This window comes from Kitasatospora sp. NPDC001132 (assembly GCF_053598415.1).
The window spans coordinates 1-42,753 of record NZ_JBSFKF010000051.1 but is presented as its reverse complement, the minus strand read 5'-3'; the positions used below and the strand labels follow the sequence as shown (position 1 = coordinate 42,753).

The following is a 42,753-nucleotide window of genomic DNA, read 5'->3' as shown; positions in this document are numbered from 1 at the left end:
CAAACTCTAGCCGATCTCCGCTCCGAAAAGCGAATCCGACCGCAACCCGATAAAACGAGCACGCCAAATAAGCGCTCAGCCGCGACGAGGAAATGCCGACGCGACCCAGCCCGAACCTGGGAAGTGGTGTTTCAGAGGATTGGCCGCCCCGGGACCGTCCGCGCTGATGCGTGTCCGGTGCTCCCTGCCGAGCGACTAGAAAACACTACCCCTGTCCGAGACCGAAGGCAAACCCGTCCCGGAGACAGTCCGGGTGCAGAGCGCCCGGCCGGGCTTCACGTACTCGCCGTTCGGATGGTCGTTGCCGGTGACCCAGTGGCGGGCGGCGGCTTCGTCGCGTCCGCCGTCGCGGTGCCGCCGGAGCAGGCGCTCCTCACGTTCCTCGTCGTCGGTGTGCACGTACCAGAGCTCGTGGAGCAGTCGACGGGCGTCGGGCCAGGGGGTGTCTGCGGAGGCGAGGTAGTTGCCTTCGGTGATGACGAGTCGGGTGTGCGGGCGGACCACGTGGCGGGCGGCGACCGGTTCGTCCAGAGTGCGGTCGAAGTCCGGGACGTAGATGTCCTGGAAGCGGTCGCCGGCGATGCGGCGCAGCAGGGCGACGTAACCGTGGGCGTCGAAGGTGGCCGGGGCCCCCTTGCGGTGGGTCAGGCCGAGGCGGTCGAGCTGGGCGCCGGAGAGGTGGAAGCCGTCGAGCGGGACGTAGGCGGCGCTGCCGGGGCCTTCGGCGCGCTCGACCTCGGCGACCAGACGGCGGGCCAGGGTGGACTTGCCGGCGCCGGGCGGTCCGGCAAGTCCGAGGATCGTGCGGGCGTTGCTGCCCGGGCCGCGCAGGAAGCCGAGGGCAAGGGCGGTGAGGCGGTCCTCGTTCATGGCGGCACCTTACTCAGGGCGCACCTCTTTCAGCGTGCCCCTTGCTCGGTGACCCCGGACGGGCCGGACTCACCGAGTCGAGTCGGGTCGGGTCGGGTCGCGAGCTCAGCGGCCGGCGAGGGCGGGCTGGTCCAGTGTCAGGGTGCCGGCGTCGGCGTCGAGCAGGGCGGGAACGCCGAGCGGGACGGTGAGGGTGGAGGGGCAGTGGCCGAAGCCCAGTTCCCAGAGCACGGGAACGCCGAGCCCGCCGAGCCGGTCGAGCATCACGTCCCGGACCCGCTCGGGCTGTCCGCAACCCTCCCAGGAGCCCAGGGCCACGCCGGCCACGCCGTCGAGCGCGCCGGAGCGCAGGAGCTGGGTGAGCAGCCGGTCGAGCTGGTAGGGGTGCTCGTTCACGTCTTCGAGCAGCAGGATGCCGCCCTCGTAGGAGGGCCGCGCGGCGGGTGTGCCGCGCTCGGCGGTGAGGACGTGGAGGCAGCCGCCGGCCGTGACACCGCGGGCCCGGCCGGGGACGAGCGGGGCGGCGGTGGGTGAGGTGAGGACGGTGACGGCGGCCGGGTCGAAGAGGGTGCGGCGCAGGTGCTCGGTGGTCGGGCCGTCGGCGACGAAGGAGGCCCCGGCGGCCAGCGGGCCGTACAGGGTGGCGAGGCCGAGGCGCTGGGCGAAGGCCTCGTGCAGGGAGCTGACGTCGCTGAAGCCGATGAAGGGCTTGGGCGCGGCGGCGCGCATCGCGGTCCAGTCGAGCAGGTCGACCAGTCGGTGTACGCCGTACCCGCCGCGGGCGCAGATGACGGCGTCGACGGTGGGGTCGAGCCAGGCGGCCTGGAGGTCGGCGGCGCGGTCGGCGTCGGCGCCGGCGAGGTAGCGGAGGGTGGGGTGGGTGTCGAGGACGTGTGGGGCGACGGTGACGCGCAACCCCCAGGAGCGGAGGATCGCGCAGCCGGCGGCGAGGCGTTCGGCGTCGATGGGGCCGCTGGGGGCGACGACGGCGATGTGGTCGCCGGGGCGCAGGTGCGGCGGGCGGGTCAGCCCCTGGCCGGGTGTGGTCGGGTGCTGGTCCATGGGCCGGGCCACCTTTCGGGCGCGGGATCGGGGTGCGGGCGGTCGCGTCGTGGCCGCGACCGCCCGGTGACGATATGCCCCGTGTCAACCGGCCGATGTCCCCCGCCCGGCCGGTGCCCGGCAGTGAGCGCTCTTCAGATCGCCGCCCCCATCACCTCCCGGACCTCGGCGAGGGTGGCGTCGGCGACGGCGTTGGCCCGCTCGGCGCCGTCGCGCAGGACCTGCCGCAGGTGGCCCCGGTCGGCGGCGAGTGCGGCGCGGCGGGCGCGCATCGGGCGGAGGAACTCGTTGACGGACTCCGTGACGGTGCGCTTGAGCACCGCGGCTCCGCCGTCGCCGATCTCCTCGGCGACAGCTTCGGGGGTGCGGTCCTGGCAGAGGGCGGCGAGCAGGACGAGGCTGGAGACCTCGGGCCGGTTGACCGGGTCGTAGCCGATCCGGCGGTCGGCGTCGGTCCGGGCGCCGCGGATGATCCGGGCGGTCTCGTCCTCGGTGGCGCCGAGGGCGACCGCGTTGCCCCGGCTCTTGCTCATCTTGCCGCCGTCGGTGCCGAGCAGCATCGGGGCGTCGGAGAGCAGGGCCTGGGGGCGGGGGAAGACGGCGCTGCCGTCGGCGTGCGGGTAGCGCTCGTTGAAGCGGCGGGCGACGGTGCGGGCGACTTCGAGGTGGGGCAGCTGGTCCTGGCCGACCGGGACCAGGTCGGCCTTGCAGAAGAGGATGTCGGCGGCCTGGTGGACGGGATAGGTGAACATCAGCCCGCTGACGGCGGACTGCCGGGAGTGGGTGATCTCGTCCTTGACGGTGGGGTTACGGCGCAGTTCGGCGACGCTGACCAGGCTGAGGAAGGGGAGCAGCAGTTGGTTGAGGGCGGGGACGGCGCTGTGCGGGAAGATCGTCGCCCGCTCGGGGTCGAGGCCGGCGGCGAGGTAGTCGAGGACGAGGTTCTCGGTGTGCTCGGCGAGCCGGTCGGCGAGGTCGCGATCGGTGATGACCTGATAGTCGGCGACCACCACGAACATCTCGACGCCCTGGTCCTGGAGCCGGACGCGGTTGCGCAGGGTGCCGAAGTAGTGGCCGAGGTGGAGCGGTCCGGTGGGGCGGTCCCCGGTGAGGACGCGGTGTGCGCTCGGGTCGTCGTCGTACGGAACGGACGGAACGGACGGGACGGCCGTGCCGGTCGTGCCGGTCGTGCCGGACGGAACGGTCGTGGCGACGCCAACGGCGGTGGGCGCGACGGCGGCGGCGGACGCGGGCGTGGGGGTCAAGGTCTCTCCTCGGTGCGGCGGTGGTGGTCTGCCGTCCGGGGCGAGGGGCCGGTTCTGCGGGGAGCGCGGGGGCGCGGAGAACGCAGCAGGGCCGTCCATCCCGGACGGCCCTGCTCAGGCGAGTGTGGTGGCCGTCCTAGGACGGCCACCAGCACAGGCCCGTGAAACGCTTCATGCGCTCAACAGTACTGGTGTCAGTCCTCCACGACCAGTGCCTGGGTGTCCTTGGTCAGCGTCTCGCCGCGGAAGAACTCCGGCCGGATGAAGCCGTACCAGGTCATCAGGCCGGCGCCGAGCAGCAGGATGCCGACGCCGATCACGAAGACCGAGCCGATGCCGAAGACCGAACCGCTGCCGTAGTCCGGGTCCCAGGCGTCGGTGAGGGTCTGCAGGAAGACCGCGGTGAGCAGCACCCCGCCGAGGAGCGGGGCGGCGCCCTTGAGCAGCAGGTCGCGGACGCCGGTGCGCAGCGAGCGGCGGAAGTACCAGACGCAGGCGAAGGCGGTCAGCGCGTAGTAGAAGCAGATCATCAGACCGAGCGCCAGGATGGTGTCCTGGACGACGTTCTCGCTGATCAGGCTCATGCCCACGTAGAAGACCGCGGTGGCGATTCCCGCCGCGACGGTGGCGTAGCCCGGGGTGCGGAAGCGCGGGTGGACGGCGCCGAAGCGCGGCGGCACGGCGCGGTAGGCGCTCATCGCGAGCAGGGTGCGGGCCACGGGGATGAAGGTGGTCTGCAGGCTGGCGGCGGCGCTGGCGACGACGGCCAGGAAGAGCAGGATGCTCCACGGCGAGCCGAGCACCGGACGGGCCAGCGCGGCGAACACGTTGTCAGCGGTGGCCGGGTTGCCGAGGCCGTTGCCGGTGCTGCCGACGCCCGCGAACATCTGGGAGGCGATCGCGACCAGCAGGTACGAGCCGACCAGGGTGACCATGGAGATCATCGCGGCGCGACCCGGGGTCTTGGCGCTGCCCTGGGTCTCCTCGTTCATGGTCAGGCAGGTGTCCCAGCCCCAGTACATGAAGATCGACAGCGACAGTCCGGCGGTGAACGCGCTGAACGAGCTGACCTCGAGCGGGTTGAGCCAGGAGAAGGAGAAGCCGATCGAGTCGGGCAGGTCGCCGGAGGCGGCCTTGCCGATGGCGATGGCGGAGAAGAGCAGCAGCACGGCCAGCTGGAGGCCGACCAGGCTGTACTGGAACCACTTGGTGGCGGTCATCCCCCGGTAGCTCATCGCGGTGGCGCCGGCGATCAGCAGGACCACGGTGAGCAGGTGGACGGCCTTGTTCTGGTCGAGTTCGGTGACCCAGCTGCTGCCGGTCATCTCCCCGAGCATCAGGTACAGGAAGTCGGTCGCGACCCCGGCCAGGTTGGAGAGCACGATGATGGTCGCCACCGTCAGGCCCCAGCCGGCCATCCAACCGACCCGGGGGCCGAAGGCCCGCACACCCCAGGTGAAGGACGTTCCGCAGTCCGGGAAGTCCTTGTTCAGCTCCTTGTACGCGAACGCGACGAGCAGCATCGGCAGGAAGCCCGCGAGGAACACCGCGGGCATCTGGACGCCGACCGCGGTGACGGTCGGGCCGAGCGTGGCGGTCAGGCAGTAGACCGGGGCGACCGTCGAGACGCCCAGCACCACGCTGCTCAGCAGGCCGACGGAACCACCCCGTAGACCCTTGTCCCCCGCTCCCCCAGCCGTCCCCTGACCCGCGGGGACTCCACCACTGGTGCCACTGACCGGGGCACCCTGCGGAGCGCCGGGCGCCATTGCCCGGCCGCTGCTCGTGTGCTCTGAGAGCTGCTGATCAAACACCAGCGCACCCTAGATGCGGCCGTGGAAGGTTGAGTAGACCAACCCTTGGTGATCTAAACCACTTGCTTCGATTCGTTCCCGTACAGGCCGCTCCAGCTGATGTATTTACGGCTTGTTAACCCATGTACCTTTGTTTCAAAGGAGTTGACCCAAGGAATTTTCTCCCTTTTGCCAAGGTTCGGCATGGTTTGCCCCCCTGGCACGAGCAGCCCGCGACCCTGTCACCCCAAGTCGGATAGGTTTGCCTAACCTAATTTCGATCGTGAATGGAGCGCCGCGTGCCCCCCACCCCCGACGACCTGGCCCTCGTCGCCCGCACCGCCCCCCGCACCGCCGGCCGCCGCAGGTTCCTCACCGCGGCATTCGCCGGAGGAGCGGTCCTCGGCCTCGGCGGGCTGCTCACCGCCTGCGGCAGCTCGGGCGGATCCGGTGGATCGGGCGGGTCGGGGGGCAGCGGCGGCTCGACCCCGGCCGGCGGCGGCTCCTCCCCGAACCAGAAGTCGGTCAAGCAGGGCGGTGACGACTACGCCACCGTGATCGAGAAGATGAAGGGCTTCGGCACCGACGCCGCCCCCGGCGTCTACCCGCGCACCCTCAGGCACGCGATGGGCGAGACCGCCATCCCGGCCAGGCCCACCCGGGTCGTGGTGCTGGACACCGGCGAGCTCGACAACGTCGTCGCCCTCGGCATCCAGCCGGTCGGCGTCGTCCACACCGACGGGTCGAAGTCCCTGCCGTCCTACCTCAGGGACAAGGCCGGCAGCCCCGCTGCCGTCGGCACCATCAACAGCCTCAACCTGGAGGCCATCGCCGCGCTCAAGCCGGACCTGATCCTCGGCAGCCAGCTGCGCGCCCAGGACCAGTACGCGCAGCTGTCCAAGATCGCGCCGACCGTCTTCTCGCTGCGCCCCGGCTACCCCTGGAAGCAGAACTTCCTGCTCAACGCGAGCGCGTTCGGCCTGGAGGCCGAGGCCAGGGCCCAGCTCGACGCGTACCAGGCGTCCGCCGCCGCGATCGGCGCGAAGCTCGGCGACAAGCGGCCCACCATCACCCCGCTGCGCTTCATGCCGGGCCGGACCCGGCTCTACGCCGAGCTCTCGTTCATCGGCACCATCCTCACCGACGTGCCGCTGCCGCAGCCCGAGATCGAGCGGGTCCAGGAGCTCGCGGTGGAGATCAGCCCGGAGCAGATCGACAAGGCCGACGCCGACTGGATCTTCTACGGCGTGTACGGCAGCCCCAGCTCGACCAACCAGGACGCGGTGCTGGGCGGTGCGCTCTGGAAGACGCTCGGTGCGGTCAAGTCCGGTCAGGCCAGGCCGGTTTCGGACGAGACCTGGTTCCTCGGACTCGGAGTCATGGCGGCCAACGCGGTGCTCGCCGACCTCAAGGGATTTGTCGCGCCCACCAGTTGATCACACCCGGTGGGGCGGGGTCGGGGGCGGCGAACAGCACGGGACGCCACGCCGGTCGCGTGGCAACAGTGTTCGCCCTGCGCTGTCTTGGACGATCCCTGGGCGGCCCCGCGACCATCCCACGGTGGTATGGCGCACACCATCGGGTTCGACGCTTGGAGCTGATCGCGCCGTGCGGGAGGATCGTCGGAACCGTTCCCCGAAGGGCCAGCCGATGACCTCGCTCCGCACCACCGCAACCGACCCGTCCCTGCCCGGCCCGCCCGGGGACAGCGCCGGGTCGTCGCCTCCACCCGCCGAGACCGGCCCGCCCGCCACGTCCGTTCCGATGTGCTCGATCGCGACCGCCGCCGAGCCCGGTGCGGCCGCGGCCGGCGTCCCGGCGAGTGCGGCGGGTGCGGTGGGTGCGGTGGGTGCGCCGCGCCAGGGCGGCACGGCTCGGCAGGACACGGTGCGCCACGACACGGTGCCGCGGCCGCGCAGCCGGAACGACGCGGAGGCGCCGCCCGTCCCGCGCGCGGTCGGCCCGGAGGACCACGACGGTCCGACCGGCGGCGACCCGACCACGGCACGGCTGCGGGCGGCGTTCGCCGACCGGCTGCGGGCCGCGCACGCCCAGGGCCGTTCCGCCGCCGAGCTGGCGGACGCGTGCCGCCGACCGGTCGCCGAGATCTGGGCCCTGCTCGGTGCGGACGTCGGCGCGGACGCCGACCCGCAGGGCAACGCCGGCACTCAGGCCGGGAACGCTCAGGCCGGGAGCGGCCCGGCCGCGCCCGACGCCTCCGCGGGCATCGCCGCCACGGCACCCGACACCTTCGACGGGCCGGACCGGGGCGGGCCCGAGGGCGGATGCGTCCGGCATCTGCCCGCCGCCGCACCGTCGGAGGTCGGCCGCTCCGGGGCGGCGCCACGCCCGGTGCGCGAGGAGCCGCGGATCCTGGGCTACCGACGGCCCTCTCCCTCGCGGCGACTGCGCCGGATGCATCCGCAGGCCGCCCAGAACGGGCAGGGGGCGACCGCACGGGAGACGGCCGCGTCCGGCCCGACCGGGGCGGGCCTGCCTGGCGCCGCCGGCCAAGCGGGCGAACGTGCCGGTGCGCGGGAACTAGCGGCGCAGGGGCCGCCGTTCGGGGCCGGCCAGGACGCCCTCGGCTTCGCTGCGGTCGATGCCGTCACCGCCGTCGGCCCTGCCGCCGGGACCTCGTGGAGCAACCCTCCGCTCGGCATCCTGATCGGCGGCAGCCCCGGACCGGCCGAGGCCCTCGGCCGACCGGAGGAGCGCGCACCGGTGCGGGTGACGGCGCGGCCGATCCGGGTCGGCCGCGGCACCTGTCTGGTGGTGCTGCCCTCCTGGCGGCCCGCCATCGCCGTCTCGGTGCCGACCGAGCAGTTGCTGTCCGCGACCGGCCTCGGCTCCGAGCAACTGGTCGGCGCTCGCCTGACGGTGCTGATGAACCCCGCCGCGCTGCACGACCGGGAGCTGGAACTGCACGGGTGGGAGCCCGCTCCGGCCGGGCGGACCCGACGCGGCGGGCGCGCGTAACCGCTCCGCCGGGCGCCGTCCGGCGGAGCGGCCGGCGGACCGGTGGGCCCAGCGGTTCAGCGGGCCAACGGTTCAGCGGGGCAGCGGTCTAGCGGGCCTGACGGGTGGCCGGAGCGTTCGGGACGTACCCGAGGTCGACGGGCACCGGCGGTCGCCCGTCCACGACCCAGCCCGTACGGACAGCGTCCAGCAGTTCCGGCAGCGCGGGCGGCCAGAGCGCGTCGGCGTTCTCGTCGGCGAGGTCCGCCGGGGTCCACCAGCGCCAGTCCAGGATCCGGTCGACGGCGTGCACCTCGCTGACGTCGCCGACCGGGCCGCGGTGCGGTCCGCCGGTGAGGTAGATGTGCTCGTGCTGGCGGACCGGGGTGCCGTGCCAGGTGAAGTCGTGCTCCCAGGTGCAGAGCAGTGGGCCGGGTTCGAGATCGCTCCAGCCCGTCTCCTCCCACAGCTCGCGCCGGGCGCCCTCCCACGGCGTCTCGCCCTGCTCCAGTCCGCCGCCCGGCATGGTCCAGTGCACGCCGACCTCGTCGTTGTCCGAACGGAGCAGGAAGACCGAGCCGTTCCCGTCCAGGACCACCGTGCGGGCGGCCTGCCTCGGCCTGCGTTTGCGGGATCGCAGCAGATTTCGCATCGGGTCACTCTCGCAGCGGCCGCCCGGGGCGTCGAGGGGATTCGGCACTCCGGTCGGGGTGCTCGGGCCGGCCGGTCCGTCGTGGCGGGCGCGGGATCAGCCCGCCGGCCGTACCCTGACGGCCATGCCCGAACCAGCGATCATCTTCCCCGCCGATCCGCTCAACCCGCGCCGGCCCGACCCGCACTTCGCCTGGGAGGCCAGGATGCTGCGGGAGTTGGGCGGCGAGCACCACTTGGTCGACCACGACGGGCTGCTCGCCGGACGGGCCGACGAGGCCGTCCGGCGGGTGCCGCGGGACAGCGGACCGCTCTGGTACCGGGGTTGGATGCTGCCCTCCGCCCGGTACGCCGACTTCGCCGCCGCGCTCACCGCCCGCGGCGGCAACCTGCTGACCAGCGCGCCCGGGTACGCGGCCGCCCACGAACTGCCCGGCTGGTACGGCGTGTTCGAGGGTGCGACGCCGGCCAGTGCGTGGATCCCGTCCGACGGGGCGGTGCCGCCCGGGCCGGCGGAGCTGGCGGAGGCCGCGGCCCGGCTCGGCGGGCACGGACCGGCGATCGTCAAGGACTACGTGAAGTCACGCAAGCACGAATGGCTCGAGGCCTGCTACGTACCGGAGTTGGCCGACCTGACGGCGGTCGGCCGGGTGGTGGAGCGGTTCGTCGAGCTGCAGGGCGAGTTCCTGGCGGGCGGCGTGGTGCTGCGACGGTACGAGGAGTTCGAGGGCGCGGGCGTCTCGGCGGAGGGACCGGCCGGTACGAGTGACGCGGCCGCGAGGCGCGGGGTGGCCGGCACGGCCGACACCGTCGGCCCCACCGGGCCGGAGCACGCGGACCGCGGCGCGCCGGAGAGCGGCGGGCGCGCCGTGGAGGCCCGGGTCTGGTGGCTGGACGGCCGGCCCGTCCTGGTCGGGCCGCACCCGGACGCCCCGCGCCGGGCCGTCGAGCCCGATCTCACCGACGTCCCGGCGCTGGTCCGCAGACTCGGCTGCCGCTTCGTCACCACCGACCTCGCCAGCCGGGCGGACGGCTCCGGCTGGCGCGTGGTCGAGGTCGGGGACGGGCAGGTGAGCGAACTGCCGCGCGGGATCGATGCCTCGGGCCTGCTGGCCTCGCTGATCGCCGCCTGACGGACCTCGCATGAAGGCCCGTCAGACGACGTGCGGGTAGGGCGCGGCCCCGGTGCGGGGCGGCCTGGGGGCGGCTGCCCCGGGGCCGTTCCGCACCGGGGCAGCGGCCCTACATGGCGTCGACGGTCTCGACCGCCGGGTGGCCGTCGGCGATGAACGCCTGCCAGAGCCGGGAGTAGGTTCCGCCCCGGGCGAGCAGTTCGGTGTGCGTGCCGTCCTCGACCACCCGGCCATGGTCCAGCACGACCACCCGGTCCGCACGCTCGGCGGTGGTCAGACGGTGGGCGATGACCAGGGTGGTCCGGCCGCCACTGAGCCGGTCGGCGGCCTGGTTGACCGCCGCCTCGGTGGCCAGGTCGAGCGCCGCGGTGGCCTCGTCGAGCAGCAGGATGTCCGGGTCGACCAGCTCGGCCCGGGCCAGCGCGATCAGCTGGCGCTGGCCCGCCGAGAGGTTCCGCCCGCGACCGGCCACCTCGTGGTCGTAGCCGCCCGAGAGCCGGACGATCATGTCGTGGGCGCCGACCGCCCGGGCCGCCGCCTCCACCTCGGCCGCCGAGGCGTCCGGCCGACCGTAGGCGATCGCCTCGCGAACCGTGCCCGCGAACAGGTACGCCTCCTGCGGCACCACGCCCAGGCGGTGCCGGTACTGCGCCAGGTCGTAGCGGGTGAGGTCGACCCCGTCCACCCGGACGGTGCCCTCCGTCGCGTCGTAGAACCGGGCGACCAGCTTCACCAGCGTCGACTTGCCGGCGCCGGTCTCGCCGACCAGCGCCACGGTCTGCCCGGCCGGGATGTGCAGGTCCACTCCGCTCAGCACGGTCGGGGCGCCGTCCGCGCCGCCGTTGTAGGCGAAACCGACGCCCTCGAAGGAGATCTCGCCGCGCAGGCCCTTGGCCACCGGGACCGGGTCGGCCGCCTCGGCGGTGGTGGTCGGGGTGCGCAGCAGCTCGCGGATCCGGCCGAGGCCCACCGAGGCCTGCTGGTAGCCGTCGAACACCTGGGACAGCTGGTTGACCGGCGCGAAGAACAGGTCGATGTAGAGCAGGTACGCGACCAGCGCACCGACCGTCAGGGTCCCCGCGTCGACCCGGGCCGCGCCGACGATCAGCACCAGCGCGGCGGCCACGCTGGAGAGGAACTGGACGAACGGGAAGTACAGCGAGATGTAGAGCTGGGCCCGGACCCGGGCCTCGCGGTAGGCGATGCCACGGGCCACGAAGCGGTCGGTGTTGGTGTCCAGACGGCGGAAGGCCTGGACGATCCGCATGCCGGCCACGTTCTCCTGGAGGTCGGCGTTGACCGTGCTGATCAGGTCGCGGGAGCGCTCGTACTGGTCCTTGGACTTCTTGCGGAACACCAGGGTGGCGATCACCAGCAGCGGCAGGACGGCGAAGACCACCAGGGCCAGGCCGGCATCGATGATCACCAGGGCGGCGAAGATCCCGGCGAAGGTCAGCAGGCTGACCACGGCGGTGACCATGCCGGTCTGGAGGAAGGAGGTCAGCGAGTCCAGGTCGGTGGTCATCCGGGTCATGATCCGGCCGGTCAGCTCGCGCTCGTAGTAGTCCAGGCCCAGCCGGTTGAGGTGGGCGAAGATCTTGAGCCGGAGCGTGTAGAGGACGCGCTCGCCGGTGCGGCCGCTGACCCGGTTCTCGGCGCCCTGCACCACCCAGTCCAGGAGGACCACGACGAGTGCGGCGAGCGCGGCCACCGCGACGCCGGACATCAGGCCCTTGCGGACGCCCTCGTCGATGCCGTGCCGGATCAGCACCGGCAGCACCAGTCCGGCCGCCGCGTCCAGGGCGACCAGCAGCAGGGCGATGAGCAGCGGGACACGGAAGGGGCGCAGCAGGCGGCGCAGGGTGAAGTCGGGGTCCCCGGCCTCGGCCTCGGCGCGGGGGACGCCCGGGGTGTCGGAGGCGGGCGGGAGGGCGGCGACCTTCTCCAGCAGGTCGGGGTCGGCGGTGCGGGCGGCCTTGGCCAGGGCCGGGGTGGGGAGGGCTGGGGTGGGGCGGGCGGACGTCTCGGGGGCGGGGGTCTCGGGGGCGGAGCTCTCGAGGGTGGACCGGGGCCCGGTTCCGGGGGTGTCACCGGTGGGGGCGCCGCCGGTGGCCGGCCGACCTGCCGGCTGCCCCGGGGCTTCGTCGGGTGCCTGATCGAGGGTGGACTCGGGGGTGGACTCAGGAGTGGAGTCGGGTGTGGACCGCCGGGTGTCGCGACCGGCCCCGGGGTCGGTGATCAGGGCCCGGTACTGGGGACATCGGGCCTCGAGCTCCTCGTGCGTTCCGAGGTCCAGCAGCCGACCGCGTTCCAGCACGGCGATCCGGTCCGCGAGCTGGAGGCTCGAACGGCGGTGGGCGATCAGCAGCGTGGTGCGGCCGGTCATCACCGAGCGCAGCGCGTCGTGGATCTCCGCCTCGATCTGCGGGTCCACCGCGGAGGTGGCGTCGTCCAGCAGCAGGATCCGGGGGTCGGTGAGGATCGCCCGGGCCAGTGCGATGCGCTGGCGCTGGCCGCCCGAGAGGGTCAGCCCCTGCTCGCCGACCCTGGTGTCGTAGCCGTCCGGCAGCGCGCGGACGAACTCGTCGGCCTGGGCGGCGCGGGCGGCGGCGACCACCTGCTCGTCCGTGGCGTCCGGGCGGCCGTAGGCGATGTTGGTGCGGACCGACTCGGAGAAGAGGAAGCTCTCCTCGGGGACGATGCCGACCGTCGCGCGGACCGAGTCCAGGGTGAGGTCGCGCAGGTCGTGGCCGTACAGGCGGACGGTGCCGGCGGCCGGGTCGTAGAAACGGGGCACCAGCTGGGCCACCGTCGACTTGCCGGAACCGGAGGCGCCGACCAGCGCGAGGGTCTCGCCGGGGGCCAGCTTCAGGCTGAGGCCGTGCAGGACGGGGGAGGGGTGCTCGGGGTCGTAGCGGAACTCGACCTGGTCGAACTCCAGGGCGACGTCGGGGGTCAGCGCACCGACGGTGGGGGTACCGGGAGTGGTTCCGGCGGCCGTTCCGGATGTGGTTCCGACAGCGGTGCCGTGCGGGATCTCGCCGTGCGCGAGGTCCAGGGTGCGGGCGTCCGGGCGCTCCTGGACCAGCGGGCGTTCGTCGATCAGCTGCAGGACGCGCTCGACGCCGGCCCGGGCCTGCTGGCCGACGGTGATGACCATGGTCAGCATCCGCACCGGACCGGTCATCTGGGCGACGTAGGTGGAGAAGGCGACGAAGGTGCCGAGCGTGACGCTCCCGTCCACGGCCAGCCAGCCGCCGAAGGCCAGGACGCCGACCTGGGCGAGCGCCGGGATCGCCTGCATCGCCGGGTTGTAGCGGGCGTTCAACCGGATCGAACGGAGCCGGGCCGCGAAGAGGTTGCGGGAGGCCGCCTCCAGCTTGTCGAGCTCCTGTGCCTCCTGGCCGAAGCCCTTGACCACGCGGACGCCGCCGATCGCGCCGTCCACCACGCCGGCGACGGCGGCCGCCTCCTGCTGGGCGGCCCAGGTGGAGGGGAAGAGGCGCTTGCGGCTGAGCACCGAGACCCACCACAGCGCCGGGCCCATGACCAGGGCGATCAGGGTGAGCGGCGGGGACAGCCAGAGCATCACGGCCAGCGACATGACGAACATCAGCAGATAGCCGGTCATCATCGGCAACATCGAGAGCAGGCCGTTGACCAACTGGAGGTCCGAGGTCGCGCGCCCGACCACCTGGCCGGTGTCCAACCGGTCCTGGCGGTGGCCGTCGAGCCGGCCGAGCGAGCGGAACAGGTCGCTGCGCAGGTCGTGCTGGACGTCGACCGCGAGCTGGCCGCCGTAGTAGCGGCGGACCTGGGTGCAGCCGAAGACCACGAGGGCGGCGAGCAGCAGCACCACCGCCCAGGGGGCCAGCGATCTGGTGTGGGCGACTATGACGTCGTCGATGATCAGCTTGGTGACCAGCGGCACCAGCGCGGTGACGGCCATGCCGAGGAGCGAGGCGCCGAAGGCGAGCAGCAGGCTGCGGCGGGAGCGCCAGCTGTAGCCGACCAGACGGCGCAGCCAGCCGGCCGGCTCGGCGCCCTCGGCGGGCCCGGTGCTCCCGGCGGGCTCGATGCTCTCGGTGCGCCCGGCCTTTTCGGTGCGCTCGGGGTTCTCAGTGGGCCCGGTGTTTCCGGCGCCGGCCTGCGGGCCGTCGACGGGGACCTCCGGGGTCGAGCCGGGGGCTGGGGGGCCGCTCGGGGATTGCTCCGCCGTGGATCCATGAGTCTCAGGCATATTTAGAGATGCTAACCATTTCGTCGGGTGGCCGCCATGACGTTTCCGGCCCGGGTGGGTTCGGGGCGGGCCGGGGCAGCCCGGATCGTCCGGTCCGGCGGACTGGCCAACAGCCCGCGGCCTGCGGTGATTCCCGATCGAACACCCGCCCGGCCCGCTCTCTCTCCCGGCCGCCTCCAGCATCGCCGACGGCCTGCGCGACGCCCAGCGGCCAGGGGTGGGTGGACGCCGTCCTTTGGGACTAGGCCTCGGGACGGGCAGCCGTCGAGGCCTTCACCGGCGAAACCTTTACTCCCCGACCATTCTCCGCCGAACCCTTCACCACCCGGCCGTCCCCCACCTGGCCGCCCCCCGAAGGGCGCGGGAGGCCTTGGCGTGACCGGGCAGGGCGCAGCCCAGCCGGACAGGGGGCGACCGAACAGGGGGCGACCCGGGCGGGGCGCAGCCCGACAGGGGGCGACCCGGGCGGGGCGCAGCCCGACAGGGGGCGACCCGGGCGGGGCGTTCCCTGGGGCGCGGGGCTCAGGCTCCCGCAGGCCCCGCGGCCGCCGTGGTCGCCGTGGCCGTCGCGGCGGCGGCCGACCCGTCGGCGGTGGCGGCGGCCGACTCCGCCGCCGCCGCGAACGCGCCGTGGGCGAGGGTGTGGAGCAGGGCCGCCATGCCGTCGCGCTGGAGGGCGGTGCGCTCGCCCTGGTCGGGGTTCGAGCCGAGGCTGTGCGGGGTCGAGTTGATCAGGCCGAAGACGGCGTGCACGGCGGCCCGCGCCACCGGCTCGGCAGCAGGGTCGGCCAGCGGCGGGTAGGCCTGCCGGACCACCTCCACCCACAGCTCGACGTAGCCGCGCTGGAGCCGGCGGACGGTGCGCCGGTCCTCCTCCTTGAGGTTCAGCAGCTCGCGGTCGTGGAGGGTGATCAGGTCGCGGTCGTCCAGGGCGAAGTCGACGTGGCCGCCGATCAGCGCGTCCAGCGTGGCAGCCGGGCCTTCGCCGCGGCCGGCCCGCCGGCGCCCCTCGTCCAGCAGGCGCTCGCTGATGCCGATCAGCAGGTCCGCGAGCATCGCGTCCTTGCCGGCGAAGTGGCGGTAGAGACCGGGGCCGCTGATTCCGACCGCCTTGCCGATCTCGTCCACGCCCACGCCGAGGAAGCCCCGCGCGGCGAACAGCCTCGCGGCCTCCCGGCGGATCTGGTCACGGCGGCTGAGCGCGGAGGCGGCGGGGACGTTCGGCATACCGCCCATCGTAGACAGTCGGGTTATCGGCCGTTAACCTGGCTGCGTAAGTTAACGTTAATTAACGTGGCGATCACAGGCGGACCGCACCCGGCTGCCCACCTGGTGCCGAGGGCAAGGGAGCTCTTGGGAATGGTCATCTCAACCACCGGCACAACCGCCGGCGTCCGGCTCAGCGCAGCGACCGGCACGGCGGCGGCACCCGGTGCCACGCCGTCCGCAGCCGCCGCACCGGCGCCCCGGCTCGGCAGCTCCGCCGACCCGGGTTCCGAGGCCTACCGCGCCAACACCGAGGCGCATCGGGCCCTGGTCGCCGAGCTGCGCGCGAAGCTCGACGCGGCCGCCCTGGGCGGCGGTGCCAAGGCCCGCGCCCGGCACACCGCTCGCGGCAAGCTGCTGCCCCGCGACCGGGTGGACACCCTGCTCGACCCGGCCTCCCCCTTCCTGGAACTGGCCCCGCTGGCCGCCGACGGGATGTACGACGGTGCGGCGCCCGCGGCCGGCGTGATCGCCGGCATCGGCCGGGTGGCCGGGCGCGAGGTGGTGGTGGTCGCCAACGACGCCACCGTCAAGGGCGGCACCTACTACCCGATGACGGTGAAGAAGCACCTGCGCGCCCAGGAGGTCGCGCTGGAGAACCGGCTGCCCTGCGTCTACCTGGTGGACTCCGGCGGCGCCTTCCTCCCGATGCAGGACGAGGTCTTCCCGGACCGCGACCACTTCGGCCGGATCTTCTACAACCAGGCCAGGCTCTCCGCCGCGGGCATCCCGCAGATCGCCGCCGTGCTCGGCTCGTGCACGGCCGGCGGCGCGTACGTCCCGGCGATGAGCGACCAGGCCGTGATCGTCCGCAACCAGGGCACGATCTTCCTGGGCGGCCCGCCGCTGGTGAAGGCCGCCACCGGCGAGGTGGTCACCGCCGAGGAACTGGGCGGTGGCGAGCTGCACTCCCGCACCTCGGGCGTGACGGACCACCTGGCCGAGGACGACGCCCATGCCCTCTCCATCGTCCGCACGATCGTCGCCGGGCTCGGGCCGCGCGAGGCCAAGCCGTGGCCGCTGGCCCCGGTCGAGCCGCCGGCCGTCGACCCGGCGGGCCTGTACGGGGCCGTGCCGGTCGACCCGCGCACGCCCTACGACGTGCGCGAGGTGATCGCCCGCCTGGTGGACGGCAGCCGGTTCGCCGAGTTCAAGGCCGAGTACGGCTCGACCCTGGTCACCGGCTTCGCCCGGATCCACGGCCACCCGGTCGGCATCGTCGCCAACAACGGCGTGCTGTTCTCCGAGTCGGCCCTCAAGGGCGCCCACTTCATCGAGTTGTGCGACCAGCGCGGCATCCCCCTCCTCTTCCTCCAGAACATCACCGGGTTCATGGTCGGCCGGCAGTACGAGGCGGGTGGCATCGCCAAGCACGGCGCCAAGATGGTCAACGCCGTCGCCTGCACCCGTGTCCCGAAGCTGACCGTGGTGATCGGCGGCTCGTACGGAGCCGGCAACTACTCGATGTGCGGCCGGGCCTACTCACCTCGCTTCCTGTGGATGTGGCCGGGCGCCAAGATCTCCGTGATGGGCGGCGAGCAGGCGGCCTCCGTCCTCGCCACCGTCCGCCGCGACCAGCTGGAGGCGCACGGCGAGCAGTGGCCGACCGAGGCGGAGGAGGAGTTCAAGCGCCCCGTCCGCGAGCAGTACGAGCGCCAGGGCAACGCCTACTACGCCACCGCCCGACTCTGGGACGACGGCGTGATCGACCCGATGGACACCCGCACCGTCGTCGGACTCGCGCTCACCGCCTGCGCCAACGCCCCGCTGGCGCCGCCCGCTCCCTACGGCGTCTTCCGCATGTGATCCGTCCTCGTGTCACCCCTGCGTCCGTGAACCCTCCCTTCCGGGTGTGACTCCCCGTGGCGCCGACCCACCCGGGCCGGCGCCCCGATCGCCCATCCGCCACCTCCTTCGTACGGCTCCCCTCGACCCGGAGGAACGCCTCCCATGTTCGACACAGTTCTGGTCGCCAACCGCGGCGAGATCGCCCTCCGGGTGATCCGCACCCTGCGGCGGCTCGGCGTCCGCTCGGTCGCCGTGTTCAGCGACGCGGACGCCGACGCACCGCACGTGCGCGAGGCCGACGTCGCGGTCCGGCTCGGCCCGGCCGACCGCAGCGACAGCTCGGCGACCGAGACCTACCTGCGGACCGACCAGATCCTCGCCGCCGCCCGCCGCACTGGCGCCCAGGCCGTCCACCCCGGCTACGGCTTCCTCGCCGAGAACCCCGGCTTCGCCCGCGCCTGCGCCGACGCGGGCCTCGTCTTCATCGGACCACCTCCCGGTGCGGTCGAGTTGATGGGCGACAAGATCAACGCCAAGGAGGCCGTCCGGGCCGCCGGCGTGCCGGTGGTCCCCGGCAGCCAGGCCACCGCGCCCACCGACGAGGAACTCGTCGCCGCCGCCGACGAGATCGGCTACCCGGTGCTGCTCAAGCCGTCCGCCGGCGGTGGCGGCAAGGGCATGCGCCTCGTGCGGGACAGCGCCGACCTGCCCACCGAGATCGCCGCGGCCCGCCGGGTCGCCCGCACCGCCTTCGGCGACGACACCCTGCTGCTGGAACGCTGGGTCGACCGGCCGCGCCACATCGAGGTGCAGGTGCTCGCCGACGCCCACGGCACCACCGTCCACCTCGGCGAGCGCGAGTGCAGCCTCCAGCGCCGCCACCAGAAACTGATCGAAGAGGCTCCCTCCGTTCTCCTCAATGCCGAGACCCGTGCCGCGATGGGCGCCGCGGCCGTCCGCGCCGCGGAGTCCTGCGGCTACACCGGCGCCGGCACCGTGGAGTTCATCGTCCCCGGCATCGACCCGGACGCCCCCGCCTCCGCCGCCGAGGGGGTGCGGGACTTCTTCTTCATGGAGATGAACACCCGTCTCCAGGTGGAACACCCCGTCACCGAGCTCGCCGTCGCGGTCGGCGCGGACGCCGACCGGCTCGACCTGGTCGAGTGGCAGGTGCGCGTCGCTGCCGGCGAAGCACTCAGCTTCACCCAGTCCGACATCTCCTTCCTGGGCCACGCCATCGAGGCCCGCATCTGCGCCGAGGACCCGGAACGGGACTTCCTGCCCACCGGCGGCCGCATCCTCGCCCTGGACGAGCCCCGGGGCGAGGGCATCCGCGTCGACTCCGGAGTGGCCCCCGGAACCGTCGTCACCAGCGCCTACGACCCCATGCTCGCCAAGGTCATCGCGTACGGGCCCGACCGCCCGACCGCGCTGCGCCGGCTCCGCGCGGCACTGGCCGACACCCGCATCCTGGGCGTCACCACCAACACCGGCTTCCTGCGCCGACTGCTCGCACACCCCGAGGTTGCCGCCGGTCGGCTGGACACCGGCCTGGTGGAGCGGACGGCCCAGGAGCAGCCGGCCCTGCTCACCGCGCCGTACTCCCCCGCGAACGCGACCACCTCTGACGCGCCCGCGGCGGACGAACCGCCGTCGCCCGCTCACCTCCTCTACTACGCGGCCGCGCTGGCACGGCACCTGGAACTCACTCCGCCCGCCGATCCCGACGGCTGGACCGACCCGTTCTCCCTTCCCTCCGGCTGGCGCCTGGGCGGCACCCCCGCCTGGACCACCCACCGACTCCGTACCCCCGGCCAGGATCCGGTGTCGGTGCGCATCCGTTCGATCACTGCGGGCAACGTAGCCGATGCCACTGACAATTCCGGTGGGCCCACCCGCGACCTGGAACTCCGGCTCGACGAGGGCCCCGCGCACCGCGCCCGCGCGGCCCTGGCCGGCGACCGGCTGCACCTGACCGTCGACGGCCTCCGGACCACGTTCTCGCTGGCCACCGACGCCACCCCCGGCCTCGCCGCAGGACCGGTGACCTGGCTCGGCCTCGAGGGCGACGCCTGGCCGCTGCACGCCTACGACCCGGTCGTCGAGAGCGCCGCCGGGGCCGGCGCGCACCACGGCGCCCTGACCGCCCCGATGCCCGGCACCGTCACCGTCGTCAAGACCACGGCGGGCGAGACGGTCCGCAAGGGACAGCCCCTGCTCGTGCTGGAGGCCATGAAGATGGAACACGTGATCGCCGCGCCGCACGACGGCGTGGTGGCCGAGCTGCGGGCTTCCGCCGGCGCCACCGTCGCGATGGAGGACCTGCTGGTCGTGGTCACCCCGGTCGAGGACGCGGCCGGCGAGGACGGCCCCGCCGTGCCGACCGCCGTACCCGCCGCACCCGCCGCACCCGCCGAGCCCGCGGAGGTCCGGTCGTGACGGCCTCCGTCCCCGCCCGCGAGCCCGACGCCCTCGACCTGGGACTGCCCGACCCGGTCCGTGCCCCCGGCCTGCCCGAGGAGGTCCGGATCCACGAGGTCGGGCCGCGCGACGGCCTGCAGAACGAGAAGTCCCTGGTGCCGGTCGAGACCAAGGCCGAGTTCATCGCCCGGCTCGCGGCCGCCGGGCTGCGGACCGTCGAGGCCACCAGCTTCGTTCACCCGAAATGGGTACCGCAGCTGGCCGACGCCGAGGAGCTGGTCCCCCGGCTCGCCGGCCTGCCGGAGCGTCACCCCGGCCTGCGGCTGCCGGTGCTGGTGCCCAACGAGCGCGGTCTGGACCGTGCGCTCGCCCACCACACCACCGACGTCGCGGTGTTCGCCAGCGCCACCGAGACCTTCGCCCGCCGCAACCTCAACCGCTCGGCGGACGAGGCCATGGAGATGTTCCGCCCGGTCGTGGCCCGGGCCACCGAGGCCGGGGTCGCGGTCCGCGGCTACCTCTCGATGTGCTTCGGCGACCCGTGGGAGGGCCCCGTCCCTGTCGAGCAGGTGGTCCGGTACGGCGTGCAGCTGCTGGAACTGGGCTGCGCGGAGCTGAGCCTCGGCGACACCATCGGGGTGGCCACCCCGGGCCAGGTCACCGCCCTGCTGGCGGGTTTCGCGCGGGCCGGCGTCCCGGTCGAGCGGCTGGCCGTGCACTTCCACGACACCTACGGCCAGGCGCTCAGCAACACCCTGGCGGCGCTGCGCGAGGGCGTCACCACGGTGGACGCCTCGGCGGGCGGTCTGGGCGGCTGCCCGTACGCGAAGAGCGCCACCGGCAACCTGGCCACCGAGGACCTGGTCTGGATGCTGCACGGGCTCGGCGTCCGGACCGGCGTCGACCTGCGCTCCCTCGTCGCGACCAGCGGCTGGATGGCCGAGCGCCTCGGCCGCCCGAGCCCGTCCCGCACCGTCCAGGCGCTGCTCGGCTCCTCCGGGGGCTGACCCGCCCGCTCCCTCCCCGGCGCCGGCCGGCCGCCCGCACCGTCCGGCCGGCGCCGCGCACCACCCCGCACCGCTCGACACCAATCCCTCAATCACACCGTGCGTCCGTCATACCGTCCGACGGACCCCGGTCATCCCGCTCACGTCCGCGGCCGACCCGGCCGGGCGCCAGGAGGATCACCATGCTCGACCACAGGCTCAGCAGCGAGTACGAGGAACTGCGGCGCACCGTCGCGGAGTTCGCCCAGGACGTGGTGGCGCCGAAGATCGGCGGGTTCTACGAGCGGGAGGAGTTCCCGTACGAGATCGTCCGCGAGATGGGGCGGATGGGGCTCTTCGGCCTGCCCTTCCCGGAGGAGTACGGCGGCATGGGCGGCGACTACTTCGCCCTCGGCCTCGCCTTGGAGGAACTCGCCCGCGTCGACTCCTCGGTGGCGATCACCCTGGAGGCCGCCGTCTCGCTCGGCGCGATGCCGATCTACCGGTTCGGCACCGAGGAGCAGAAGCGCGAGTGGCTGCCCCGGCTGACCTCGGGCGAACTCCTCGGCGCCTTCGGCCTCACCGAGCCGGAGGGCGGTTCGGACGCGGGGGCCACCCGGACCACGGCGCGGTACGACGAGGCCACCGACGAGTGGGTCATCAACGGGACCAAGTGCTTCATCACCAACTCCGGCACCGACATCACCGGCCTCGTCACCGTCACCGCGCTCACCGAACCGATCGCTCGTTCGAGTGAAGAGGGCGAATTCCGCTCGCCTGTACGGGAGATCTCCTCCATCATCGTGCCCACCGGGACCCCCGGCTTCCAGGTCTCGAAGAAGTACTCGAAGGTCGGGTGGAACGCATCCGACACCCGCGAACTGTCCTTTACCGACTGCCGCGTTCCCGCGGCCAACCTGCTGGGCGAGCGTGGCCGAGGCTACGCCCAGTTCCTGCGGATCCTCGACGAGGGCCGCATCGCGATCGCGGCCCTGGCCACCGGCCTGGCCCAGGGCTGCGTCGACGAGTCCGTGAAGTACGCCGGCGAGCGCAGGGCCTTCGGCCGGCCGATCGGCGCCAACCAGGCCATCCAGTTCAAGCTTGCCGACATGGAGCTGCGCGCCCACACCTCCCGCCTGGCCTGGCGGGACGCCGCTTCCCGGCTGCTGCACGGCGAACCGTTCAAGAAGGAGGCCGCGATCGCGAAGCTGTACTCGTCCGAGGCCGCCGTCGACAACGCCCGCGAGGCGACCCAGATCCACGGCGGGTACGGCTTCATGAACGAATTCCCGGTCGCCCGGTTCTGGCGCGACTGCAAGATCCTGGAGATCGGGGAGGGCACGTCCGAAGTCCAGCGCATGCTCATCGCCCGGGAGCTCGGCATCGGTTCGTGACGACCACGTCCTGATGGTCGCCTCCTGAGCCGCGCCACGCCCACCGGGCCGGCACACCAGTCAACGTGCTGCTCCCCGACGAGAGTTGGGGAGCAGCACGGCGGAGGAGGCATCAGGAGGAGACCTCACGGAGGCTTCGGGAGAAGCCGCAGGCACAAAGCCTCAGGGGATCACGATCACCGGGCGGTTGGCCCGCCGCGCCAGCCGCCCGGAGACCGAGCCGAAGATCTTGCCGAGCAGGCCGTGCGTCGTGCCGACGACGATCGCGTCGGCAGCGTACTCGCGGCCGACCTCCTCGATCTCGTGGCAGATGTCCCCTCCGCGCTCGACCAGGATCCACGGCACGCCGGTGAGGAAGTCCGCGCAGGCGAGCTCCAGACCCAGGACCTCCGTCCGGTGGTCGGGGAGGTCGACGAAGACGGGCGGCTCGCAGCCTGCCCAGACCGTGGCGGGCAGGCGGTTGGCGACGTGCACGATCACCAGGCCGCACTGCGAGCGGCGCGCCATGCCGCAAGCGTAGGCAAGGGCGCGCTCGCTCGACAGCGAGCCGTCGAAGCCGACCACCACGCCGTGCTGGAACACCGGGTCGAGAGACGGCGCGGGGGCGTCCTGCCCGGTCGGCTCGGCGCGCCCGCCCAGCGGGCCGGCCGCGCCGGAGGCCGCCTCCGGGCGCTCGGCGCCCGGACCCATGCGGCCCGTCACCGGAGCCCCCGCGGGGTCGGCCGGGGGCTCGCCACGCCTCTGGCGGGGCCCTGGGCGGTCGCGCCGGGCCAGGCTGCCCCGACGGGCGAGGCCGCGCAGAGCGCGAGCGAAGCCCGGAGCGCCGTCGCGGCCGTCGTGCCCCGGGCCGGGGCCGGGGCCGGGGCCGGGCTCTCCTGGCTCCGTCGACTGTGCCGCGTCGGCCGACCGGGCCACACGGGCCGTTCCGGCCGCCTCGGCGCCTTCGGCAGCGTCGGGCCGCCCGCGTGCCGTCCGTACGCCCGAAGCGCCCTCCGGAGCCTCGGCGCGGGCCTCGGCCCGTCCGTCGGCTTCGCTGTCGGCGCCGTCGGTGTGGTCGCTGCGGTCACTGCCGTCACCGCAGTCGCCGCCGAGGCGTTCACCGCGGTGCTCGCGCTGGTGTTCACGGTGGTCGTCACTGCGCCGGCCGGCAGGAACCCCGGCCCGCCCGTCGGAGCGATCGGAGGCAGGACCGCCTTCCGGGCCCGCATTGCGGGACGTGTCCGGTTCAACCGGTCGGGGAGGCTCAAAACCAGCCATGGCTCACGGCTCTTCGATGGAGAGGGGCCGACAGGAGAGGAGAACAACGCTGCCCGGGCAGCAGGCCCGCCCACGGGATGACGTCGGTCTGCGCCACGCAGCACCGTATGTGACCTGTTCCTTTCAGAGTACGACGGGCCTGGGGCCCCGCCCAGCGAGGAAGCCACCGAGCGACGTTGTTCCCGCGAAAGGGGGATGCGCCCGCCGTGGCGGTGCGCCCCGTCCACGGGCGATCGCGCCCCCTCCGGAAAGGAGGTTCCCAGGAGCTTGACGGACCGGACCGGACGGCGCAACAGCCCCACGGGACACCGTGACCGGACTGTCATGGATCGGCGACGATCCGTTGCCACCGGTCGCGAACCGTGACGTCCGACCTGCCCCAACAGGCCCAACCGCCGCGTGCGCCACCGCCCGCCACGGAGGCACGGAGGTCGTTTCAGCCACTCCGTACGGCTTCGGGACGCCGACTGGCATTTGCCACGTGCATAGGCACGGCCGCTGGCACCATGCTTGGCATGCCCCTGCTCCTGTTCGACCTCGACAACACCCTGCTGCCCCGGGACGCCGCCTACCGGGCCTGGGCAGAGGACTTCCTGTCCGAACACGACCTCCCCCCGGGCGACCTCGACTGGTTCGTCACCCTCGACGGGGGCGGTTACGTTCCGCGCAGCACCGTACTGTCGGCGGTTCGGCGCCGCTACGGGCTGGACGTCACCGCCGACTTCCTGATTGCCCACTATCGACGCGGCATCAACTCCCACATCCACTGCCCGCCCCGGCACATCGAGGCGCTCCGGGCCGCCCGGGCGGCCGGGTGGACGCTCGGGATCGTCAGCAACGGCGGCACCCGACCGCAGTTGGAGAAGATCCGACGGACCGGGCTGGGCCCGCTGGTCGACGGCTGGGTCATCTCGGAGGAGGCCGACTGCGTCAAACCGGACCCGCTGATCTTCGAGATGGCCGCCCAGCGGTGCGGCATCGCCCCCACCGGGGACTGGGCCGAGCACACCTGGATGATCGGGGACCACGCGCCCGCCGACATCGCAGGCGCCGAACTGACCGGGCTGCGCAGCGTCTGGCTGCACCACGGTCGTCCGTGGGCGGAGAGCGGCTACCGGCCGACGCTGAAGGCGGCCGGCCTGCCGGAAGCCGTCGGCCAGGTCCTCGCCGCGCGGAACGCGCCCTCGCCCCGGCCGGACGTCCACTCCGACCGGCAACTCCGGAAGGTCGCGGCGGGAGTGCCCGTACGCGCGACGGCGCCGGTCGGCGCGCGGTCCGGCGCACGTTCCCCGCTGGCCGCCCCGGAGGGCCCGAGCACATCCGTTCCCGCAACAACCGGGACGCTCCGCGAACCCGTCTCCGCAGGCCGGCCCGGTGTCCGAAACCGATCCGGCGGGTTTGCCGTGATCGCCGGGACCGGCCCCGGCTCCGGGGCGGGCTCCGGAACGGGGGCAGGCAGCGGCCCCGGTCCGGCCCCGGACACCCTCCGCCCCGCACCCACAACAGCACCGACACCCGCAGCCGCACCCTCAGCCGCAGCCGCAGCCGCAGCCACGGCCGTCGTGGCGGCCGGCGAGTAGCGCCCCTGCCCCACCCCCTCAACGCCCCTACGGCGCCTACCGCCTACCACCTAGCACCCGCCGCGGTCCGGCTCCGGGCACCCCTACTGCAGCGCGACTGCTGCGCCCCGACCCCGTGCCGCCGCCACCCCACGCGGCCGCCAACCGCCAGCCGCCACCCACCCTGCGCCGGCAGTCAGCCGTCCGCCCGCCCCACCGGCCCCGACTACCCACCGACCTCAGCTCCCCGCCGACCTCAGCTCCCCGCCCGCCCCGGCTATACCCCACCGGCCCCCGCTACTCAGCCGCCCCCACCGACGTACGGGTCCACCAGCAGGTACGGGCCACCTCGACGAAGCCGAGCTTGCGGTAGAGCGGTTCGCCGAGCGAGGTGGCGACCAGGGTGGCCGGACGGTCCGGGTGCGCGTGGGCCAGGGCGGTCCGGAGAACGGCGCGGGCCGCTCCCCGGCCGCGTCGGTCGGGCAGCGTGGCGACCCAGTACACGCCGGTGGCCCGGCCGTCGTCGTAGGTGAGGCAGGTGCCCGCCACCGCGCCGTCGACGCGGCCCAGCCAGCCCCGCCAGCCGGGCACGTCCAGCAGCCGTTCCGGGAGGGCTTCGCCCCGGACCCAGGGCTGTCGGGCGGGCAGCGGGAAGCCTTCCACTATCGTCCGCTCGACCATGGCGAAGCTGTCGCCGTCCCGTGCCTCATCGACCGTCAGGACGCCGCCGCCGTGCGCCTCCGAGACCGTGGGCAGAGCGGTGGTCGCGCCCTCGACCGGCCCCGGGTCCCGGACCATCACCGGCATGATCGGCATCCTCGTGGCCCCGAGGCCGGAGAGGTCGAGCCCGCCGTACGGGTCCTCCACGGTGCAGCGTATGGTCGACCACTCGGCCATCAGGTCCGCCAACTCCTGCTCCAGGGCGGCCGGTTCCTCGTAGGGGCGGGTCACCACGATGCGGTGCGCGTCGTCGGGGGTCCGGGCGCACCGGACGGCGGCCAGCCCCGGGCGGGTGCGGGACCGCCAGCCGTGGACGCGGGCTTGGGCGAGCCAGAAGGCGGCGGCATTGTCGTTGGCCCGTTCGAGCCGGCTGCTGGTGTTCACGGCAGGACCGTAACGCGGCGGTCCGGTTCCCGGTTCTGCCGTGCCGGGCTTGGCCGGATGGAGCCTGGGAGGCGCACGACTTCCTCCCGTGCGCCCCCTCGTGCACCGCCGATTTTCGGTCAATTTCGCGTCGATCCCTCCCGCTTGGGCAAATCCGCAGTCCAGACCTGCCGGCCGGGCGCACCGGAGCCGGACGCCCCAGGAAGCGCCCCGCGACAACCAGCCACCGTTGCCCCGGCCCTCTTCCCAGAAAGGTCGACGGGTGCCACGCTTCGTGATCGAATGCATCACGCCAAATTGCCATGTCGACATAGCGTCGGATGGTGAACTTGTCACAACGGCAATGGTCCACCCGATAGATTTCGATCTTGGCTAGCAGTGCCGCACCACCCACACCACACCACCGAGGGGGCTTGAGCGCCTTGAGCAGGGTGAGCAGGAGCGACGCGGGTCCTGACAGCGGCCAGGCGGCAGCCGGCGGCGCGGGTCGGTCCGCGAGAAGCACCGGCACCGCCGCGATCGCCACCACCCGCACCTCCGGCACCCCGGGCGCCGCCTCGCACTCCTCGTACTCCGCGGTGCCCTCCCCCGGGGCGGGCGCGGGCGTCGGCCCCGGTGCGCCCCCGGCCGCCTCCGACCACGGCACGGCGACGCCCTACGGCGGCCAGTCCCCCTACGGAGGCCAGCCGGCCTACGGCGGGCACCCGACCTTCGGAGGACAGCCCTTCGGAGGACAGTCCGTCAGTCGAGGCGCCGTCAACCCCGGGCAGCCCTACGGCGGCGAGCACCCGGGCCATTCCAGCCACCCCGGGCACCCGGGGCACACCACCCATCCCGGCCACCCCGGTCATTCCGGCCACCCGGGCTACGGCGGACACCTCGCCCACCCCGGTCATTCCGGCCACCCCGGCTACGGCGGTGCCCCGGGCCCGAACGGCTCCCCCGTCGCCGCCGCCGGCCCGGGCGGCGGCCCGCTCGGCGGCCTCGCGCTCGGCTCCGGCACGGGCCACGGCCACGGTCCGCTGGGCCACGGCGGCCCCGGAGCGAACGGCTCCCCGACCCCGGTGACGGCCTCCGCCCCGCGCAAGCTGTCCGGCCGGCGCCGCCGGGAGACCGTCGCGGTGCTGATCTTCGGCGGGGCCCCGATCTTCGAGAGCTCCATCCCGCTCTCCGTGTTCGGCGTGGACCGCCAGGACGCCGGGGTGCCCCGCTACCGCCTGCTGGTCTGCGCCGGGGAGGACGGCCCGCTGGCCACCACCGGCGGCCTGACCCTCTCCGCGCCGTACGGCCTGGAGGCGCTCGCCCGGGCCGGCACGATCGTCGTACCGGCCTGGCGCTCGATCTCCCAGCCCCCGCCGGTCGAGGCGATCACCGCCCTGCGCAAGGCCCACCACGAGGGCGCCCGGATCATCGGGCTCTGCACCGGCGCCTTCGTCCTGGCCGCCGCCGGCCTGCTCGACGGCCGCCCGGCGACCACCCACTGGATGTACGCGCCGACGCTGGCCAAGCGCTACCCGCGGGTCCACGTCGACCCGCGCGAACTGTTCGTCGACGACGGCGACGTGCTCACCTCGGCAGGCACCGCCGCCGGCATCGACCTGTGCCTGCACGTGGTGCGCAGCGACCACGGCGCCGAGGCGGCCAACGCGCTGGCCCGCCGCCTGGTGGTGCCGAGCCGCCGCGGTGGCGGAGGACAGGCCCAGTACATCGATCAGTCTTTACCGGAGGAGATCGGCAACGACCCGCTGGCCGAGGTGGTCACCTGGGCGCTGGAGAACCTCAACCAGCAGTTCGACGTCGAGGTGCTGGCGGCTCGCGCGTACATGAGCCGGCGCACCTTCGACCGGCGGTTCCGCACGCTCACCGGCAGCGCGCCGCTGCAGTGGCTGATCACCCAGCGGGTGCTCCAGGCCCAGCGGCTGCTGGAGACCTCGGAACTGTCGGTGGACGACGTCGCGCGTCGTTGCGGGTTCCGTTCGCCGGTGGCGCTGCGCGGGCACTTCCGCCGCCAGCTCGGGGTCTCCCCGGCCGCGTACCGGACCAGCTACCGGGCCCGCCGTCCCGGCCAGCAGCCGCCCGCGCCGAACGGTGCGCTCGGCGACCTGCGGCTGTCAGGAGCGCTGCCGCACCCTGCGGGCGCGGTCGCGCAGGCGGGCGGGCCGCTGTTCGGCGGGGCGCACGGTGTGCCGTCGGCGCAGCCGTTCCCGACCGGCCCTGGGGTGCCGGCAACGGTCGGCCCGCACGGGCAGCCGGTGCCGCACGGTCAGCACGGACAACACGGTCAGCAGGTCGGACACGGCCAGCCGGGAGGACACGGTCAGCCCGGCGGGTTCGGTCCGGGCCAGGTCGGGACGCCGACCGGCCAGGCCTTCCACGCCCGCGCCGGTCAGCCGTACCCGCACCAGCAGGCCGCGCAGCAGCCGCACCCCGGGCAGCAGGGTGCGGCCGGGCGCGGTCCGCTGCGGCCGCCGGTGGTTCCGCCGCAGGCCGGACCGGGGTCGGGGGCCGGACGTCCGCCGCGCACCGCCGAACACGCGGCGGCGGAGGACGGCCTCCCGCAGCCGGGGGTGCGTGGCCAGGGCCAGGGGCACCGGAGCGCGGCCGAGCGGCCCTCGGACGAGCCGGGTGCGGCCGGGCGCGGTCACGGCGCGGCCGGCGGACGGATGCCGGCCCCGACCGGGCAGCCGGGTGCCGGCCAGGGTGACCTCCGCGGTCGCCAGTCCCGGGCTCCGCAGGTCCGCGGTCAGGTCGGCCGGCCCGCGGCCGAGAGTGCCCGGGCGGCACACGAGGTTCGGACCGGGCGGGACGGCCACGCCGTCCGGCCCGGCCGGGAGGGCGAGCACCCGGACGGGCTCGGCGCGCACGACGGGCCGGAGGAGCACCAGACCGAGGCACCCCGCTCGGCTCCACCGGTCCCCGCGGCGCGTGATCGCGCCGTAGGGTGAGTTGTGTGAATGACCGTTTGGTATGGATCGACTGTGAAATGACCGGCCTCGACCTCGCCCAGGACGCCCTGGTCGAGGTCGCGGTGCTGGTGACGGACTCCGAGCTGAACATCCTCGGCGAGGGCGTGGACGTCATCATCCGGCCGCCGGCGGAGGCGCTGGCGAACATGCCCGAGGTGGTGCGCGAGATGCACACCGCGTCCGGGCTGCTGGAGGAGCTGGAGCAGGGCGTGACCCTGGCCGAGGCCGAGGCGCTGGTGCTCGCCTACGTGCGCGAGCACGTGCCGGAGGCCGGGAAGACCCCGCTGTGCGGCAACTCGGTGGCCACCGACCGCGGCTTCCTGGCCCGGGACATGCCCGCCCTGGAGAAGCACCTGCACTACCGGATCGTGGACGTCTCCTCGATCAAGGAGCTGGCCCGCCGCTGGTACCCGAAGGCGTACTACAACAGCCCGCAGAAGGGCGGGAACCACCGGGCGCTCGCCGACATCCGGGAGAGCATCGACGAACTGCGGTACTACCGCGAGGCGGTGTTCGTCCCGCAGCCCGGTCCGGACGCCGACACCGCGCGGGCGATCGCCGGGAAGTACCAGGCCCCGGCGAGCTGAGCCGCCGGGCCGCCCGGCGGGCCGTCGGCGGCAGTGCCCCGCACCGGCCCGGCGGCAGCGCCCGGACGCGCCCGCCGGAACCCCCGCCGAACCCCCGTCGGAACCCCTGCCGGAGGACCCGGAGAGGGTGCCCGCGTTCGCCGGGACGGAACCCTGGCGCGAGCACCCTCTCGGATCCTGTAGAGTTCTTCCTGTCGGAACGGGAACGCGAGAGCGGGAACGGACCGGACAGATGGTGGGTGTAGCTCAGTTGGTAGAGCACCTGGTTGTGGTCCAGGTGGCCGCGGGTTCGAGTCCCGTCACTCACCCCAGAGCCTGAGGGGCCGATCTCTTCAAGAGATCGGCCCCTCAGGCGTTTTCGCACTCCCTCAGCTGTGCACGGCCTCAGTTGCCCACCCTCCCAGCCGGATGTGCGCTCCCTCACACGCGCCCGACCCGTCGGCTTCAGGTCGACCCCTGCCACCGGAAGCTACTGGCTAGTAACATCAACGCCATGACCACACCCATGATCGGCAAGCTGCTCGACGACACCGTGCCGATGGCGCACACCCTCAAGCTGGAGTACCTGGAGACCACCCCGGAGCGCGCCGTCCTCCGGCTCCCGGACCAGCCCGCCTACCACAACCACGTCGGCGGCCCGCACGCCGGCGCGATGTTCACGCTCGCCGAGTCCGCCAGCGGCTGCATCGTGCTCGCCGCCTTCGGCGACCAGCTGTCCCGGGCCGTGCCGCTCGCCGTCAACGCCGAGATCGCGTACAAGAAGCTCGCCATGGGCGACGTCACCGCCACCGCCGTGCTCGGCCGCCCGGCCGCCGAGGTCGTCGCCGAGCTGGACGCCGGCGGCCGCCCCGAGTTCCCGGTCACCGTCGAGATCACCCGTGCCGACGGCGCCGTCACCGGCGTGATGACGGTCACCTGGACCCTGCGCCCCAACTCCTGACCGCCGCGCGGTCGGTGGCCCCGGGAGCGCCGGCCCCGGGGCCACCCGTGCGATGACTGTCCGTGACGGCGGGCGTGACCTCACCGCCCCCCGGCTCGTTCTCGATTCACGTGCGAGCCAATCACGCGACCGAGCCCCAGGAACCCGCCCCCGGCGGCGTCGCCGGTGCCCGCCGCGGGATCGCCCGGTGGCTGCCCCGCCCCCGTGTCGTCGCGACCGCCGGGGCCCTGCTCGCGCAACTCTGGGGCTTCGGCGCCCCCGCGTACGCGGCCACCGTCGACCCGCTGCCGGACCCGGCCCGACCCACCGTCCGCCGCGCACCGCACGCCGCACCGGAACTCGACCGGCCGGAACTCGACCGGCCGGCGCTCGACGGCCCCTCCCTCGACGGGCAGTCAGCCGAACGCCCCGTCGGGTCCGGCCCCTCGACTGGCGCGCCGCCGAACCACTCCCCCGGGCCCACCGGGAGGCCGTCCGGCGACGGCCCGGTCGAGGACCTCCCCGGGATCACCGGAGTCACCGGAGTCACCGGGGCAGTCGGCGGCACCCTCCAGGAACGCATCCGGGCCGGCGGCCTGCCCCTGCCCGGCCAGCGGGCGGCCGTCCCCGATGCCTTCGCGCTCGCCTCCGGTCTGCTCGGCACCGACCCGGCCCGGGCCCGGCCCGACGGCCCCCGCGTCTTCCGCGAGGGCGGGGCCGCCGACCTGTCCGACCCGGCCCGACGCCGCACCGACCCGGCCCTTCCCGCCCCTTCCCGGCAGCGCGGGGCCGCGGCCGAACCGCTGGTCCAGGAGGCGGTGGTCACCGCCGCCGACCGGACCGGCCCCACCGCCGAGCCCGACAGGGCGGCGGACCCCACGGCGCCCACCGCACCGGGCCGCGGCGGCCCACCCGAGACGCCGGCCGTCGTCGACACCGCCACGGCCGCCACCTCCGGCCACGGCTCTGCCACCGCGACCGCCGTCCTCGCCCCCATCGCCGCCGGACTGCTGCTCACCGGAGCGGCCATGTGCAAGCACCGCGGACTGCCCAGCGGACACTGAGCGTTCCCGGGCCCGCCGGCGCCCGCCCAGGGCGACGGCGGACGGGGCGAGTCCGGCATCGGTCACAGAGACAGGCCTTGGGCCCCTAGGACGCTTCCAGGTCAATGGCCAGCAGCGGGAGTTCACGGCCCGGGATCGAGCCGGACGGGATGCTGCCGATCCGGGTGGCGCCCATCGCCAGGTAGAACGGCTCGGCGTTCGGGTCGGAGTCGATGGTGAGCCGGCGCAGGCCGAGCGCCACGGCCAGGACCCGAGCCCGCTCGAACAGCGCGCGGCCGACGCCACGGCCGATCCACTCGGGCTCGACGAAGAGCTGGTCCAACGACCCGGTCGGCGGCGCGCCGGACAGCGAGACGAACCCCAGCACCTGCCCGTCGGCCTCGGCCACCACCGTGACCGACCGCTCGATCACGTCCACGTCCACGGTCAGCTCCGACCGGCAGGCCGCCATGAACGCCTCGTCGTAGCCCCAGTACGCCTTGGCCCGCAGCGCGATGCCGGTGAGCAGCGCGGCCTCCTCCGGCCTGGCCGGTCTGATCTCCATGACGCCCCCTCGGGTCGGCGGCCGGACGGCAGCGTCATTGTCGGCCGCGATTCCGTCGTCCGCCAACGGTTTTTCGGCGGGCCGCCCGGTCGGCGGACGAGGGCGGACGAGGGACCTCGCGAACCCCCGAGAGGCATGACGGCAGACGGCTCGCCCGATGGACCGACGGGGGGGAAGGGCCGGGTCGGCGCTGCCGGCCTGGGCGTCCCGGCGACCGCGGCCGGAGCGACGCCGGCACCCGCCCGTACCGGACCCCGCCCCCGGCCACCCGAACAGGGCGAGGACGGAGCCCGGCGCCACCCCGGGCGGGCCGTCAGCGGAACACGCCCGGCGGCGGTTCCGGGGACGGGGCCGCCGTGGCGTCCGTCGCCGGGGTGGCGCCGGCCGCGAAGTCGGTGAGGGCGCGGCCGTGTTCGACCCGGGCGTGGGCGGAGTCGGAGGCGGCGCGGCGGGTGAGGTCGGCGACCGGCAGCGGGGTGTGGGCGGCGGCCAGGATCAGGTTGCCGAAGCGCTTGCCGCGCAGCACGGCGGGGTCGGCGATCAGGCAGAGCTCGGGGAAGACCGCGGCGAGGGTGGCGACCTGGGAGCGGGCGAAGGGCAGGGCGCCGCCGTCGGCGATGTTGGCGGCGTACCAGCCGCCGGGGGCGAGGGCCCGGGCGGCGAGGGTGGTGAACTCGACGGTGGTGCAGTGGGCGGGGGTGCGGGCGCCGGAGAAGACGTCGGTGATCACCAGGTCGACGCTGCCCTCGGGGGTGCGCTCCAGGACGCTGCGGGCGTCCGCGCCGCGCACCTTGATCTGCCAGCCGCGCTCCAGGGGGAGTTCGGTGCGGACGAGTTCGATGAGCGCGGTGTCGATCTCGGCGACCTGCTGGCGGGAGCGCGGCCGGGTCGCGGCGGTGTAGCGGGCGAGGGTGAGGGCGCCCCCGCCGAGGTGCAGCACCGTGAGCGGGCGGCCGGGCGGGGCGACCAGGTCGATCAGGTGGCCGAGCCGGCGCTGGTACTCGAAGCCGAGGTGGGTGGGGTCGGCGAGGTCGACCAGGGACTGCGGGGCGCCGTCGATCAGCAGCGACCAGGCGGCGGGGCGGTCGCGGTCGGGGCGCAGCTCGGCGAGGCCGGAGCCGACGGGGCGGCTGAGCGGGCCCTGGGCGTGGGTGCGTCCGCCCGGTCCGGTGATGGCCGCCGGTTCACTGCCGCGGGCGGCTCTGCTGCTTCGTCCCATGCCGGCCATTATCGCCGCCGGAGTGGAACACCCACAGGTCAGGGGCGTGCCGCGGGGATCCGGACGGAGGCCGGCGGGCCCGGCGGTCTCCACGCGGCACACCCGCTGGAACGGGCCGGGACCGCCGGAACGGCCGAGGCCGCTAGAACGGGCCGAGGCCGCCCGCGGTGAGTGTGCAGGCGGCCTCGCAGAGGGCGGAGCGCAGTACCCAGGCGTCGGTGGGGCGCGCGGTGCGGACGGCGCCGGAGGGCGGGATCACCCAGCGCTGGTCGGTGGCGGCGGGCACCAGCGCGCCCGCGGTACAGGAGCTGCCGGGCAGGTGCCAGGTCTCCCAGGTGCCGGCCGGGACGAGGAAGGAGACGGTGCTGCCGTTGCGGCTCTGCAGGACGGCTCCGCAGGCGCGGCGCAGTCTCAGGATGTCGACGGCCTCCAGGCCGTGCCGCAGGGCGACGGTCACGGTGTCGCAGGAGGTGACGAGGATGCCCTCGTCCGGGGTGGTGCGCTCGCGCCGGTGGCCACCGCGGGGGATGCGGCCGCCCTCGACCGGTGCCCGGCCGGACATCCGGTCGTCGGCGGGTTCGGGGAGGAGGGCGGGGGACGCGCCGGCCAGTACTCCCCCGCGGACGGGGCGGCACTGCGGCAGTCCGGTGGCCATCATGGGCTCTCCTGTACCTCGTCGGGTCCTGAAGCACAGCCGTTGGGAGGACCGCCGGCCTGGGACGGGCCGGGCGACGGCATGGGCTTCTTCCTCGTACCAGGACAACGCGGCGGGCGCACCGCGGGCCACGGGGCGCATTACAGCAAGCCATGGCATTTCATGGCGGATATCCCGCAACATCGCCCGCTTCGTCCCGGTTTGACGGTAGATGTCCTGCAAACCGAATGTGGCCGCTCGGTGACTCCGAGTACTCTCGGCGCCATGGCAGCCACCCCACCGGCCGAGCCGAACCGACCGATCCCCAACACCGTGATGCGCGCGCTGCGCGGCGACCGTTCACCCGGCGAGTTCGCCACGGCCGTCCGCAGGGCCGCCCGCGAGATCGGCGAGCACGTGTCCTGCGACGCCCGCTACGTCGGTCGGATCGAGTCCGGTGAGATCCGCTGCCCCAACTACGCCTACGAGCGGGTGTTCCGGCACATGTGGCCGGACCGCACGCTCGCCGACCTCGGCTTCGCCTCCCGGACCTCCGTCCGCCGCCGCTCGGCGGACCGACCCGGCGGGCGGAGCGAACCGCCTCCGCTCCACCCGACGTTCCCGCCCCTGCCCGCCCCGCGCTCACCACTCTCCGCTCAACTCCCGTACGCTGCCTCGCCGTACGCGGATCCAGCCGCTCCGGAAGGACCCTCGTGGCCGCACCCCGGGACGGCGCCCCGGGGGCCCGATGGATCGCCCAATCTCGACGAGGAGAACGACGACGTGCGTCGCCGTACGTTCCTGGCCGGCGGCACCACCGCGCTGGCCACCGTGATCGGCATCGACCGACCGGTCGCGGCCGCCGGCCTGCCGGCCCGTGCCGACGGCTCCGCCGGTGCGCTCACCGGTCAAGGCGCCCTTCCCGGTGCGGAGTTCGCCGCACCGTCACTGCTCGGCGGCGAACCGCTGGTGCCCGGCCGGCCCGGGCCGGTGGCAACGATGCGCCGGGTCGGCGCCGCCGAGGTGCTCGGCGTCGAACAGGCCGTCCGGGAGATCCGGCTGGCCGACGACGCGCACGGCGCCGACGCCCTGTACGAGCTCGCCGGGCAGTCGCTGCGCAACGCGTACGTGCTGCTCAACGAGTGCGAGTACACCGAGGAGACGGAGCGCCGGCTGCAGGCCGGGGCGGGTGAACTCGCCATCTCCGTCGGCTGGTTGGCCCATGACTCGAACCGGCTCGCGGACGCCCGCTCGTTCTACTCCGAGGCGCTCGCCACCGCCCGGATGGCCGGGGACTCCGCCCTGGAGGCGCACGTCTTCTGCAACAGCGCCTTCCTGGCCCGGGACGCCGGCCGGCCGCGCGAGGCGCTGCGCGCCGCCCAGGCCGGGCAGGCCGCCGCCCGGGATCTGGGCTCCGAGCGACTGCTCGCCCTGTTGACCATGCGCGAGGCCGGCGCCTGGGCGCTGCTCCAGGACCGCGGCTCCTGCGAGCGCGCGCTCGGCCGGGCGTACGCGCTGTTCGACCGGGGCCCCGCCGAGCAGGACCCGGAGTGGATGTCCTTCTTCGGCGAGGCCGAGATCGCCGGCCTCCAGTCGCAGTGCTGGTCGGCGCTCGGCGACTGGGACCGGGCCAGCGAGCAGGCGGGGCTGGCGATAACGCTCCAGAAGCCGCACTTCGTCCGCAACCGGGTGCTGTACACCGCCGAGCTGGCCCACGACCGGCTCGGCCGCGGGGACCTGGTGGGCGCGGCGCACCACGGCTCAGCCGCCGTCGCGCTGTTCGGCGCCGTCCGCTCGGCCCGGATCCGGAGCATGCTCGCGGACACCGCCGGACGGCTGCGCCCGCACGTCGCGGTGCCCGAGGTGCGCAGCTTCCTGACCGACTACGACCGGGCGGCGGCCGCCTAGGGCACGGCCCGCAGGCCCGGTGCGGGACGCCGGGGTCACGGACGGCCCGGAGCCGCCCGAGGTGCGGGGCGCCGGGGTCAGTGCGCGGCGGCCAGGCCGTCCAGGTGGGACAGGTCGTTCCAGACCTCCACCGCCGGAGCGCCGTACTCCCAGGACAGCACGCAGAGCGCGGCCGTACCGAGCTTGAACCGCTGGGCGTACTCGGGCGGCAGGCCCAGCCAGCGGGCGGCCAGGATGCGCAGCAGGTGGCCGTGCGCGAACAGGACGACGTCCCGGTCGGCGCAGTGCATCACGGTGGTGCTCGGGTCCGGGACGCCGTGCTCCTCGTTGAGTCCGGCCAGGAAGGAGTCCACCCGGGCCGCCACCTCGGAGAGCTTCTCGCCGCCGGGCACCCCGTCGCGCCAGATCAGCCAGCCGGGCCGGTCGGTGGCCCGGATGTCCGCGCCGGTGCGGCCCTCGTACGCGCCGTAGTCCCACTCCATCAGCTCCGGGCGCTCCACCGCGCGGTCGCCGAAGCCGGCCAGCTCGCAGGTCTCCTTGGCCCGGCCGAGCGGGCTGGTGTAGACGAGCGCGTCCGGCAGGCCGTTCCAGGGGGCCTTGGCGAGGCGGGCGCCGAGGGCCCGGGCCATCGCGCGGCCCGCCTCGGTCAGCGGGATGTCGGTGCGGCCGGTGTGGCGGCCGGTGGCGGACCACTCGGTCTCGCCGTGGCGGACCAGCACGATGCGGCAGGGCATGGGGGCTCCTAGCGAAAGAGCGGTGGCAACAACGGTCGGTCTCACCATTGAGCACCGGGCTCCATGATCCCCCACCCGGGCGGCGGCCACGATCGCGGGGCCGTCCCGCCGCCCCGGACCGCACGCCCTCGAACGGGGCCCTGGCCGTCCGGCATGTCGTCCAACGGCCGGTCCGCACCGCATTGTCGGACCCGGATGCGACACTGGGCCGCACCATGAACGTCTCGACGAACGTCCCGCCCCGCGGGCCCGCTGAGCCGCTCGCCCGGCGGCTCGCGCAGCTGCGCGGACCGGCCCCGCAGCGCAGTCTGAACGCCCGCTCCCTCGCCGCGCTCGCCGCCAATCCGGGCTGCCACCGCCGGGCCGTGCTCGACGCGGCCGGGGTGGACAAGTCGGCGCTGGCGGCCCGGCTCGGCCGCCCCGCCCCCTTCGGCCAGTCGCCCTTCGCCATCGCCCGCGGCGTGATCTTCGAGTCCCGGCTGAAGGCGGACGGCTACGCCCCGCTGCTGGAGCCGCTCCGCCACCACCTGGGCGTCCCGGTGGACGGCCACGCCCCGCTCCTGGTACCGGACCTGCTGCACCGCTCCGGGCCGGCCGTACGCGCCGACCGGACGGCCGAGGCCCTGGCCCGGGCCGCCGCCGACCCGGAGGCCTGGACGCTGCTGGACCACCCGATGCTGCGGCTGGAGGTGGCCGGCAGCACCGCCTACCTGGAGCCGGACGCGCTGGTGGTGCACGGCGGGCGGTGCACCGTGGTCGAGATCAAGTCCTTCCCGGTGCTGGACGGCAGCGCGGACCCGGCCAAGGTCGGCGCCGCCGCCCGGCAGGCCGCCGTGTACGTGCTGGCGCTCCAGCACGCCGCCGCCGCGGCGGCCGGCCAGCCGCTCGCCGAGGACCCGTACACCGAGCAGCGGCTGCCGGGCAGCCCGCGCACCAGCGTGCTGCTGGTCTGCCCGAAGGACTTCGGCAACCGGCCGACCGCGGTGGCCGTGGACGTCCGCCGCGAACTGGCCACCACCCGGCGCCAGCTGAGCCGGATGACCGGCATCGGCCGGCTGCTGGAGGCGCTGCCGCCGGACGCCGACTTCGACCTGGCCGCCGACGAGGACGGCGCGCCGGCCCGGAGCACCGGCCGACTGGCCGCCTCGGTCGAGGCGGTGCCCGCCGCGTACAGCCCGGACTGCCTCTCCACCTGCGAGCTCGGCTTCCACTGCCGCGCCCAGGCCCGCTGCGGCGACCGGGTCGAGCAGCTCGGCCGGGGCGTGCGCGGCGAGCTGGGCAGCATCCGTACGGTCGCCGACGCGCTGGCCGCCGCCGGCACCAAGAACGGGGACCTGGACGGCGCGGACGACGCCGCCGAGCGCCTCGCCTACGCGGCCGCCCTGCGCGCCGAGGCGCTGGAAACGGCGGCGCTGAGGACGGCGGCGCCCGCAGCCGCGGAGGCGGGCGCATGAGTGAGCGAGTCACCAGGAGGCGCGCACAGGCGAATGCCCCTGCCAAGCGAAGCGAGGCGGGCGGATGAGCGAGCGAATCATCAAGAGGCGCGCACAGGCGAATGCCCCTGCCAAGCGAAGCGAGGCGGGCGCATGAGCCTGCTCACCACCCTCGCCCGGCTGGAGGCCGTCCGCAGCGGCCGGGCCGAGCCGCTGGCCACCGTCCGGCACCGGCACCTGTCCGACCGCCCGATGGTGCTGGTCCCGCTGACCGCCGCCGGCGAGTCCGGCGCGCCGCTCGCGGTGATGCTCGGCACCGACCGGGACGCGCCCCGGCTGCACCTGGTGCCGCAGCCGCTCAACCGCACCCTTCGCTTCGACTTCCTGGCCGAGCTGGCCGCGGACCTGCTGCCCTACCTGGAGTCCTTCGCCGAGGACGTCGAGCGGATCGAGGGCTCCGAGAAGGACCCGGAGACCGGCGAGAAGACCCAGGTGTTCCGTGAGCTGTGCGCGGACGCCCCACAGCTGATCGTGCCGAACGGCGCGGGGGTGCGCCACCTCGCCCTGATCGGCCGCTCGACCCGCTTCCGCCGCACCGCCGAGGACGCGGAGCCCGGCCCGTACCCGGCGCCGGCCCGGGTGCCGCTGCTCGGCCGCTGGCTGACCCACCTCACCGACCGTGCCCAGGTGCCGGGCTCCTCCCTGCTGCTGCCGATGACGGGGCTGCTGGCCCGGCACTGGGCGACGGGCCAGAGTCACCTGGAGGACCAGCACCTGGCGGCCCTGCTCGCCTGGCACCGCCCGCCGCCGGGGCTGACCGGCGCGCAGGCGGCCGAGTTGGCCGAGTCCGCCCGGGACGACCGGGGGCAGCTGCTGCACCCGCCGGCCGGCCCGGCCACCGACCCCCGCTTCGACGAGTTCGTGCTGGCCCCGGCGATCGCCCGCTACGACTCCGCCGTGGCCGCCCTGCAGCACGGCACCGAGCAGCGCGACGAGGCCGCCGCCGCCCGCGCCCGGACGGCCGTCCGGGGCGCGGTGACGGCACTCGAGGAGGCGCTGGCGACGATCCTGCTGCCCACCTGGCGGGACGTCTGGCAGGGCCTGGACCTGCTGCGTGCCCTGCCGCCGGCCGGGCACCTGGCGGAGCGCTGGACGGGCGACCGCTGGTCCTACACCGGCCATCGGGACCGGCTGGCGGCCGGCGAGCCGCCGCAGCCCCGGCAGGACGACGCCGTCACCGCAGCCCGCAAGCTCGCCCAGCGCGAGCGCGAGCAGGCCAGGCTCGACGTCCAGGAGGCTCTGGACGACCCGCTGGCGATGGCCGAGCACCGGCTGGCGGGCGAGGCGTTCAGCGGCGTGGTGACGGAGGTGGTGCCGGACTGGGACACCACCGGCCGCTCGCCCAAGCCGCGCCCGCTGGTCACCCTGCGCACCGCCGACCGTCCGCACGCGGACCTCGGCCGGGAGGTGCACCGGGTGTGGGGGTCCCCCCGGCCGGAGGCCGGCGCGGGCCCGTCCGCGCAGAAGGCGGAGATCGTCGCGGTGGACGCCGCCGCGGGCACCCTCACCCTGCGGGTGCTCTCCGGCATGGGCCGCCGGAAGGACCCCGAGCCGGGCAGCCTGCCCGAGCCCGGCGAGTCGGTCACCTTCACCCTGTTCGAGCTGACGGTGCGCCAGTCAGCGCCGCTGCCCGAGCCGGACGACACCCCGTGGACGCACGGTGGTCCGCCCGGTGCCGCGCCCGTACCCGCCCCGTCCGTCTCCGAGGAGTGGGAGTGAGCAGTCCGATGGTCCCCGAGCAGGCCCCGGGTGCGGCCGCCGACGCCGCGGTGGCGCGGATCCTGGCCGCCACCGTCCATCCGCCGGCCGGTGCCCCGCGCGGCGTGGTGGTGGACTCCCCGCCCGGCGCGGGGAAGTCGACGCTCGTGGTGCGCGCCGCGCGCGAGCTGGTCGGGGCTGGCGAGCGGCTGATGATCGTCGCCCAGACCAACGGCCAGGTGGACGACCTGGTCGGCCGACTGGCCGAGAAGGCGCCGGAGCTGACGATCGGCCGGCTGCACGCCGCGGACTCCCGGCCCGGCCCGGAGGTGCTGAAGCACGCCAACGTCACGCCCTCCGACAAGGTCGCCGAGCTGGTCGAGCACGACGTGGTGATCTCCACCGCGGCCAAGTGGCAGTGGGTGCGCGCCGAGGCCCCGTGGCGGCACGCGATCGTCGACGAGGCGTACCAGATGCGCTCGGACGCCCTGCTCGCGGTGGCCCGGCTGTTCGAGCGGGCGCTGTTCGTCGGCGACCCGGGCCAGCTGGACCCGTTCACCGCGGTCGGCACCGAGCAGTGGGCCGGGCTGTCGTACGACCCGTCCGGCAGCGCGGTGGTCACCATGCTGGCGCACAACCCGGAGATCGAGCCGCACCGGCTGCCGGTCTCCTGGCGGCTGCCCGCCAGCGCCGCGCCGCTGATCTCGCGGGCCTTCTACCCGTACACGCCGTTCCGCTCCGGCACCGGCCCGGACGACCGCCGGCTGACCGCCGCCGTGCGCCCGGACGGCTCGGCGCTGGACGCGGCGATCGACCGGGCCGCCGAGCACGGCTGGGCGCTGCTGGAGCTGCCCGCCCGGCACACCGTACGGACCGACCCGCAGGCCGTGGCGGCCGTCGCGGCCACCGTCCGCCGGCTGCTGGAGCGCGGGCTGACCACCCACTCGGAGCAGGGCGAGGGCCCCCTCACCGCGGACCGGATCGCCGTCGGCACCGCCCACCGGGACCAGGCGGCGGCCGTGCGCGCGGCGCTGCTCAAGGCGGGTGTACCGGTGGACGGCGCGGACGGGCCGGTCGTCACGGTGGACACCGCCAACCGCCTCCAGGGCCGCGAGTACGACGTGACCGTGGTGCTGCACCCGCTCTCCGGGCGCCCCGACGCGACCGCCTTCCACCTGGAGACCGGCCGGCTCTGCGTGCTCGCCTCCCGGCACCGGCACGCCTGCATCGTGGTGGCCCGGGCCGGGATCGCCGAGCTGCTGGACGAGCATCCCGCTACGGAGCCGGTGCAGCTGGGCGTCCCGGTGGCCTTCCCGGACGGCTGGGAGGCCAACCACCAGGTGCTGCACCACCTGAGCGGCCACCGGGTGCACCTGCGGTAGACCAGGTGCACCCGCGGTGGGGGGGTCAGTCCTCGGTCTCGCAGACGGCGAAGGCCTTGACGGCCGAGTGGTCGGTCCGCGCGATCCACCCGGTCGCGTCCTGGGACGGACCGTTGTGGGTCACGGTGTCGTTGGTCCCGGCCGGGAGCACGTAGCCGCCGCCGGTCAGGTGGGTACCGCTCGGGCAGGTCGCCTGCGACGGGGCGCCCGGGGCGCTCGTCGGGCCCTGCACCACCACCGCCGTCTCGGCGGCGACGGCGGGCGCCGCGGCGGCCAGGCCGAGGGCGGGAGCGGCCAGGAGGACGACGGTGGAGAGGATCGCTCGGCTGCGCATGGGGTTCTCCCGGTGGTGCGGATGGCGGGGACACCCGGACAACCGGTTCGCCCGCTGCTCGGATGCGCGGCGCCCAGGGCACGCGCCCGGCGCGTGCCGGGGAATAGCGCTCGCGTGCGCACCGTTCCGCTACCGGCCGTCGCCGCGAGACAATGGACGGCGGCCACGACCGGGCGGCGCGGCCCGGAGCAGATTCCCACCACCCCCACCCGAGACCCGGAGGTGTCCGTCCATGCCCGACTCCCCAGAGTCGACCGAGCCCACCAGGCGCCTGCGTCCGGTGCAGCTGCTGTTCGAGCCGCAGTCCGCCGAACCCGAGCCGGAACGATTCTTCGATCTGGAGTCGATCGAGGACCCGGCGGAGCTGCTGCGCCGTTCCACGGAACTGGCCCTGGCCTTCCGGGCGGCCGCCGAGCGGGCCACGGACTTCCAGGCGGTCGCCGCCGCGCAGCTCGCCGACCCGCGCCGTTTCGACGCGCTCTCCGACGTCGAGGTCGCCCAGCGGGCGGACTGGACCCCGGACTACGCCGCCAAGATGATCGAGTACGGCCGCACCCTGCTCCAGCCGCGCCGGCACGAGGACTGAGCCCCGCGCCCGACGGCGGGACGGGCTGATGCCTCGGGCACAGGCCTCTGGCATATGCGCGGCGGGGAAGGGTACGCCGTTCCCCGCCGCGCTGTCCGGCGAACCGTGCTTTCCGCCCGCCGGGGGCGTGCGCGCCGCAGGCTGCTCTCCGTGGAGATCTGGACACAGCAGTCGGTGACGCAGCAGTCGGTGACACGGCACTCGGTGCCGCAGCAGTCGGCGGTGTACCCGTCGGTGATGCACCCCTCGGTGGAGTGCGTCGGCGCGGCCGGGGAGGCCTGGCTGGCCTCCGCCAGCGAGTACCCGCGCAGCATGCGCGCCCTGTGGGAGAGCCGCCCCTGGGCGCCCTCGGTGCTGCCCTGCGGGCGCGCCTTCGACGTGATCAGCATGCCGGCGCTGTTCGGCCGCCGGGTGCTGGACGAGCTGTGGGCCTCCGGGCCGGGCTGCGGGCCGGTGGCCGTCCACCGGGGGCGGCTGCTGCTGTTCGTCCAGCCGGGCGCGGCGCCCCGGCTGCGCCGGCTGCTGGCCTGGGAGGAGTGGGCCCGGGATGTTCCGCCGCTGCTGTGCCACGGCAGGGGCGACGCGGTGACCGTGCCGCCGCTGCAGCGGATGGTGAACAGCCCGGACTCCCCCGGGCAGGGCGCGGGCCGGTGGATCGTCGCACCGGAGCGGCGCGATCCCCGGCTGCCCGGCGCCGCGGTGGTGCTCTGGGCCTGCGTCCGGGCGGCGCGTGAGCCGGGCGCGGCGGTTCCCGCCGGGTCGGCCGTCGTGACCGGGGGGTGAACGCGGGGCGACCGGTATTCGATTTTGGCTCGGCCGCACGGCGCTGCTAGAGTCTTCTCTGTCAGCAGGCGCCGCTAGCTCAGTTGGTTAGAGCAGCTGACTCTTAATCAGCGGGTCCGGGGTTCGAGTCCCTGGCGGCGCACAGACAGCCGGAA

Annotated in this window: 31 protein-coding genes, 2 tRNA genes and 1 pseudogene; 20 read left to right on the top strand and 14 right to left on the bottom strand. The window is 74.5% G+C overall.

Annotation, left to right across the window (positions count from 1 at the left end; genetic code table 11):
- Positions 1-195: 195 nt before the first annotated feature.
- From ACWDBE_RS37180 to ACWDBE_RS37165, 4 genes are all read right to left on the bottom strand, one after another.
- The gene (locus tag ACWDBE_RS37180) at positions 196-870 is read right to left on the bottom strand and encodes a nucleoside/nucleotide kinase family protein (protein WP_449789570.1); all 675 of its coding nucleotides are present in this window, start codon (positions 868-870) and stop codon (positions 196-198) included.
- A gap of 105 nt (positions 871-975) precedes the next feature.
- Positions 976-1,932: a S66 peptidase family protein gene (locus ACWDBE_RS37175; RefSeq protein WP_449810181.1), complete on the bottom strand. Its 957-nt coding sequence runs from the start codon at positions 1,930-1,932 to the stop codon at positions 976-978.
- A gap of 134 nt (positions 1,933-2,066) precedes the next feature.
- Positions 2,067-3,197: a tryptophan--tRNA ligase gene (gene trpS, locus ACWDBE_RS37170; RefSeq protein WP_449810180.1), complete on the bottom strand. Its 1,131-nt coding sequence runs from the start codon at positions 3,195-3,197 to the stop codon at positions 2,067-2,069.
- 194 nt (positions 3,198-3,391) lie between these two features.
- On the bottom strand, positions 3,392-4,966 hold the full coding sequence (locus ACWDBE_RS37165) for an APC family permease (RefSeq protein ID WP_449810183.1): 1,575 nt from the start codon (positions 4,964-4,966) through the stop codon (positions 3,392-3,394).
- A gap of 323 nt (positions 4,967-5,289) precedes the next feature.
- On the opposite strand from ACWDBE_RS37165, the gene ACWDBE_RS37160 reads away from it, so the two are divergent.
- Together ACWDBE_RS37160 and ACWDBE_RS37155 are read left to right on the top strand one after the other, a co-directional pair.
- A complete protein-coding gene (locus ACWDBE_RS37160) occupies positions 5,290-6,426 on the top strand; it encodes an ABC transporter substrate-binding protein (RefSeq protein ID WP_449810179.1) in 1,137 nt (378 codons plus the stop codon).
- Between the two features lie 214 nt (positions 6,427-6,640).
- On the top strand, positions 6,641-7,969 hold the full coding sequence (locus tag ACWDBE_RS37155) for a hypothetical protein (protein ID WP_449810178.1): 1,329 nt from the start codon (positions 6,641-6,643) through the stop codon (positions 7,967-7,969).
- Between the two features lie 88 nt (positions 7,970-8,057).
- Here the strand turns inward: ACWDBE_RS37155 and ACWDBE_RS37150 are convergent, their stop codons facing one another.
- Positions 8,058-8,600, bottom strand: a complete 543-nt coding sequence (locus tag ACWDBE_RS37150; protein WP_449789574.1) for an NUDIX hydrolase — start codon at positions 8,598-8,600, stop codon at positions 8,058-8,060.
- 124 nt (positions 8,601-8,724) lie between these two features.
- Between ACWDBE_RS37150 and ACWDBE_RS37145 the strand changes: the two genes are divergently transcribed.
- The gene (locus tag ACWDBE_RS37145) at positions 8,725-9,732 is read left to right on the top strand and encodes an ATP-grasp domain-containing protein (protein WP_449810177.1); all 1,008 of its coding nucleotides are present in this window, start codon (positions 8,725-8,727) and stop codon (positions 9,730-9,732) included.
- 109 nt (positions 9,733-9,841) lie between these two features.
- Here the strand turns inward: ACWDBE_RS37145 and ACWDBE_RS37140 are convergent, their stop codons facing one another.
- Together ACWDBE_RS37140 and ACWDBE_RS37135 are read right to left on the bottom strand one after the other, a co-directional pair.
- The gene (locus ACWDBE_RS37140) at positions 9,842-13,972 is read right to left on the bottom strand and encodes an ABC transporter transmembrane domain-containing protein (protein WP_449810176.1); all 4,131 of its coding nucleotides are present in this window, start codon (positions 13,970-13,972) and stop codon (positions 9,842-9,844) included.
- A gap of 522 nt (positions 13,973-14,494) precedes the next feature.
- Entirely contained in the window at positions 14,495-15,199 is a 705-nt protein-coding gene (locus tag ACWDBE_RS37135) for an SACE_7040 family transcriptional regulator (RefSeq protein WP_449810175.1), read from the bottom strand.
- Between the two features lie 132 nt (positions 15,200-15,331).
- Here ACWDBE_RS37135 and ACWDBE_RS37130 point away from each other — a divergent pair, with 132 nt between their 5' ends.
- From ACWDBE_RS37130 to ACWDBE_RS37115, 4 genes are all read left to right on the top strand, one after another.
- Positions 15,332-17,044: a carboxyl transferase domain-containing protein gene (locus tag ACWDBE_RS37130; protein WP_449789578.1), complete on the top strand. Its 1,713-nt coding sequence runs from the start codon at positions 15,332-15,334 to the stop codon at positions 17,042-17,044.
- A 144-nt stretch (positions 17,045-17,188) separates the two neighbouring features.
- Complete coding sequence (locus ACWDBE_RS37125; RefSeq protein ID WP_449789579.1) at positions 17,189-19,465, top strand: ATP-binding protein; 2,277 nt, start codon at positions 17,189-17,191, stop codon at positions 19,463-19,465.
- A complete protein-coding gene (locus ACWDBE_RS37120; protein WP_449810174.1) occupies positions 19,462-20,454 on the top strand; it encodes a hydroxymethylglutaryl-CoA lyase in 993 nt (330 codons plus the stop codon). The genes ACWDBE_RS37125 and ACWDBE_RS37120 overlap by 4 nt, the downstream gene beginning before the upstream one ends.
- Before the next feature lie 182 nt (positions 20,455-20,636).
- Entirely contained in the window at positions 20,637-21,827 is a 1,191-nt protein-coding gene (locus ACWDBE_RS37115) for an acyl-CoA dehydrogenase family protein (RefSeq protein WP_392881310.1), read from the top strand.
- A gap of 162 nt (positions 21,828-21,989) precedes the next feature.
- Here the strand turns inward: ACWDBE_RS37115 and ACWDBE_RS37110 are convergent, their stop codons facing one another.
- Complete coding sequence (locus tag ACWDBE_RS37110) at positions 21,990-22,517, bottom strand: universal stress protein (RefSeq protein WP_449789732.1); 528 nt, start codon at positions 22,515-22,517, stop codon at positions 21,990-21,992.
- 1,082 nt (positions 22,518-23,599) lie between these two features.
- On the opposite strand from ACWDBE_RS37110, the gene ACWDBE_RS37105 reads away from it, so the two are divergent.
- Positions 23,600-24,664, top strand: a complete 1,065-nt coding sequence (locus tag ACWDBE_RS37105) for an HAD family hydrolase (RefSeq protein WP_449810173.1) — start codon at positions 23,600-23,602, stop codon at positions 24,662-24,664.
- A 276-nt stretch (positions 24,665-24,940) separates the two neighbouring features.
- On the opposite strand, the gene ACWDBE_RS37100 is transcribed toward ACWDBE_RS37105, so the two are convergent.
- Positions 24,941-25,747, bottom strand: coding sequence for a GNAT family N-acetyltransferase (locus ACWDBE_RS37100; RefSeq protein WP_449789583.1), 807 nt, complete (start codon positions 25,745-25,747; stop codon positions 24,941-24,943).
- Between the two features lie 1,064 nt (positions 25,748-26,811).
- Here ACWDBE_RS37100 and ACWDBE_RS37095 point away from each other — a divergent pair.
- The 5 genes and pseudogenes from ACWDBE_RS37095 to ACWDBE_RS37075 all read left to right on the top strand — a co-directional run.
- Positions 26,812-27,817 (top strand): annotated as a pseudogene (locus ACWDBE_RS37095) (helix-turn-helix domain-containing protein); the annotation flags it as partial.
- An 880-nt stretch (positions 27,818-28,697) separates the two neighbouring features.
- Positions 28,698-29,300: an oligoribonuclease gene (gene orn / locus ACWDBE_RS37090; RefSeq protein WP_449789584.1), complete on the top strand. Its 603-nt coding sequence runs from the start codon at positions 28,698-28,700 to the stop codon at positions 29,298-29,300.
- Positions 29,301-29,535: 235 nt separating this feature from the next.
- Positions 29,536-29,611 (top strand) — tRNA-His (locus tag ACWDBE_RS37085).
- A gap of 182 nt (positions 29,612-29,793) precedes the next feature.
- The gene (locus tag ACWDBE_RS37080; RefSeq protein WP_392881300.1) at positions 29,794-30,240 is read left to right on the top strand and encodes a DUF4442 domain-containing protein; all 447 of its coding nucleotides are present in this window, start codon (positions 29,794-29,796) and stop codon (positions 30,238-30,240) included.
- Between the two features lie 110 nt (positions 30,241-30,350).
- Positions 30,351-31,283, top strand: coding sequence for a hypothetical protein (locus ACWDBE_RS37075; protein ID WP_449810172.1), 933 nt, complete (start codon positions 30,351-30,353; stop codon positions 31,281-31,283).
- Between the two features lie 85 nt (positions 31,284-31,368).
- Here ACWDBE_RS37075 and ACWDBE_RS37070 read toward each other — a convergent pair whose 3' ends face one another.
- The 3 genes from ACWDBE_RS37070 to ACWDBE_RS37060 all read right to left on the bottom strand — a co-directional run bounded on the left by ACWDBE_RS37070 (position 31,369) and on the right by ACWDBE_RS37060 (position 33,704).
- Entirely contained in the window at positions 31,369-31,827 is a 459-nt protein-coding gene (locus ACWDBE_RS37070; RefSeq protein ID WP_449810171.1) for a GNAT family N-acetyltransferase, read from the bottom strand.
- A gap of 313 nt (positions 31,828-32,140) precedes the next feature.
- Entirely contained in the window at positions 32,141-33,046 is a 906-nt protein-coding gene (locus ACWDBE_RS37065; protein WP_449810170.1) for a spermidine synthase, read from the bottom strand.
- 142 nt (positions 33,047-33,188) lie between these two features.
- On the bottom strand, positions 33,189-33,704 hold the full coding sequence (locus ACWDBE_RS37060) for a hypothetical protein (protein WP_449789588.1): 516 nt from the start codon (positions 33,702-33,704) through the stop codon (positions 33,189-33,191).
- A gap of 261 nt (positions 33,705-33,965) precedes the next feature.
- Between ACWDBE_RS37060 and ACWDBE_RS37055 the strand changes: the two genes are divergently transcribed.
- Positions 33,966-35,588: a tetratricopeptide repeat protein gene (locus tag ACWDBE_RS37055; protein ID WP_449810169.1), complete on the top strand. Its 1,623-nt coding sequence runs from the start codon at positions 33,966-33,968 to the stop codon at positions 35,586-35,588.
- A 77-nt stretch (positions 35,589-35,665) separates the two neighbouring features.
- Here the strand turns inward: ACWDBE_RS37055 and ACWDBE_RS37050 are convergent, their stop codons facing one another.
- Positions 35,666-36,322: a histidine phosphatase family protein gene (locus ACWDBE_RS37050; protein ID WP_449789590.1), complete on the bottom strand. Its 657-nt coding sequence runs from the start codon at positions 36,320-36,322 to the stop codon at positions 35,666-35,668.
- A 215-nt stretch (positions 36,323-36,537) separates the two neighbouring features.
- Between ACWDBE_RS37050 and ACWDBE_RS37045 the strand changes: the two genes are divergently transcribed.
- The 3 genes from ACWDBE_RS37045 (at position 36,538) to ACWDBE_RS37035 (ending at position 40,895) form a co-directional block, all read left to right on the top strand.
- Positions 36,538-37,776 carry a hypothetical protein gene (locus tag ACWDBE_RS37045; protein ID WP_449789591.1) on the top strand — a complete coding sequence of 413 codons (1,239 nt, stop codon included), beginning with the start codon at positions 36,538-36,540 and terminating at the stop codon, positions 37,774-37,776.
- Positions 37,777-37,908: 132 nt separating this feature from the next.
- Entirely contained in the window at positions 37,909-39,534 is a 1,626-nt protein-coding gene (locus ACWDBE_RS37040; RefSeq protein WP_449789592.1) for a hypothetical protein, read from the top strand.
- A gap of 8 nt (positions 39,535-39,542) precedes the next feature.
- Positions 39,543-40,895 carry an AAA family ATPase gene (locus ACWDBE_RS37035; protein ID WP_449810182.1) on the top strand — a complete coding sequence of 451 codons (1,353 nt, stop codon included), beginning with the start codon at positions 39,543-39,545 and terminating at the stop codon, positions 40,893-40,895.
- Between the two features lie 25 nt (positions 40,896-40,920).
- Here ACWDBE_RS37035 and ACWDBE_RS37030 read toward each other — a convergent pair whose 3' ends face one another.
- Positions 40,921-41,229 (bottom strand): hypothetical protein, encoded by a 309-nt coding sequence (locus ACWDBE_RS37030; RefSeq protein ID WP_449810168.1) that lies wholly within the window; start codon positions 41,227-41,229, stop codon positions 40,921-40,923.
- Positions 41,230-41,461: 232 nt separating this feature from the next.
- Here ACWDBE_RS37030 and ACWDBE_RS37025 point away from each other — a divergent pair, with 232 nt between their 5' ends.
- The 3 genes from ACWDBE_RS37025 (at position 41,462) to ACWDBE_RS37015 (ending at position 42,740) form a co-directional block, all read left to right on the top strand.
- Positions 41,462-41,815: a hypothetical protein gene (locus ACWDBE_RS37025; protein WP_449789594.1), complete on the top strand. Its 354-nt coding sequence runs from the start codon at positions 41,462-41,464 to the stop codon at positions 41,813-41,815.
- Positions 41,816-42,052: 237 nt separating this feature from the next.
- Positions 42,053-42,598, top strand: coding sequence for a bifunctional DNA primase/polymerase (locus tag ACWDBE_RS37020; RefSeq protein WP_449789734.1), 546 nt, complete (start codon positions 42,053-42,055; stop codon positions 42,596-42,598).
- A 68-nt stretch (positions 42,599-42,666) separates the two neighbouring features.
- Positions 42,667-42,740 (top strand) — tRNA-Lys (locus ACWDBE_RS37015).
- Positions 42,741-42,753 lie beyond the last annotated feature (13 nt).

Excerpts from the sequence above, each read along its gene's own strand:
- ACWDBE_RS37180 (WP_449789570.1), bottom strand. The coding sequence starts at position 870 with ATGAACGAGGACCGCCTCACCGCCCTTGCCCTCGGCTTCCTGCGCGGC.
- ACWDBE_RS37175 (WP_449810181.1), bottom strand. The coding sequence starts at position 1,932 with ATGGACCAGCACCCGACCACACCCGGCCAGGGGCTGACCCGCCCGCCG.
- ACWDBE_RS37165 (WP_449810183.1), bottom strand. The coding sequence starts at position 4,966 with ATGGCGCCCGGCGCTCCGCAGGGTGCCCCGGTCAGTGGCACCAGTGGT.
- ACWDBE_RS37155 (WP_449810178.1), top strand. The coding sequence starts at position 6,641 with ATGACCTCGCTCCGCACCACCGCAACCGACCCGTCCCTGCCCGGCCCG.
- ACWDBE_RS37150 (WP_449789574.1), bottom strand. The coding sequence starts at position 8,600 with ATGCGAAATCTGCTGCGATCCCGCAAACGCAGGCCGAGGCAGGCCGCC.
- ACWDBE_RS37145 (WP_449810177.1), top strand. The coding sequence starts at position 8,725 with ATGCCCGAACCAGCGATCATCTTCCCCGCCGATCCGCTCAACCCGCGC.
- ACWDBE_RS37140 (WP_449810176.1), bottom strand. The coding sequence starts at position 13,972 with ATGCCTGAGACTCATGGATCCACGGCGGAGCAATCCCCGAGCGGCCCC.
- ACWDBE_RS37135 (WP_449810175.1), bottom strand. The coding sequence starts at position 15,199 with ATGCCGAACGTCCCCGCCGCCTCCGCGCTCAGCCGCCGTGACCAGATC.
- ACWDBE_RS37130 (WP_449789578.1), top strand. The coding sequence starts at position 15,332 with ATGGTCATCTCAACCACCGGCACAACCGCCGGCGTCCGGCTCAGCGCA.
- ACWDBE_RS37125 (WP_449789579.1), top strand. The coding sequence starts at position 17,189 with ATGTTCGACACAGTTCTGGTCGCCAACCGCGGCGAGATCGCCCTCCGG.
- ACWDBE_RS37115 (WP_392881310.1), top strand. The coding sequence starts at position 20,637 with ATGCTCGACCACAGGCTCAGCAGCGAGTACGAGGAACTGCGGCGCACC.
- ACWDBE_RS37110 (WP_449789732.1), bottom strand. The coding sequence starts at position 22,517 with ATGGGTCCGGGCGCCGAGCGCCCGGAGGCGGCCTCCGGCGCGGCCGGC.
- ACWDBE_RS37105 (WP_449810173.1), top strand. The coding sequence starts at position 23,600 with ATGCCCCTGCTCCTGTTCGACCTCGACAACACCCTGCTGCCCCGGGAC.
- ACWDBE_RS37080 (WP_392881300.1), top strand. The coding sequence starts at position 29,794 with ATGACCACACCCATGATCGGCAAGCTGCTCGACGACACCGTGCCGATG.
- ACWDBE_RS37070 (WP_449810171.1), bottom strand. The coding sequence starts at position 31,827 with ATGGAGATCAGACCGGCCAGGCCGGAGGAGGCCGCGCTGCTCACCGGC.
- ACWDBE_RS37065 (WP_449810170.1), bottom strand. The coding sequence starts at position 33,046 with ATGGGACGAAGCAGCAGAGCCGCCCGCGGCAGTGAACCGGCGGCCATC.
- ACWDBE_RS37060 (WP_449789588.1), bottom strand. The coding sequence starts at position 33,704 with ATGATGGCCACCGGACTGCCGCAGTGCCGCCCCGTCCGCGGGGGAGTA.
- ACWDBE_RS37055 (WP_449810169.1), top strand. The coding sequence starts at position 33,966 with ATGGCAGCCACCCCACCGGCCGAGCCGAACCGACCGATCCCCAACACC.
- ACWDBE_RS37050 (WP_449789590.1), bottom strand. The coding sequence starts at position 36,322 with ATGCCCTGCCGCATCGTGCTGGTCCGCCACGGCGAGACCGAGTGGTCC.
- ACWDBE_RS37045 (WP_449789591.1), top strand. The coding sequence starts at position 36,538 with ATGAACGTCTCGACGAACGTCCCGCCCCGCGGGCCCGCTGAGCCGCTC.
- ACWDBE_RS37040 (WP_449789592.1), top strand. The coding sequence starts at position 37,909 with ATGAGCCTGCTCACCACCCTCGCCCGGCTGGAGGCCGTCCGCAGCGGC.
- ACWDBE_RS37035 (WP_449810182.1), top strand. The coding sequence starts at position 39,543 with ATGGTCCCCGAGCAGGCCCCGGGTGCGGCCGCCGACGCCGCGGTGGCG.
- ACWDBE_RS37030 (WP_449810168.1), bottom strand. The coding sequence starts at position 41,229 with ATGCGCAGCCGAGCGATCCTCTCCACCGTCGTCCTCCTGGCCGCTCCC.
- ACWDBE_RS37025 (WP_449789594.1), top strand. The coding sequence starts at position 41,462 with ATGCCCGACTCCCCAGAGTCGACCGAGCCCACCAGGCGCCTGCGTCCG.
- ACWDBE_RS37020 (WP_449789734.1), top strand. The coding sequence starts at position 42,053 with ATGCACCCCTCGGTGGAGTGCGTCGGCGCGGCCGGGGAGGCCTGGCTG.